This window comes from Streptomyces sp. NPDC041970 (genome assembly GCF_055588985.1).
Genome location: NZ_JBVJCD010000035.1, coordinates 1 through 56,558, shown reverse-complemented (window position 1 = coordinate 56,558; position 56,558 = coordinate 1). Strand labels below are relative to the sequence as shown.

General features: G+C 73.4%; 47 protein-coding genes and 1 pseudogene (1 of these 48 running past the window's edge). 18 read left to right on the top strand and 30 right to left on the bottom strand.

The window, feature by feature from the left end; translation table 11 throughout:
* From ACZ6EJ_RS18370 to ACZ6EJ_RS18360, 3 genes are all read right to left on the bottom strand, one after another.
* A protein-coding gene (locus ACZ6EJ_RS18370) for an ADP-ribosylglycohydrolase family protein (protein WP_469268268.1) crosses the window boundary here: on the bottom strand, positions 1-62 show its 5' end (the start). 1,054 nt of this gene lie to the left of the window's left edge; only the first 62 of its 1,116 coding nucleotides appear in the window; its start codon is at positions 60-62; its stop codon lies off the left edge, out of view.
* 315 nt (positions 63-377) lie between these two features.
* Positions 378-2,789, bottom strand: coding sequence for a tetratricopeptide repeat protein (locus tag ACZ6EJ_RS18365; RefSeq protein WP_469268266.1), 2,412 nt, complete (start codon positions 2,787-2,789; stop codon positions 378-380).
* A gap of 12 nt (positions 2,790-2,801) precedes the next feature.
* Complete coding sequence (locus ACZ6EJ_RS18360) at positions 2,802-3,146, bottom strand: hypothetical protein (protein ID WP_469268264.1); 345 nt, start codon at positions 3,144-3,146, stop codon at positions 2,802-2,804.
* Between ACZ6EJ_RS18360 and ACZ6EJ_RS18355 the strand changes: the two genes are divergently transcribed.
* The gene (locus tag ACZ6EJ_RS18355) at positions 3,145-3,753 is read left to right on the top strand and encodes a hypothetical protein (RefSeq protein ID WP_469268263.1); all 609 of its coding nucleotides are present in this window, start codon (positions 3,145-3,147) and stop codon (positions 3,751-3,753) included. The genes ACZ6EJ_RS18360 and ACZ6EJ_RS18355 overlap by 2 nt on opposite strands.
* 48 nt (positions 3,754-3,801) lie before the next feature.
* On the opposite strand, the gene ACZ6EJ_RS18350 is transcribed toward ACZ6EJ_RS18355, so the two are convergent.
* Positions 3,802-4,617 carry an NPP1 family protein gene (locus ACZ6EJ_RS18350; RefSeq protein ID WP_469268262.1) on the bottom strand — a complete coding sequence of 272 codons (816 nt, stop codon included), beginning with the start codon at positions 4,615-4,617 and terminating at the stop codon, positions 3,802-3,804.
* Positions 4,618-5,114: 497 nt separating this feature from the next.
* Between ACZ6EJ_RS18350 and ACZ6EJ_RS18345 the strand changes: the two genes are divergently transcribed.
* The 3 genes from ACZ6EJ_RS18345 (at position 5,115) to griH (ending at position 8,482) form a co-directional block, all read left to right on the top strand.
* The gene (locus tag ACZ6EJ_RS18345; RefSeq protein ID WP_469268260.1) at positions 5,115-6,398 is read left to right on the top strand and encodes an aspartate kinase; all 1,284 of its coding nucleotides are present in this window, start codon (positions 5,115-5,117) and stop codon (positions 6,396-6,398) included.
* Between the two features lie 83 nt (positions 6,399-6,481).
* Complete coding sequence (gene griI / locus ACZ6EJ_RS18340; RefSeq protein WP_469268259.1) at positions 6,482-7,303, top strand: 2-amino-4,5-dihydroxy-6-oxo-7-(phosphonooxy)heptanoate synthase; 822 nt, start codon at positions 6,482-6,484, stop codon at positions 7,301-7,303.
* Between the two features lie 66 nt (positions 7,304-7,369).
* Positions 7,370-8,482, top strand: coding sequence for a 3-amino-4-hydroxybenzoic acid synthase (gene griH, locus ACZ6EJ_RS18335; protein ID WP_469268258.1), 1,113 nt, complete (start codon positions 7,370-7,372; stop codon positions 8,480-8,482).
* Here griH and ACZ6EJ_RS18330 read toward each other — a convergent pair.
* The 6 genes from ACZ6EJ_RS18330 to ACZ6EJ_RS18305 all read right to left on the bottom strand — a co-directional run bounded on the left by ACZ6EJ_RS18330 (position 8,449) and on the right by ACZ6EJ_RS18305 (position 16,350).
* Positions 8,449-9,807 (bottom strand): MFS transporter, encoded by a 1,359-nt coding sequence (locus tag ACZ6EJ_RS18330; protein WP_469268257.1) that lies wholly within the window; start codon positions 9,805-9,807, stop codon positions 8,449-8,451. The genes griH and ACZ6EJ_RS18330 overlap by 34 nt on opposite strands.
* Positions 9,808-9,928: 121 nt before the next feature.
* Positions 9,929-10,849: a grixazone synthase gene (gene griF, locus ACZ6EJ_RS18325; protein ID WP_469268255.1), complete on the bottom strand. Its 921-nt coding sequence runs from the start codon at positions 10,847-10,849 to the stop codon at positions 9,929-9,931.
* Positions 10,850-10,879: 30 nt separating this feature from the next.
* Complete coding sequence (locus ACZ6EJ_RS18320; RefSeq protein ID WP_469268254.1) at positions 10,880-11,263, bottom strand: tyrosinase family oxidase copper chaperone; 384 nt, start codon at positions 11,261-11,263, stop codon at positions 10,880-10,882.
* Between the two features lie 293 nt (positions 11,264-11,556).
* Entirely contained in the window at positions 11,557-12,927 is a 1,371-nt protein-coding gene (locus tag ACZ6EJ_RS18315; protein ID WP_469268253.1) for an aldehyde dehydrogenase family protein, read from the bottom strand.
* Entirely contained in the window at positions 12,927-13,985 is a 1,059-nt protein-coding gene (locus ACZ6EJ_RS18310) for a phenazine biosynthesis protein (RefSeq protein ID WP_469268252.1), read from the bottom strand. The genes ACZ6EJ_RS18315 and ACZ6EJ_RS18310 overlap by 1 nt, the downstream gene beginning before the upstream one ends.
* A gap of 976 nt (positions 13,986-14,961) precedes the next feature.
* Positions 14,962-16,350 carry an erythromycin esterase family protein gene (locus tag ACZ6EJ_RS18305; RefSeq protein ID WP_469268251.1) on the bottom strand — a complete coding sequence of 463 codons (1,389 nt, stop codon included), beginning with the start codon at positions 16,348-16,350 and terminating at the stop codon, positions 14,962-14,964.
* 646 nt (positions 16,351-16,996) lie between these two features.
* Between ACZ6EJ_RS18305 and ACZ6EJ_RS18300 the strand changes: the two genes are divergently transcribed.
* Positions 16,997-17,809, top strand: a complete 813-nt coding sequence (locus tag ACZ6EJ_RS18300; protein ID WP_469268249.1) for a S1 family peptidase — start codon at positions 16,997-16,999, stop codon at positions 17,807-17,809.
* A 749-nt stretch (positions 17,810-18,558) separates the two neighbouring features.
* On the opposite strand, the gene ACZ6EJ_RS18295 is transcribed toward ACZ6EJ_RS18300, so the two are convergent.
* The 4 genes from ACZ6EJ_RS18295 to ACZ6EJ_RS18280 form a co-directional block, all read right to left on the bottom strand.
* Positions 18,559-19,911 carry an MFS transporter gene (locus ACZ6EJ_RS18295; protein ID WP_469268248.1) on the bottom strand — a complete coding sequence of 451 codons (1,353 nt, stop codon included), beginning with the start codon at positions 19,909-19,911 and terminating at the stop codon, positions 18,559-18,561.
* A 337-nt stretch (positions 19,912-20,248) separates the two neighbouring features.
* Positions 20,249-21,622 carry an FAD-binding oxidoreductase gene (locus ACZ6EJ_RS18290; RefSeq protein ID WP_469268246.1) on the bottom strand — a complete coding sequence of 458 codons (1,374 nt, stop codon included), beginning with the start codon at positions 21,620-21,622 and terminating at the stop codon, positions 20,249-20,251.
* Between the two features lie 311 nt (positions 21,623-21,933).
* Positions 21,934-22,839: a BTAD domain-containing putative transcriptional regulator gene (locus ACZ6EJ_RS18285; protein WP_469268244.1), complete on the bottom strand. Its 906-nt coding sequence runs from the start codon at positions 22,837-22,839 to the stop codon at positions 21,934-21,936.
* A 39-nt stretch (positions 22,840-22,878) separates the two neighbouring features.
* Positions 22,879-23,502, bottom strand: a complete 624-nt coding sequence (locus ACZ6EJ_RS18280; protein WP_469268243.1) for an NADPH-dependent F420 reductase — start codon at positions 23,500-23,502, stop codon at positions 22,879-22,881.
* Positions 23,503-23,625: 123 nt separating this feature from the next.
* Here ACZ6EJ_RS18280 and ACZ6EJ_RS18275 point away from each other — a divergent pair, with 123 nt between their 5' ends.
* Complete coding sequence (locus ACZ6EJ_RS18275) at positions 23,626-24,756, top strand: LuxR C-terminal-related transcriptional regulator (RefSeq protein WP_469268242.1); 1,131 nt, start codon at positions 23,626-23,628, stop codon at positions 24,754-24,756.
* Positions 24,757-24,995: 239 nt separating this feature from the next.
* On the opposite strand, the gene ACZ6EJ_RS18270 is transcribed toward ACZ6EJ_RS18275, so the two are convergent.
* Complete coding sequence (locus ACZ6EJ_RS18270; protein ID WP_469268240.1) at positions 24,996-27,578, bottom strand: bifunctional FO biosynthesis protein CofGH; 2,583 nt, start codon at positions 27,576-27,578, stop codon at positions 24,996-24,998.
* Between the two features lie 566 nt (positions 27,579-28,144).
* Here ACZ6EJ_RS18270 and ACZ6EJ_RS18265 point away from each other — a divergent pair.
* Positions 28,145-28,846 (top strand): HAD family hydrolase, encoded by a 702-nt coding sequence (locus ACZ6EJ_RS18265; RefSeq protein WP_469268280.1) that lies wholly within the window; start codon positions 28,145-28,147, stop codon positions 28,844-28,846.
* A 94-nt stretch (positions 28,847-28,940) separates the two neighbouring features.
* On the opposite strand, the gene ACZ6EJ_RS18260 is transcribed toward ACZ6EJ_RS18265, so the two are convergent.
* The 4 genes from ACZ6EJ_RS18260 to ACZ6EJ_RS18245 form a co-directional block, all read right to left on the bottom strand.
* Positions 28,941-32,429 carry a hypothetical protein gene (locus ACZ6EJ_RS18260; protein ID WP_469268239.1) on the bottom strand — a complete coding sequence of 1,163 codons (3,489 nt, stop codon included), beginning with the start codon at positions 32,427-32,429 and terminating at the stop codon, positions 28,941-28,943.
* Between the two features lie 194 nt (positions 32,430-32,623).
* On the bottom strand, positions 32,624-34,108 hold the full coding sequence (locus ACZ6EJ_RS18255; protein WP_469268237.1) for a peptidoglycan D,D-transpeptidase FtsI family protein: 1,485 nt from the start codon (positions 34,106-34,108) through the stop codon (positions 32,624-32,626).
* Positions 34,109-34,244: 136 nt separating this feature from the next.
* Positions 34,245-35,090 carry a TIGR03619 family F420-dependent LLM class oxidoreductase gene (locus tag ACZ6EJ_RS18250; RefSeq protein WP_469268236.1) on the bottom strand — a complete coding sequence of 282 codons (846 nt, stop codon included), beginning with the start codon at positions 35,088-35,090 and terminating at the stop codon, positions 34,245-34,247.
* 127 nt (positions 35,091-35,217) lie between these two features.
* Positions 35,218-38,094 carry a GNAT family N-acetyltransferase gene (locus tag ACZ6EJ_RS18245; RefSeq protein ID WP_469268229.1) on the bottom strand — a complete coding sequence of 959 codons (2,877 nt, stop codon included), beginning with the start codon at positions 38,092-38,094 and terminating at the stop codon, positions 35,218-35,220.
* Between the two features lie 126 nt (positions 38,095-38,220).
* Here ACZ6EJ_RS18245 and ACZ6EJ_RS18240 point away from each other — a divergent pair, with 126 nt between their 5' ends.
* On the top strand, positions 38,221-38,949 hold the full coding sequence (locus ACZ6EJ_RS18240) for a siderophore-interacting protein (protein ID WP_469268227.1): 729 nt from the start codon (positions 38,221-38,223) through the stop codon (positions 38,947-38,949).
* A 101-nt stretch (positions 38,950-39,050) separates the two neighbouring features.
* The gene (locus tag ACZ6EJ_RS18235; protein ID WP_469268225.1) at positions 39,051-39,437 is read left to right on the top strand and encodes a VOC family protein; all 387 of its coding nucleotides are present in this window, start codon (positions 39,051-39,053) and stop codon (positions 39,435-39,437) included.
* Positions 39,438-39,516: 79 nt separating this feature from the next.
* Here ACZ6EJ_RS18235 and ACZ6EJ_RS18230 read toward each other — a convergent pair whose 3' ends face one another.
* From ACZ6EJ_RS18230 to ACZ6EJ_RS18220, 3 genes and pseudogenes are all read right to left on the bottom strand, one after another.
* Complete coding sequence (locus tag ACZ6EJ_RS18230) at positions 39,517-40,284, bottom strand: NUDIX hydrolase (RefSeq protein ID WP_469268224.1); 768 nt, start codon at positions 40,282-40,284, stop codon at positions 39,517-39,519.
* A gap of 103 nt (positions 40,285-40,387) precedes the next feature.
* Positions 40,388-40,839: pseudogene (locus ACZ6EJ_RS18225) on the bottom strand (hypothetical protein); the annotation flags it as partial.
* Between the two features lie 183 nt (positions 40,840-41,022).
* Positions 41,023-41,565 carry an adenylate cyclase gene (locus ACZ6EJ_RS18220; protein WP_469268223.1) on the bottom strand — a complete coding sequence of 181 codons (543 nt, stop codon included), beginning with the start codon at positions 41,563-41,565 and terminating at the stop codon, positions 41,023-41,025.
* 225 nt (positions 41,566-41,790) lie between these two features.
* Here ACZ6EJ_RS18220 and ACZ6EJ_RS18215 point away from each other — a divergent pair, with 225 nt between their 5' ends.
* From ACZ6EJ_RS18215 to ACZ6EJ_RS18205, 3 genes are read left to right on the top strand one after another with little or no spacing between them, the layout of a single operon-like run.
* Complete coding sequence (locus tag ACZ6EJ_RS18215) at positions 41,791-42,111, top strand: hypothetical protein (protein ID WP_469268221.1); 321 nt, start codon at positions 41,791-41,793, stop codon at positions 42,109-42,111.
* Positions 42,105-42,623, top strand: coding sequence for a DUF6879 family protein (locus tag ACZ6EJ_RS18210; RefSeq protein WP_469268220.1), 519 nt, complete (start codon positions 42,105-42,107; stop codon positions 42,621-42,623). The genes ACZ6EJ_RS18215 and ACZ6EJ_RS18210 overlap by 7 nt, the downstream gene beginning before the upstream one ends.
* Positions 42,624-42,629: 6 nt before the next feature.
* Complete coding sequence (locus ACZ6EJ_RS18205; RefSeq protein WP_469268218.1) at positions 42,630-43,478, top strand: helix-turn-helix domain-containing protein; 849 nt, start codon at positions 42,630-42,632, stop codon at positions 43,476-43,478.
* A 61-nt stretch (positions 43,479-43,539) separates the two neighbouring features.
* Here ACZ6EJ_RS18205 and ACZ6EJ_RS18200 read toward each other — a convergent pair whose 3' ends face one another.
* Both ACZ6EJ_RS18200 and ACZ6EJ_RS18195 read right to left on the bottom strand, forming a co-directional pair.
* On the bottom strand, positions 43,540-43,764 hold the full coding sequence (locus tag ACZ6EJ_RS18200; RefSeq protein ID WP_469268217.1) for a DUF397 domain-containing protein: 225 nt from the start codon (positions 43,762-43,764) through the stop codon (positions 43,540-43,542).
* Complete coding sequence (locus ACZ6EJ_RS18195) at positions 43,761-44,615, bottom strand: helix-turn-helix domain-containing protein (RefSeq protein WP_469268216.1); 855 nt, start codon at positions 44,613-44,615, stop codon at positions 43,761-43,763. The genes ACZ6EJ_RS18200 and ACZ6EJ_RS18195 overlap by 4 nt, the downstream gene beginning before the upstream one ends.
* Before the next feature lie 193 nt (positions 44,616-44,808).
* Here ACZ6EJ_RS18195 and ACZ6EJ_RS18190 point away from each other — a divergent pair, with 193 nt between their 5' ends.
* From ACZ6EJ_RS18190 to ACZ6EJ_RS18180, 3 genes are read left to right on the top strand one after another with little or no spacing between them, the layout of a single operon-like run.
* A complete protein-coding gene (locus tag ACZ6EJ_RS18190) occupies positions 44,809-45,240 on the top strand; it encodes an ATP-binding protein (protein WP_469268215.1) in 432 nt (143 codons plus the stop codon).
* Entirely contained in the window at positions 45,237-45,605 is a 369-nt protein-coding gene (locus ACZ6EJ_RS18185; RefSeq protein ID WP_469268214.1) for a hypothetical protein, read from the top strand. Before ACZ6EJ_RS18190 ends, ACZ6EJ_RS18185 begins: the two co-directional genes overlap by 4 nt.
* Positions 45,602-46,117, top strand: a complete 516-nt coding sequence (locus tag ACZ6EJ_RS18180; RefSeq protein ID WP_469268213.1) for a hypothetical protein — start codon at positions 45,602-45,604, stop codon at positions 46,115-46,117. Before ACZ6EJ_RS18185 ends, ACZ6EJ_RS18180 begins: the two co-directional genes overlap by 4 nt.
* Positions 46,118-46,268: 151 nt before the next feature.
* On the opposite strand, the gene ACZ6EJ_RS18175 is transcribed toward ACZ6EJ_RS18180, so the two are convergent.
* The 3 genes from ACZ6EJ_RS18175 to ACZ6EJ_RS18165 form a co-directional block, all read right to left on the bottom strand.
* The gene (locus ACZ6EJ_RS18175) at positions 46,269-46,805 is read right to left on the bottom strand and encodes a hypothetical protein (protein ID WP_469268212.1); all 537 of its coding nucleotides are present in this window, start codon (positions 46,803-46,805) and stop codon (positions 46,269-46,271) included.
* Positions 46,806-47,094: 289 nt separating this feature from the next.
* Positions 47,095-48,030, bottom strand: a complete 936-nt coding sequence (locus ACZ6EJ_RS18170; protein ID WP_469268211.1) for an NADP-dependent oxidoreductase — start codon at positions 48,028-48,030, stop codon at positions 47,095-47,097.
* Positions 48,031-48,125: 95 nt separating this feature from the next.
* Entirely contained in the window at positions 48,126-49,052 is a 927-nt protein-coding gene (locus ACZ6EJ_RS18165) for a DODA-type extradiol aromatic ring-opening family dioxygenase (protein ID WP_469268210.1), read from the bottom strand.
* A gap of 115 nt (positions 49,053-49,167) precedes the next feature.
* On the opposite strand from ACZ6EJ_RS18165, the gene ACZ6EJ_RS18160 reads away from it, so the two are divergent.
* Positions 49,168-49,641 (top strand): MarR family winged helix-turn-helix transcriptional regulator, encoded by a 474-nt coding sequence (locus tag ACZ6EJ_RS18160; protein ID WP_469268209.1) that lies wholly within the window; start codon positions 49,168-49,170, stop codon positions 49,639-49,641.
* Between the two features lie 375 nt (positions 49,642-50,016).
* Here ACZ6EJ_RS18160 and ACZ6EJ_RS18155 read toward each other — a convergent pair whose 3' ends face one another.
* Together ACZ6EJ_RS18155 and ACZ6EJ_RS18150 are read right to left on the bottom strand one after the other, a co-directional pair.
* The gene (locus ACZ6EJ_RS18155) at positions 50,017-51,960 is read right to left on the bottom strand and encodes an AMP-dependent synthetase/ligase (RefSeq protein ID WP_469268208.1); all 1,944 of its coding nucleotides are present in this window, start codon (positions 51,958-51,960) and stop codon (positions 50,017-50,019) included.
* Positions 51,961-52,083: 123 nt separating this feature from the next.
* Entirely contained in the window at positions 52,084-53,385 is a 1,302-nt protein-coding gene (locus ACZ6EJ_RS18150; protein WP_469268207.1) for an acetyl-CoA C-acetyltransferase, read from the bottom strand.
* A 109-nt stretch (positions 53,386-53,494) separates the two neighbouring features.
* Between ACZ6EJ_RS18150 and ACZ6EJ_RS18145 the strand changes: the two genes are divergently transcribed.
* Both ACZ6EJ_RS18145 and ACZ6EJ_RS18140 read left to right on the top strand, forming a co-directional pair.
* Positions 53,495-54,868: a 3-oxoacyl-ACP reductase gene (locus tag ACZ6EJ_RS18145; protein WP_469268206.1), complete on the top strand. Its 1,374-nt coding sequence runs from the start codon at positions 53,495-53,497 to the stop codon at positions 54,866-54,868.
* A gap of 5 nt (positions 54,869-54,873) precedes the next feature.
* The gene (locus ACZ6EJ_RS18140; protein WP_469268204.1) at positions 54,874-55,719 is read left to right on the top strand and encodes a MaoC/PaaZ C-terminal domain-containing protein; all 846 of its coding nucleotides are present in this window, start codon (positions 54,874-54,876) and stop codon (positions 55,717-55,719) included.
* Between the two features lie 6 nt (positions 55,720-55,725).
* On the opposite strand, the gene ACZ6EJ_RS18135 is transcribed toward ACZ6EJ_RS18140, so the two are convergent.
* Entirely contained in the window at positions 55,726-56,370 is a 645-nt protein-coding gene (locus ACZ6EJ_RS18135) for a TetR/AcrR family transcriptional regulator (RefSeq protein WP_469268202.1), read from the bottom strand.
* Positions 56,371-56,558 lie beyond the last annotated feature (188 nt).

Below are 56,558 nucleotides of genomic sequence, written 5' to 3'. Positions count from 1 at the left end.
ACCCGGCTGCGGAAGTCCTGCTGTTCGGTCCGGCCCCAGACAGCCGTGGCGCCTGTGCTCACCCCGTCCCCTTCCCCACCTGCTCCCGACCCGTGCTCCCCGGCGCCGCGTGCGCCCGCGCGGCCCTGTGGCTCGGGCGACCGCGCAAGCACTGTATGCGAACGGACACGGTCGGCAGAGGGGCGATCGAGGTACGTACGGGTATGTCGACGGACGTCCCGCGCGTCGTTTTTGACCGGTGGGAAGCGGCGGACGGCAGGGGCGGGGACGTCGTCCGGCGCGCTCCAGGACCACAGATACCGGCCCGCGCGCGGGCGCGGGCCCGCGCGAGGACCGGCGCGACGCGGTACGGGCCCCGGTCCGCGCGGGCCCGTCCGTCACTCCTGCGCCGGAGGACCGGCGGCCCCGCCCGCGCCCAGACGTTCCCGCTGGGCGCGGGCCCAGGCGTAGTCCGGGTCGAGCGCCAGGGCCCGGTCCAGGTCCGCGAGCGCCTGGGCGCGTTGGCCGAGCGCCTCGCGGGCCAGGGCCCTGCTGCCGTGCGCCCAGGCGTACGCGGGGTCCAGGGCGATGGCCCGGTCGTAGCAGGCGACGGCCTCCTCGTACCGGCCCGTCGCCCGGTACACCTCGCCGCGCTCCCCCTCCGTCCCGGCCAGGCCCGGCGTCAGCTCCTCGGCCCGGTCCAGGTCCGCGAGCGCGCCCACCGGGTCGCCCAGGACGGTACGGACACGGGCGCGGCGGACCAGCGCCCAGGCGTACTCCGGCCACAGGGCGATCGCCCGGTCGAAGTCGTCGAGCGCCTCCTCGTGCCGGCCGAGGACGTGGTGGACCAGGCCCCGGCTGCCGAGGGGCACCGCGTCGGACGGGTCCAGGGCGTGGGCGCGGTCCAGCACGGTCAGCGCCTCCTCCAACCGCCCCATCCTGCGGTACGTCTCGCCCCGCTCGCGCACCGCCCACGCCCAGGTCGGGGCGAGCTCCTCGGCCCGGTCCAGGTCCGCGAGGGCGTCCTCGTACCGGCCGAGCGCCCGCAGGACCACCGCCCGCCCCTGGTAGGCGCGTTCGTTGCGCGGGTCCACCGCGACGGCCCGCCCGTGGTCGGCGAGCGCCGCGTCGAAGTCCCGGTCCCGGAAGCGGTCCCAGGCCCGCGCCACGAGGGCGTCCGCCCTGGCCCGGTCGTCCAGCTCGGCGCGGGTCAGCAGGAGTCCGAGGGCGGCGGTGGGGCGGGGGCCGTGGTCGGTGAGGGCGGTGAGCAGGTCCCGGCCCCAGTCGCGCAGGGCGGCGCTGTCGGCGTCCTCGCCCGCCTCCGCGAGGGTCCGGGCCCAGTGGCGGGCGACGGGCGGGTGCTGCCCGCAGACGTCGATCCCGGCGCGCAGCGCCTCGGGCAGCGCGGTGCGGGGGCGGGCGCAGAGCCGGTGGTACAGCACGTCCAGGGCCGCCCGGCACCACGTCTCGTCGGCCCAGAGGCGTTCCGGGGCGATCCCCTCGGCCGCCGCGTCCCGGCGGGCCGCGAAGGCCGCGGCCAACCGGTCGTGGGTCTCGGTCCACCGCTGCGGGGAACCGGTGCGCTGGAGGCGGAGCATGGGGGCCCGGACGACCGCGTGGTAGCGGGAGCGGCCCGTGTGGGGCTCGGCGACGAACGGCAGCTCGTGCAGCCAGTCGTAGAGCCCCGGTACGGGGTGCGGCGCGGCCACGGCCACCAGGTCCTCGTCGAACCGCCGGGGCAGGGCGCAGGCGAGGGCCGCCGCCCGGCGGGCAGGGTCGCTCTCGCCCGCCAGGAAGCGTTCGACGGCGGTGGCGTTGGCCTCGCCGGCCGCGCCGGGGTTCGCGGCGAGGGTGGAGACGAGGACGGGCAGCCCGCCGGAGAGCCGCAGCACCTCCCGTACCTCGGGCTCCTCCACCACCCCGCGTACGGTCAGCAGCCGGCGCGCCTCCTCCTCCGTGAACGGGCCCAGCGGTACGTCGGCCACCAGGCGGCCGCGGTCGCCCCAGCGCACGGGGTCCAGGCGGCGCTGGCCGGCCAGGGTCACGACGAGGTTGGCGGGCAGCGCCCCGTACCGCCCCGGCGTCAGCAGGTCCGCGAGCCAGGGGTCCAGTTGGGGAGCGGTGCGTTCGTAGGTGTCCAGGAAGAGGACGACCCAGGGCACGGTGTCCGCGACCCGCGCGATCTCCGCGACGAACACCGGGGTCAGGGCCGCCACCGGTTCCGCCAGCAGCCGGGCTTCCTCCTCCTGCCGCGCGCGCCCCCCGAACACCGCCCGCAGCCCGCCCGCGCCCCGCGCCACGACCGCCGGGTCGATGCCCCCGGCCAGCGCTCCGACGACCGGTATCGCCCCCGCCGCGACCAGCCCGGCCTGGGCGGCGGCGAGCGCTCCGGGCGAGGGGGTCCCGGCCGCCGCATCGCTGTCCGCCGCGAGCCGGCCCGCCGCCTCGTGGAGGGTGCGCCGGTACGTGGCGAGCAGCCGGTCCAGCGCCTTCAGCGGGCGCCCCTGCTCGGCGAACTGCGCCGCCACCGCGCCGAGTACGTCCGGCACGGCGTCCGTGCTCTCGTCGACGGAGGCGGTCAGCGCCCCGAACTCCCTTGCCGCCTGCCGCCATTCACGTACGAGCGAGGTCTTGCCCACGCCCGCGTTGCCCCGCACGTGGAAGACGAACCGATGCCGGGGATCCTCCGGAGGCAGGTGGAAGTTCCGTCGGAACAGGGCGAGTTCGGCTTCGCGGCCGACGAAGGCGGCACGGCGCTGCTCCTCGATGATCTGCTGGAGCGACAGGCGGCGGGGAGGGACTGAGGACATGGGACCAGTCTGTCAGCGCAGCGGCGGGTCCGGCGGCAGCCGCCGGCTCCGGGCGATGACCGGCGCCTCGCACGGCGAGGCGAGCGCCCGCGTCACCGCGGACCGCACGGCGGCCTCCCCGGCCGCCTCGTCCGCCGGCGACCCCCGAGCCCCTTCCCGTACGCCGTCATCGCGGAGGGGGCGCCCCTCCTCCCTGTCGTCCGCGAGTCGGGGGCCGACCGGTGGCGTGCGTCGTGTCTCCGTCTCCGTCTCCTCTCCGAGCGGGGCGCGGGCGCGGGCGGTGCGGCCGTACTCAGCCTCTCCTTGAGTACCGGCGCTCACGAGCGCGTGCCGGGCGCTTCCTAGGGTGGCGCTCATGACCCAGGAGACGACCCCGGCAGACACCTCGCCCACCACCGGCTCGCGCTGGTTCTACGGTTGCGCGTTCGCGGTGCTCGCGTTCGTCGTGCTGATCGCCCTGGGGGCGACGGCGGTGACCGAGTTCGAGAAGGGGCTCGACGGGGACGGGCAGTTGGAGCAGCCCGGCCCCTCGGGCAGCGGGGCCGATCCGCTGGGGCCGGGCATGACGGCACGGTACGAGGACGGGCTGTGGGTCACGGTCAGCCACGCCCGGCCCGACGACGGCGGCGCCTACCGTCTCACCGTCACCTACACGAACGGCACCGACGAGGAATTGCGCCTGGGCGGCGACGCGTCCGGGGAAAGCGTCTCGAACTATGGCTCCGCGCCGCTCGTCGTCCGACCCGGCACGTCTTTGGACGACTACGCCAACGGCTACGACGTCGCCTGGCTGGAGCAGGAGAGGTCGGCCGACGCCCTCCTGCCGCCGCTCCCCGCGGGCGAGAAGCGCGTCGTCCCGGTCCGCGTCAAGCCGACCCGGAAAGGGGTCCCGGTCACCGTGGAGGTCGCCCCTGCGGGGGCCGACCACCGGGAAGCGGCCCACTTCCAGCTCACCCTGGGCTGACCTGCCGACCCCCTGCCTCCGTCGATCGTCCGGTCGCCGTCCGCCCTGTCACGACCTGGGGTTGAAGGGGATGCCCGCGGGCTTGGCGTTGCTCAGCAGGGTGCGGAAGCGGTCGTCCTTGTCGGTGACCTTGATGGTCGCGGCTCCGAAGTCGGCGTTCATGAGGCGGTCGCGCAACTCCGTGCTGGGGAAGCCGTTCCAGTCGACGATCGGGGGGCGGCGCCAGTCGCCGTAGTGGTTCTCCGGCGGTTCGTCACGGTCGTTGGCGAGGCGGAAGAAGTGCGTGCTGGGGCCGTCCTTGTGGTACACGGCCTTGGGGTGGTCGCCGTCGAACCGGACCTGGGAGCGGGGGTAGGTCCTGACCGTGCTGTGCTGGGTGGTCGACACGTACTCCACCCGGCCGGCGCGTTGGTCCACCCACGAGATCACGTGCTCGAAGTCGTGCCGGTGGCCGCCGAGTCCGCTGCCGTGGACGGCCTGGTCCTTCTCGAAGTAGGCGGCGTACACGATGGCGCACCAACCGCTGTCGCAGTGCGATCGGGCGTACGTCTGGGAGTTGTCCAGGTCGTGGCGGTCGCGGCAGCTTCCGTTGATCGCTCCGGTCGTCCTCAGCCCCGTCGCCAGGGCGCCGTCCGGGCCGATGGCGGGGGTGGCGTAGCAGCCGTCGCCGTCGTAGTCGAAGACGGGGGAGAACGCGAGCTCGTAACCGCCCGCGTTCTGGGGGAGGTTGCGCGGCGGATCGGCGTGGGCCGCGGAGGCGGGGATCAGGACGAGCAGGGCGGCGGCGGCGAGGACCGCGCCGGTGCGGGAGGCCGCACGGCGGGGGCGTATCGGGCGGCGGTCGCGGCGGGACGGGGTACGCATGGTTCGCTCCTCACGGACCCGTCGGGGAGGGGACGCACGGCGGGAATGGATGGGACGGGTCCGGGAAGTCGATACCCACGGGGCGGTGGCGAGACGCCCCCAGCGCTTTCCCTCCGCGAGACGCCCCCAGTGCTCTCCCTCCGCCCGGACCCCTCTCCCCGTACGCACTCCTCCCCCAGCCGGACCGTCCCTCCGTACGGCCTCCTCTCCCGCCCGGACCGTCTCTCCGTACGGCCTCGTCCACCGCCCGGACCCTCCCTCCGCGCCGCCGTCCCCACCCCGTCGGTGCACGGGGTCCCCGCCGTTCCTCTTCGGTCTCCCCCGCCTCCTTCGAGGGCCGCGAAGGGCCCCCACCAGGCACGTGACACCTCGCCGGACACTCGATACGCCGTCAATAGCCTTCCGGTGCACCAGGGACACGGGGTCGATATCGGCCTGCTGGAAGCTCGTCGCAGCGCTCGGAAAGCCGGGCCCGACGAAGCGGGGGGAAGCAGCGCGTGTCTACGCAAGGCAGCGGTCCCACGGGCGACGTGGTGGTCCAGAAGTTCGGCGGCAGTTCGCTCGCCACCATGTCCCAGGTACGTCAGGTCGCCGACCGGGTCGGCGCGCTCGTCCGCTCCGGGCGGCGCGTGGTCGTGGTGGTCTCCGCACAGGGCGACACGACCGACGAGTTGATCGGCCGGGCCGACGCGGTCAACCCCCGCCCGGCCGGCCACGAACTCGACCAGCTCCTCGCCACCGGTGAGACCGCGTCCGCGGCGCTGATGGCGATGGCCCTCCAACGCGACGGCCTGGCCGCCACCGCCCTCTCCGGGGCACGGAGCGGCATCCTCGCCACCGGCCCGCACGGCGCGGGGATCATCGTCGCGATCGACACGGAGCACCTGCGCGGCCTCCTGGACGCCGGGCGGACCGTGGTGGTCGCCGGATTCCAGGGCGTCACCGCCGAGGGCGACATCATCACGCTCGGCCGCGGCGGCTCGGACACGACGGCCGTCGCGATCGCGGCCGAACTGCGGGCCGGGCACTGCGAGATCTACAGCGACGTGCCGGGCGTGTTCACGGCCGACCCGCGGGTCGTCCCCGCCGCCCGGCTCATGCCCGACATCGACATCGACGTCATGACCGAGATGGCGTTCGCCGGGGCCCGCGTCATGCACTCGCGGGCCGTCGAACTCGCCGCGCTCTACGACGTCGACATCCTCGTGGGCCGATCGACGTCCACCGAGACGGGCACCCGTATCCATCGACGAGACGGAAGCGACATGCTTGAGGACAGGACACCGGTGATCGCCGTCGTGCACGACGCCGACATCGCCCGTGTCACCCTGCGCACCCACGACACCCCGGACCCCTCCCCCGCCGTCTTCCAGTTCCTGGCGCGGGAGTCCATCCCCGCCGACATGACCACGGTCTCGCCCGCACCGGGCGGCGGCTACTCGATCGGGCTCACGGTCCACCGCTCGCACGTGGCGGACGTCAGCCGGTCCTTCCACGACATCACCTCCGCGGGGCGGGGCGGGGTCGAGGTCGAGGACAAGGTCGCCAAGGTCTCGATCGTCGGCCAGGGGCTGCTCAGCCGACCCCAGTACGCGTCCCGGATGCTCGCCTCGCTCGTCGGCTCGGGAATCGACGCCCGATCGCTGTCCGCGTCCCAACTGCGGGTCTCGGTCACCGTGCCCCGCGCCGAGGCGGTCCGCGCGGTGGGCCTCCTGCACAGCGAGTTCGGCCTCGACACCGAGGCGGACGCGATGACCCCCGGCGTCTCCCCCCACTCCTGACGCCGCCCTCCCCCCGCACACACCCTCACCCCGGTGCCGCCGCCCCGGCGGACGGCGCCCGTCACCACCCGACAGGAGCACTCATGGTGCCCAACGCGCCCTTCGGCAGGAGCCTGCGCCTCCAACGGCTCCACCACCACGCCCCCGACCGCCTCTTCATCGTCCCGCTCGACCACTCGATCACCGACGGGCCGCTGTCCCGCGCCCACCACCTCGACTCCCTCGTCCACGAGCTGGCCTCGCACCACGTCGACGGGATCGTCCTGCACAAGGGGTCGCTGCGCCATGTGAACCCGGAGTGGTTCACCCGGACCTCGCTGATCGTGCACCTGAGCGCCAGCACGATCCACGCCCCCGACCCGAACGCCAAGTACCTGGTCTCCAGCGTCGAGGAGAGCCTGCGGATGGGCGCGGACGCGGTCAGCGTCCACGTCAACCTCGGCTCCGACGAGGAGCGCCACCAGATCGCGGACATGGCGGCGGTCGCCGAGGCGTGCGACCGCTGGAACGTGCCGCTGCTGGCGATGATGTACCCCCGCGGCCCCAAGATCGCCGACCCGCGCGACCCGGCGCTCGTCGCCCACGCCGTGCAGGTGGCCGTCGACCTCGGCGCCGACCTCGTCAAGACCCTGTACGTCGGTTCGGTGGCGGAGATGGCCGAGATCACCGCGTCCTCGCCGGTGCCGGTCGTCGTGGTCGGCGGGCCGCGCGACAGCGACGAGGGCCGGATCCTGGCCTACGTCGACGACGCCCTGCGCGGCGGCGCCGCCGGCGTCGCCATGGGCCGCAACGTCTTCCAGGCCACCGACCCCGGAGCGATGGCGGACAAGCTCGCCGCCCTCATCCACCACAGCGAGAGGTACGCGCCGCCGGTCCCGGCCGGCGCGGCCCCCAGCGCTGCCTGATCTCCCCTCTGCCGCGGTCCGCCCGGTTCCGCGCTGCCCGTTCCCACGCTTCTGAGGAGTTCTTCCATGTCTGCGAAACTGACCTGGCTCGACGTCCGCAACCTGGGCGAGGCCCGTGCCGCCATCGTCCAGGAGGCCCTGCACCACCGGGTGGACGCGCTGGTCGCGGACGACCCGGCCGACCTGGCGGACCTGCCGCCCACCGTCACCAAGGTGCTGCTGCTCCAGGGCAAGCCGCTGCCGGGCGAGTTCGGTGACGCGAAGGTCGTCATCGTCGACCCGGAGAAGCACGGCGTGACGACCGCCGAGCTGAGCCTGAAGCACCCGGAGATCGAGTTCGGGCGGTTCGTCGAGATCATCGACGCGCCCACCCTGGAGGACGCCTGCGAGTCCTCGCGGACCGAGAAGTGGTCCGTGCTGCTCTTCCGCGACCCGACCAAGATCCCGCTGGAGATCGTGATCGCCGCCGCCGCGCGGGCCACCGGCTCGATGGTGACCATCGCGCAGGACCTGGAGGAGGCGGAGATCCTCTTCGGGGTGCTGGAGCACGGCTCGGACGGCGTGATGATGGCCCCCAAGCGCGTCGGGGACACCGCCGAGCTGAAGCGGATCGCCGAGGCCGGCATCCCCGACCTCGACCTCACCGAGCTGCGCGTCATCGAGACCAGCCACATCGGCATGGGCGAGCGGGCCTGCGTGGACACCACCACCCACTTCGGCGAGGACGAGGGCATCCTGGTCGGCTCGCACTCCAAGGGCATGATCCTGTGCGTCAGCGAGACCCACCCGCTGCCGTACATGCCCACCCGGCCGTTCCGGGTCAACGCCGGCGCCATCCACTCGTACACGCTGGGCAAGGACGAGCGCACCAACTACCTCAGCGAGCTGAAGACGGGCAGCAAGCTCACCGCCGTCGACATCAAGGGCCGCACCCGGCTGGTGACCGTGGGCCGGGTGAAGATCGAGACCCGGCCGCTGATCTCCATCGACGCCGAGGCCCCGGACGGGCGCCGCGTCAACCTGATCCTCCAGGACGACTGGCACGTCCGGGTCCTCGGCCCCGGCGGCGTGGTCCTCAACAGCACGGAGCTGAAGCCGGGCGACACGGTCCTCGGCTACCTGCCCGTCGAGGACCGCCACGTCGGCTACCCGATCGACGAGTTCTGCCTGGAGAAGTAGGACCGACCGGCGGGCTTCGCGCCCGCACCGGCCGCGCCGCTCGGGTCCTCCCCGGCGGCGCGGCCGTCGTCGTGCCGCCGGTTCGCCGCGACGGCCGGCACCAGGACCACCGCGACGGCCCCGGCCACGGCCCCGAGGGCGAAGACCAGGAACCCGCCGCTGTCCAGCCCCCGGCTGACCAGCACCCCGCCCAGCCACGGGCTGACGACGGCGCCGAGCCGGCCCACCCCGGTGACCCAGCCGATCCCGGCGGCGCGGTCCGCGGCCGGGTAGAAGCGGCCCGCGACCGCGTAGACCATGGTGCTGGCGCTGAACAGCCAGATGCCCGTGAAGGCGACGACCCCGTAGGTGACGGCCAGGGAGGGCCCGGTGGCGAGCAGCGCGAGGCCCCCCGCGGTCAGCAGGAACCAGCAGGTCGCGACCCGGACCGCGCCGAACCGGTCGGCGACCCTGCCGGCGACCAACATGCCGACGATGCCGCCCGCGTTGATCACCATGAGGAGGCTGACCGAGGTGGACAGGCCGTACCCGGCGGAGCGCATCAACTGCGGCAGCCAGGTCGAGATCCCGTACACCAGGAGCAGCCCGCAGAAGGACGCCGCCCACAGCAGCGGCGTCGCCAGGCGGCGGCCCGGCGCGACGAGGTCCCGCACCGCCCGCAGCCGGCCGGCCGCCCCGGCCGCGGGGGCGTCCTCGGCGGACGGCGCCGGCAGACCGTACCGCTCCGCCGTCGTACGGGCCTCCTCGAACCGCCCCCGCGCGTACAGCACGCCCGGCGCCTCCGGCAGGTGGCGCAGGAGCAGCGGTACGGCGACGAGCGCGGGCAGCACGCCCGCCGCGAAGGGCCACCGCCACCCGTGGTCGGGGGCGAGCGCGAGGCCCAGCCCCGTCGCCGCCATGCCCCCGGCGTGGTAGGCGGTCATGAGGATGCCGGTGGCCAGGGCCATCTGGCGCGGCGGGGAGAACTCCGCCACGACGGTCAGACAGATCGGCATGAGCCCGCCGAGCCCCAGGCCCGCCAGGAAGCGTCCCGCGCCGAACTGCGCGGGGTCCCCGGCCAGGGCGCAGACCCCGGACCCGGCGGAGAACAGCAGGACGCACCAGACCAGGACGGGGCGCCGGCCGATCCAGTCGGTGACGTTGCCCGCGGTCAGGGCGCCGATCAACATGCCGAAGGTGGTCCAACTGCCGATCCGGCCCGCCGCCGAGGCGTCGAACCCGAAGGCCGGGTCGTCGAGCATGTACGGCATGACGGCGCCGTAGATCGTGACGTCGAGCCCGTCGAAGAAGACGACGAGCCAGCACAGAGCGAGTACTGCGTACACGGGGTTCCCTCCCGCCTCGGACGCGGCGCCGGACGCGCGGCACCGCCGAGGCGGTGGCGTGCGCACAACGCAGCGGTGCCGGGCAACGCGTCCGCGCTGCCCGGCACCGTCCCGCCGAGGACTACTGGTCGTAGGTGTAGAACTGGGTGTGGTCGAGCAGGTCCGCCGGGGTCTTGGTGTGCCAGGGCCCGAGCGGGGTGTTGATGTCGGGGACGTCCTGGGTCGGGACGGTGGGCAGGTAGTGCGGCACGTCGGGGTGGCGCTCCTGCCACAGGGCCCAGCACCGGTCGATCATGCAGTGGTTGAGGAAGAACACCGGGTCGTTGGGCGAACCGATGTACATCATGTGACCGCCGGTCCAGACGTGGGCCGCGCCGTGCAGCTTGCCCAGCCGGGGCTCCCAGGCGAACTTGGTGTAGCCCTCCAGGTGGTTGCGGAAGCTCTCGTAGGGGGGCGTGCCGCCCGAGGTGTGGTTCCAGGGCGGGCAGTCGTACACCGGGAGCGCCAGGGTCTCCTCCAGCTCCTGCGGCGTCGGCAGGTTCGGCGTGAGGGTGCCGAAGTCCCGGACCAGGTAGTCCCGGTCGTCATGGGTGTAGTTGCCGTTCAGCGCGGGGTCCTCGGGGCCCTCCGGGATCACGCTGACGTTCAGCTTCCAGCCGTTGTCGCGGGCGAACGGCCCGGTCATCACGCGGCGGTCGCCGGGCCGGCCGTTGCCGCCCATGAAGTCCTCGGACCACAGCGGCGACTGCTCGCCGTGGTCGGTGGTCCAGTCCCAGTACGGCAGGGTCACCCGCGGGTCGACCTTCTGGAGCGCCTGCTCGAACTTCAGCAGGTACTGCCGGTGCCAGGGCAGGAAGCCCGGATTGACGTGCCCGAGGCGCTTGCCGGTCTCCTTGTCCAGGTAGTCCATGGAGTTGACCCGTATGTGGAGCTTGACGAACTGGTCGTAGATCCCGCGCCTCTTGATCTCGAGGACGGCGTGGACGAAGCGGCGCTTCTCCTCGGCCGTCATGGCGAGGTGGTTCTTGCGTACGTGGACCATCGCTGGGGTTCCTTCGCTCCGGGGCCGGGATCAGATGTGGGTGACGTGCGAACCGTGCGTGGACGGCTGGAGGGCGGCGCCGCGCAGCTCGTCCACGGCGCGTCGGGCGGCGTGCAGCGGGCTGGGCGCCATCTCGTAGTGGCACATGGAGCTGAGGTAGGCGTCGTCCGCGAACTTCATGAGGTGCAGGGGCTGGTCGTCGATGAAGACGCCGCCGCCCGCAGCCGCGGCGGCGACCCGGATGGTGCGGCCGCGGTAGCGCTCGGTGTGGTCCTGGCCCGCGGCCTCGGCGGGCGCGGTGGGCGCGGTGGCCTCGGTGGACTTCTCGCCGTCGCCGATCGTCAGGGGGACGGCGGCCGCGGCGGCGACGAGCGCCGCACCGGTGGTGGCCATGACCATCTCTCGCCGGTTCATGGGCATAGGGGGGTCCTTTCTCGGGGTGAGGGCGGGGTGGGGTTCTCGGGGGTGAGGGCGGGGCGGGGGCGGCACGCGGGGGTCCGGGAGGGCTCGGGCGCCTCCGGGGTGTCCGGGAGGGCACGGCGAGCGAGGTGTCCGGGTGCCCGTCCGGGGTGCGCGGTGTGCGCCATGTCCGGCGGGCCGGGGTGTCCGGGGCCTCCGGAGGTGCGCCGGGGCGCGGGGCGCGCCACGCTAGGGCGTCCGGGGGCGCGCCGGGCTTGTCAGTGCTGGGCCTGTCAGCGCTGGGCCTGTCAGCGCTGGGCCACGACGCCCTTGGGTTCGAGCAGGAACTGGGTGTAGTTGTCGTCGTGCGGGATCCCGGGGGTCGCCGTCCAGGGCAGAACCCTCCCGCGCGTCACCTTGCGGATGCTCGGCTCCCGGATCACGGCCTCCACCAGGTCCTCGCGGTCGGTGAGCACGTTGAGGACGAGGGAGTCGCGCAGCGGCTCCACCCCGTCGCCCTCCGTCCACGGGGCCACCACGACGAAGGGGAAGGGCAGCTCCGTGCCGACCGCCGGGTGCCCGGCCCGGTCGGCGGAGAGCACGACGGGCCGCAGCAGGCAGGAGCCGTCGTCCAACTCGACGATCGTCTCCCGCTCGCCGACGCGCGCACTGTGGTCCGTGAGGGAGCGGCGCAGCTCGGCGACCTGGGCGCGCAACCGGTCGGCACGCTCCCGGCTCACCACCAGAAGCGTGGCGCCGTCCTCCGTCGCCGGCATCGTCGGCAGCTTCGCGAGCCGTTCGGCGAGCCGGTCCGCGAGAGCTTCGGCCGACCCGGTGGTCAGGACGGCCGACAGGTTGGTGCACCGGGTGCCCCCGTCGAAGGAGGCGGAGAGCGCCAGGTGGTCTATGACCGCGCGGTCGGGCTCGGCGTCCACGAACGCCTTGGTGCGCCCCGGTCCGCGCACGGCGACCGACTCCCGCTGGTGCCAGGTGGCGACGGCGCTCTCACCGCCGTAGACGATGCCCCGGTCGGCCTCGCGCAGCAGCAACTCCCCGACCTTGCGGGAGCAGGGCAGGAAGGCGGCCTTGACCGGCGGCAGGCCCGCGGCGGTCAACGCGGCGAGCAGCCGGGCAGGGGTGAAGGGGTCGCGGCTGCCGGGCTTGACGAGCACGCTGTAGCCGTGGAACAGCGCCTGGACCCAGGAGACGTTGGGCACCGGGTGGTTGCTCGCCATCACCGCGGCGAAGACCCGCCCGCGCGGCACCCAGCGGGTGTCGAAGCCGTCCCCGAACCCGGTGGCGGGCAGCTCGGCCAGGGTCGTCTCCGGGAGGGAGCCCATCTCCGCGGTCAGGTCGCTGATGGCCTGCTCGACGGCGGTGGCGGTGAGCCCCGTGGAGTGGCAGACCCGCGTGACGTACTCCCGCGGGCTCTCGCCGTCCAGGACGGCGGTGGCGAAGAGGTGCGCCGCCTCGGTGAACACGGCGGGGGCCGGCGGCCTGCCGTCCGCGTGGGCGCGGATCTCGCGCAGCGCGGCGACGGCGAGGAGTTGGGGTGCGGTGCCGACGTCGGCGAGGCCGCCTCCGAGCACGCTCGGCAGGGCGGACCGGTCGGAGCTGCTGACGCGGCGGCCGCAGACGACCGGGTCGAGGACGATGGCGGCGGGTGCGACCGTGCTCATCAGTAGACCCCCTCGATGATGGTCACGTCGTCGAGGCTGCGGTAGGTCTGCACGTCCGCGACGCCGTCGACGAAGGACCCCTCGCGCGGCTCGACGCGGATCGCGGTGTCCCGCTCCAGGATGTTCGGCAGGAACATCTCCTCGGAGACGAGCTGGAGCCGGACCCGACCGCGTTCGCCGTACGCCACCGGCTCACCGCTGTCGTCGACGAGTTGGAGGCGCGTGGTCTCCGGGAACGGCTCGAAGACGCACGGGTGGGCGTCGCCGGGCTGGGCGGGTCGCTGGGGGGCCACGCCCATCAGGCTGTTCCCGTAGATACCGACCACGCTCGCGTCGGCGAAGAAGACCTCCCTGAGCTGCTTGAGGTTCTCGGTGCTGATCGAGGTCCCGGCCCAGATGACCGCCCTGACCTTGGTGCGCACCAGCTCGTAGAGGCGCGGGCGGAGGCAGATGGCCTCCAGGAGGGGCGGTGTGGTGTTGAGGACGGCGATGTCCTGGCTCTCCAGGATCGTCTCGGCCTGGTCCAGCAGGTGCTGGATGTACGCCTCGGCCTCCTCGCCGCGCCCCTGCGACAGCAGCCGCTTCACCCACCGGGGGTCGAGGTCGACGGTGTAGAAGACGCCGCCGCCGAGCGCGGCGTAGCGGGCCGTGTCGAAGCCGATGACGTGCGGCCCGCTGGGGCCCAGGTGCAGCCAGTTGCCCTCCGCGGGGACGCCGTTGTCGATCAGCCGCTCACGGGCCCACGCGGTGACCTGCGACCGGTAGGCGCTGTCCACGATGCGCTTGGGAGAGCCGGTGGTACCGCCCGAGTCGTAGACCCGGAAGGGGCGGTCCGCCAACCCGCGCGGGATCAGGTCCTGGGCGGGGACGGTGCGGAGTTCGGAGCTGACGTCCGGGAACCGGGTCAGATCATCGAGCCCCTGCACCTCGGTCACCGGGTCGAATCCCAGCCGGTCCAGCTTCCCCAACCAGAACGGGGATCCGGTCTCTGCGTCGAAGTGCCATGCCATCAACTTGCGTACATGACTGTCGTATTCAGGATCAATGATGTGACTCATGACTGTCTTCCGCTCTCCTGATCGCGGGCAAGGGCGGTACGGGAGACCCATCGTGCGGGCGACGCCTATCGGCCACGTATCGCTCGCGTGTCATGACGGCCCGCCGGCGTGTCGGGAGAGCCGCCCGCCCGCACAACGCGCCGCACGAGCGACCGGCCACCGGGTCGCGAGGCCCCCGGTTCCCCCGCAGGGTGTGCGTACGAGCGGTCGGCCGCCGGGTCACAGGGCCGCCTTTCCCCCACACGGTGTGCCGTACGACGAGCAGCCGCGGGGGCGCGGCCCCTGGGGAAACCCCCAGGCGCGTCGGGCCCGCGCCGTGCCGCCGCGCACAGACGACCGGCCGGACGGGCTGCCGAAATCACCGACGTAGGTGCGGGGGAACTACTCCCCAAGCTCCGCTGCGAGCGCTGCGGGGGCTGAGCGGGGCGGGAGAGGCGGGGGGCTGAGCGGGCCGGGACCGGGTTCTGAGCCAGGGCGGAACAGGGCCAGTCCGAGGCGTGGACCGATCGGAGCCAGGACGAGGCCGGGTCGGGGTCGGGTGTCAAGGCCGAGGCGAGGCCGGGCCGGACGGGGGAGTCGGACTGGGGCGGGACCGAAGCGAGGCCGGGGCCGAGGTCGAGGCCGGGGCCAGGTCGGGGCGAGGCCGGGGCCAGGGCGAGGCCGGGGCGAGGCCGGGGCGAGGCCGGGGCCAGGTCGGAGTCAAGGTCGAAGTTGAGGTCAACAAGGCCGGGGTCGGGGCGAGATCAGAGTCGAGGTCGAGGTCGGGGCGGAGTCCGAGTCGACGAGACGGCACCGACTGACTGGACCGTGCCGGGCAACTCCACCGGCGTCCGGGCCCGCCACCCCGCCTCCGGCGCGCCTGGACGGGGGAGACAGGACGTCGTGACCCGGCCGGTCGCAGGCTCGGACGCGTCCGTGAGGCCTGGGCACCGAGCTCCGCTCGGTGCCCAGGGCCGGGATCAGGTGCGGGTTCGGTTCAGAGCTTGTCGGCCGCGCGGACCCGGTGGAGGTGGATGAGGACGTCATAGGCCCGCCCGAGGGCGAGGGTCGGCAGGGGATCGGGGGTGAAGGTCGAACCGGCGTCGTAGACCGGGCGACTGCGGTCGAGCCAAGCGCGGGCCGGGTCGTTCACGGTCCGCAGGTCGAGGTAGAAGTCCCGGTACCCCACGCGGTCCAGGGTGTGTTCGTTCATGCCGGGGCGTGCCGCCGGGACAGTGACCGCCTTCCAGTCACCGTCGAGGGATGTGTCCTTGGTGAGGAAGGATCCGCCGGCGAAGCTGAAGCCGATCGCGGCGTAGCCGCGGCCCAGACGATCACGGAGCACCGCGCCCTGCGTCCGGGGGTACATGTCCGGGTGGGTGGATATGTATCCGATATGCCCGTTGTGGGCCGACAGCAGTATCTTGTGACCGGTGTGGCGCTGCCACCACAGCACGTTGTCGGCCATGGCCTGGTCGCGCAGGCGTTCGGCGGCGGTGACCGAGGCCGGGTCGGTGAGGTCGACGGTGGCGAAGGCGAAGGTCTGCGCGATGTTCCGGGCGTGCTGCACGGTCCACGCGTAGTCGCCGCCGGTCTCCTGCTGCCCAGCCACCAGGTCGAGTGCTTCCTGAGCCCGTGCGGCGTTCGCCTTGCGCTCCTCCACCGGCTTGCGCAGGTAGGCGAAGATGTCGTCGAAGGGGCGCAACCCGGCGTACAGCTCGGTGAGCTGCGGCAGCACCTCCGGCCGGGTCTCGCGGACGGACGTCACCACACGCTCGAAGATGTGGTCGCCCAGCTTCGGGCCGCCGAGGTCGTCCCCCATGAAGTGGACCCGGCGGTCAGGGTGTCGGAGGTTGTGCTCGCGCATCCAGCCGATCAGGCTGACGAACTCCTCGCGCTCCCAGGGGGACCCGGCCAGCGTCTCCCGCGCGATGCTCTGCGGATCGCCGGGGCCGCCCTGGAGGTACTCGTCGATCCTGAGCCCCGCAGACCAGCTCATCTCCAGGGCGAAGGTGGTGAAGCCGCGCTCCTCGACGAGGTACCGGAAGACCCGTTCCTTCATGGAGAAGAACTCGTGCGATCCGTGCGTGGCCTCGCCCAGCCCCACCACCTTCGCCTTCCCGACCATGGAGCCCAGCGCCCGCAGATCGGCGGTCCGGCCGCCGGGGTCGGTGGATCGCAGCGGGTGGGCGGACCGGTCGAGGGAGCGCACGACGGCCGCTTCCCCGTGCTTCTCCTGGTGCGCTTCCCCACGCATCTCGCGGGAGTGTTCGGCGGGTGCGACCGGTACGGCGGCGGCCGCCGGTGTGGCCAGCGCCGCTGCGGCGAGCATGGCGGTGAGCGCGAGAAACCGTCGCCGTCCGGTCGTCTTCGTGTACCCGTGCATTCCGATCACTCCTTGTATGCGGCGGCTCCCCGAGCCGATGCAATGAGTTTCGTGTGCGGCGGCACGGACTGCGATGGGGTGACCCACCGTCTTGTTTCGGGGGTTTTCCCAGGGTGTTGGACCTGGGGATATCCCCCCTAGCCTCCTCTTTTCGGGGCTGCACGCCCCTCGGCGGACGAGGCGTCCGCGACACGGGGCGGGCGCCTCACAGCCGGCCGCCGAGTGAAGGCGGAGCGTCGCCGGGGCCGCCGGGGCGGAGGTGCACCGCTGGCCATCGGGGGCGGGTTGAGTCCTCCCGCTGAGTGAGTGAGGCCGGGCCGGCAACGCCGCTCACCGAGTCGCGGCTTCGCTGCCGGCCGCCGGGGAAGGCGGACCGTCCACCGAATCTGCTGCACGGGCGCTTCACCGCCGGGCTGAGTCGGGACTTCTCCGCCTGACGGTGGTGAGGCTTGACTGCCGAGCAGGGGCGGGACCGCACCACCGGGCGGAGGCGGGGCCTCTCCTCTGAGTCAGGAGGCTCCTGTGGCCGTCACTCGTGTGGGGGTGGGGTTGTTCCTACCCCACTCACACCCGCTACCCGTATGGCGGCGTGGAACCCGACCGAGCAGGCTGGACTCATCAACTTGCACGAGTGAAGGAGTCCCCAGTGTTCCGTTCCCAGCCGGTACGCCGCCGCGCGGCGCGCGTCGCCGTCGGCGCCCTCGCCTTGGCGACATGCGCCACCCTGATGACCGGCAGCGCCGGGGCCATCGTCAACGGCAGTGATTCCACTGAGCGTTATGCGTTCATGGCGTCCATCCCGGAGTCGGCTCCGAAGCACGGGCTGTACGACGGTTCCTGTGGGGCGTCGCTGGTCGATCGCCAGTGGGTGCTGACGGCGGCCCACTGCGTGCGGGGCGACGGCCTCGAACTGGACGGCACGGTCCGGATCGGCAGCGATCGGCGGAAGTCCGGGGGAACCGTCCGGGCCATCGAACGAGTCGTCGTCCACCCCGGTTACGTGAACGGGGAAGGGGAGGCCGCCAACAAGGACGACATAGCGCTCGTACGCCTGGACCGCCCTGTCGCCGAGAAGCCCGTCCCGATCGCGGCGCGGGCCGGGCGGCCCGGCACTCCGACTCGGATACTGGGATTCGGCACCACGGTCGACACCGAACTGAAGTTCGCAGAGCGGTTGCAGGAGCTCAAGACGCGCACGGGCGCTGCCGCCGAGTGCGCCCCTGGCTATGCGGGCCGGACCCGGCTGTGCACGATCAGCCGCGTACCGGAGGCCATGGCGTGCTTCGGGGACTCCGGCGGGCCGCAACTCCAGAAGGGCCGGCACGGGCGCTGGGAGCTGATAGGAGCCACCTCGGGCCCCGGCGCTCCGGGAGTCGCGTGTTCGGCCGGGCCGGGCCTCTATGCCAACGTGCCCGTCTACGCGGACTGGATACGCAAGACCATCAAGCGCGACGCCTGACCCGTCGAGGTCGTTCATGACCGCTGGCCGACTGCCGAGCAGCCGCGACGCCGGACGCTCGACGCCCGACACTCGACGCCTTGATCTCCTCACAGCCGAGCGTGGTGCGCGTCGCCGGCTGGGGCCGCCCGACGCGCTACGAGAACCGGCGCCCCGGCCAGCGGACGACGGGGGGGCCGGAGCCGCGCGGGCGGAAAGGCAGGGTGCTGCTCGCGTCACTCCCGGCCCCGGCCCCGGCCCCGGCCCCGACTCCAACTCCGGCCCCGGCTCTGGCTCCGACCTGGCCTTGCCTCCGGCCTCGCGCCCGGCTCTAACCCCGGCCCCGACCCCGACCCCGCTCCCGGTTTCGGACTGGGCTCCGGCACCGGGCCCGGCCCCACGGCCTGGCAACCGGCGCGGCACGCCGGAAGACCGAGCACCGGGGGGGGACCTGCCAAGGGGAGTCGGCGTGGCACCTTCGAGCGACGGCCTCAGGAATGCGGCCGTGGCCGGGCCCACCCCAGTCCACGGCGGCGGTCCGAGCCTGGCCGGACCACACCGGGCCGCATCACACCAGTCCGGACCGGGCGGCACCACACCAGTCCGGACCGGGCCGCACCACACCAGTCCGGACCGGGCCGCACCGGGCCAGACCACGCCGGGCCGAACCAGCCGGTGTCAGTGACTCGGTCCGCTCCCCTCCGCGCCGTCGGTCAGGCGACCGGACAAATCCGTCCGATCGCCTGACCGACCCGTCACGAACACACCGGTCAGGCGGTGCGCCGGGACAGGGTGACCGCCACGAGGGCGGCGACCAGCGGGAAGAGTGCGATGACGCCCAGGGCGCTGGAGAGCGACATCGACTTCGCCAGCGCGCCCGCGGTGGCGCTGCCGACGCCGCCGCCGACGAAGAAGGTGAGGTTGAGCAGGCCCATGGCGCCACCGCGTCGCGCCGGTTCGATGTGGGCGGACATCAGAGCGGTGGTGAAGACCTGGGTGACGGAGAAGGCGGCGAATCCGAGGGAAGCGCCCAGGAGCAGCAACAGGACAGCCGACCCGGTCAGCGAGGCGGCCAGTGCGACGGCGAAGGCGAGAGCGACCGCGCTCAGGAGCCGGTGGCCTCGGTCACCGGCGGTGAGCGTGCCGGCCAGCCGGGAGAGCACCGCGCCGACGATCGCGCCGGGCAGCAGCCAGACGCCGACGGCCAGGACGCTCCAGCCGTGGTCGCGGACGAGGAGCTGCGGCACCGCGTACATGGCGGCGAACAGACCGCCGTAGACGCCGATGCCGATGACGGCGGCCTTCAGGAAGGTGCGGTCGGTGACCAGGACGCGGGGGACGAAGGAGGTCTCACTGGTGCGGGTGCGCCAGGTGAGACCGGCGCCGGCCAGGACGAGCACGGCGGCGGTGGCGAGCACCAGCGGGGTGCTCAGGGCGAGAGCGGAGGACTGGATCAGCACCACGAACGACATGGCGGTGAGGGTCAGCAGGGCGGCGCCCGGCAGGTCCATGGATCGGCCCGAGTTCTTGCGCTCAGGAGCCTTGGCCATGCAGAGCGGCACGACGAGCAGGGAGAGCGCGGGCAGGACCAGGGCGATGCGCCAGGTCACCCACTCGGTGAAGACCCCGCCCGCCAGGGTGGCGCTGGCCGAGAAGATCGCCATCGTCGCGCCGAATCCGGCGAAGACCTGGGGGCGGCGCTCCGGAGGCACGGAAGCCGTCAGGGCCATGGCGCAGGCCGCCATCGCGCCGGAGCCGGCGGCCTGGACGAAGCGTCCGACGACCAGGACGCCGAGGTTGGGGGCGAGGAGGCAGATCGCGGCGCCGATGGCGAGCGTCAGCGAGCCGAGGAGCAGTGCCGCCCGCAGGCCGCGGGTGTCGGCGAGGCGTCCGAACAGCGCCGTGCCGACGCCGAGGGCCAGCGCGTGGGCGGTGAGCACCCAGGCGGTGGCGGCGGACGAGGCGTTCAGAGCGGTCGCCACGTCGGGGAGGGCGACACCGGCGGCGGTGACGCCGAAGACGACCGGGCCGAAGAGCGCCCCGAAGAGCAACCCGGCCGAACGGGCCCCCGAGGAGGGAGAACTGACGGCGGCCGCGGGGGACGCGGCCTGATGTGTGGTCACGAGGACTCCAGAAGTGTGATGAGTACCTGCCAACACCTCGGCAGGGCGGTGGAGGAGGCCGCCGGGGCACGGGGCCTCGGCGGTGAGCAGCGAACGAACCAGGTGCGAACGAGCGTGCGGCCTACGGCCAGGGAGGAAACAGATGCTGAGCGTGCGGCTCCACGGTCGGGAGGAGCGGTGGTGTGCGTGCGGGCCTATGGCCATGGGGCAGCGGACGTTGCGCGTGCGGCTCCACGGCCGGAGGGAGCGGTGGCGTGCGTACGGACCTACGACGGGCGGCCGGCGGCCGGTGCGCGTGTCGCCCCGCGGCCGGAAGGGGCGATGGCGAGTGCCGGGCTTACGGCCGGGGGGCGATGTTGTGGTTGAGCCGGAAGAGGTTGTCGGGATCGAACGCGGCCTTCACCCGCGCCAGCCGCTCCAGGGTCCGGGGGGTGAAGCACTCGCCCGCCGCCTCCGCCGTGTCCGCCCCGCCGAGGAAGTTCAGGTAGCGCAGGCCGGCGCTCCACGGCTCCATCGGCGCGAGGACCGTGTCGGCCTTGCCGGGGGGCGAGAGCGTGGCGAGCGTGTAGGCCCCCTCGCGGACGCCCACGGCGTTGGGCACCTCGGCGGGACGGGCCAGCGCGCCGCCCAGGTGGCGCAGCTCGACCATCAGGTCGCCGCAGGACGAGTCGGGGCCCGCCGTCCGCAGGAGTTGCTCCATCGCCTCGGCGCCCAGCTCCCGCAGCACGATGTTGCGCTCGTGGTACGGCAGCGGGTGCGTGGGGTCGGCGTGGATGTCGGCGACCGCCGTGTACGGCATCTCGGCGACCGAGTCCGCCAGCGGCGTCCCGCACTCGCGCAGCGGGCGCACAAGGCGCTCCCCCTCCGCGGCCGTGCCGGTGAAGGAGATCCGTACGTGGGCGGCGAGCCGGCCGCGGAGGAATTCCGGCACGTCCGGCACGTCGGGCAGCCGCAGCAGCGCCACCGAGGAGCTCATCTCCTCCGGCACGGTCCCGGTCCACTGCCGCCAGGTGTGCAGGACCTGCGCCGCCTGCTCTCCGGGGAAGTAGATCCCGCCGCCGTAGAGCCTGCTCACCGGCATCAGGCCGAACCACAGCCCGGTGACGATGCCGAAGTTGCCCTTGCCGCCGCGCAGGGCCCAGAACAGCTCCGGGTGCTCGTCGCGGTCCACCTGCCGCACGCTGCCGTCGGCCGTGACGACCTCGATGCGGGTCACGTGGTCCGCGGCGTACCCGTACTGCCGCCCCATCGGGCCGAGCCCGCCGCCCAGGGTGTATCCCACGACGCCGACCAGCGGCGACGACCCGTTGAGGGGGGCGAGGCCGTGCGGCGCCGCCGCGGAGATCACCTGGTGCCACTGGGCCCCGGCCTCCACATACGCCGTGCTCGTGTAGGCGTCGACGGTCACGGTGTTCATCCGGCGGGTGGAGACGAGGACCCCGCCGGATGCGGGTGCCGCGATGCCGTGGCCGGTGGCCTGCACGGCCACCGGCAGGCCGGTCCCCGCGGCGAAGGACACCGCCGCGGACACGTCGGCCGTCGTCTCGGCGGCGACGATCACGTCCGGCCGGTGCTGCGCGATCCGGTTGAATCCCGCCAGCTCCCGCTCGTACCCCGCGTCGTCGGGGGTGAAGACCTCGCCCTTGAGCCGCGCGACGAGCCCGTCCAGGGCGCTCTCCTCGACACCGGCGTGTCCACGTCGTCCTGCCACGATCAGATCCCTCCTCCATGCCGCGCGACGGCTCCTGAGGCGCGACGGCGATGAAAGGCAGTCTGCTCGCCCCCCTCATCCCCTCCCATCCCCTGATTAGGGGGTCTCCGGCCCTCCCACCCCCTGCTCCAGGAGGAGTCTCCGGACTCCCCCTCCCCCGCCCCAGGAGTCCCCACGTCCCGCGCCGCAGAAGTCCCCCACCCGACGAAGTCACCCCCTACCCCGGAAGTCCCCACCCCGGAAGCCCCCACCCCGGAAGCCCCCGCCCAGCGAGGTCGGCCCGCACCCCAGAAGTCCCCCGGGCAGCGGTGTCAGCCTGAGCGCAGTTGGGCGTGGCGCAGTTGTGCGTGCCGCAGTTGGGCGATCTCCCGCTCCAGATGCGCGATGCGGTCCTGCGGGCCCGAGGACCGCTCGATCCGGACGGGGACCTGCGCGAGGCGCGCGGGCGTCAGCGAGAGCTCGTCGGCGGAGCGGCCGTCCAGGATCATCCGCTCCATCGTGCGCAGCTTCTCGCTGGGTTCGAGGCCCAGTTCACGGGCGAGCTGTCTTCGGGTGTCGCGGTAGACGGAGAGCGCTTCGGCGGTGCGCCCGGAGCGGTACAGCGCCAGCATCAACTGGAGGCACAACGACTCCTGGAAGGGGTTCTCCGTCACATGCCGGGTCAGCTCACCCAGCACCTCCCGGTGCCGCCCCAGGGCCAGTTCCAGCTCGAAGCGCTCCTCGATGGCGGAGAGGCGGTCCTCGTTCACCTTGAGGGCCACGGTCTCCAGCAGGTCGCTGTCGAGTCCGGCCCCCACCGGTCCCTGCCAGAGCCGCAGCGCCTGGTGGAACAGGGCCACGGCCCGGTCCGGGTCGCCCGTGCGCGCCTCGGACCGCGCACTGCTCAGCAGGTCCTCGAAGTGGGCCAGGTCGAGCTGGGAGCGCGGCACCCGGATCAGGTAGCCCGACGGGTGCGTCTCGATGGCGGCCGCGACGCCGGCGGCCGAGAGGAGTCTTCGTAGGCCGGAGATACAGATGCGCAACTGGCTGCGGACCGTGGCGGGTGGCGCCTCGCGCCAGACCGCCTCGATCAGCCGGCCCACGCCGATCACCCTGTTGGCCTCCAACAGCAGCAGGGTCAGCAGTATCCGCTGCCGGTTGCCGCCGAGCCGCACGGGCCCGTGCACTCCCTGGACGACGAGCGGACCGAGAACGGAGAATTGATAGTGCGCAGACATGTGAACGCCTTCCTGAAATCAACCGTTATGTCCCGGAGATCACCAACTGGGCAGGAATTTGAAGCTCCAGCTCTCGCTCAACTGAAGGCGCTCTCCCACCTCCCGCCCCAGCCGTCCCATGCCTTCCAGCACCCAGGCGTTCTCCAACCCCCCGGCGTCGAAGGCGCGCAGTCCCGACCGGTCGAACAGCTCCACGACGGCCACCTTGGCGTGGTCGTCGTCGGAGGCGACGAAGACGTCCACCGGCAGGCCGTCGGTGCGGCCGCTGTGCAGGGCGCCCGCCTCGGCGGTCGTCAGCGCCTTGACCCACAGGGCGTGCGGCGCGGCGGCGGCCAACTGCCGGACGGCGCTCGACTCCGGATCGGTGTGCGGGGGGACGCTCATGTCCACGACCGCCTTGCCGGCGAGCTGGTGGGCGTGCAGCCGGGTGAGCTCCAGCGCCTCGGGCCACCGGACGGTGAGGAACACGATCTCCGCGCGGAGGGCGGCGGCCAGGGTCGTGGCGAGCACGAGGCCGGGCGTGTGCGCCGTCATCGCCTCGACGGCCACCTCCCGAGCCCGTTCGATGCTCCGGTCCGCGAGCATCACCTCGGCCCCGGCCAGCACCGCCCGCCGTGCCACCGCAAGCCCCGACACTCCCGCTCCGACAATCCCAATCCGCATGTCCAACACGTTTGCGGGATACGGCCGCTGTGCCCATCCCGCAATCAAGGGGGACCCACCGAATCGGCCACCCCCCTCAACCGAGGGGTTGGAAGAAGCCGGCAGGGCTGGGACAGTCGGAGGATGACCAGTTCGACGATCTCCCGAACCTCTGTCGGCCGGGCGGAACTGCTCTCCCGTACCGCGAAGTCCACCGACGCGCTCAGCATGTTCGCCGAGGCGTCGGCCCAACTGCGACGGCTCATGCCGTACGACGCGGCGGTCTGGCGGGTCACCGACCCGGTGACCGGCATGATGACCGCGCCGATCCGCGCGGAGAACCTGGACGAGGGCGGGTGCGCCGTCTACTGGGAGTCCGAGCTGTTCACCGAGAACGTCAACCTGTTCCGCGATCTCGCCCAGGCCGCCGTGCCGGTCGCCGGACTGCGGCAGACCACCGGCGACCTGCCCGCCCGCAGCACCCTCTACCAGTCGTTCATGCGCCCCCGCGGACTCCAGGACGAGCTGCGCGCGGTCCTGCGCGTCGGCGGCCACCCGCAGGGCCACATCAGCCTCTTCCGGGCGGAGGGCCGTCCGGCCTTCGGCTCCACAGAGACCCAGTTGATCGCCTCCCTGCTCACCCCGCTGGCCCGGCAGTTGCGGTCGTTCGCGGAGCCCGCGGCCCAGCCGCTGCCGGACGCCCCGCACGGCCCCGGCCTCCTCCTGTTCGACCCGAGCGGCGTGCTGATGTCGGTCAACGACGACGCCCTGGCCTATCTGGACACCCTCCCCGAAGGGCCCGCCGTCCCCTCCCCGCAGGGCGTCCGCGTGCCGGCCTGGGTGCAGGCGACCGCGATGAAGGCGCGCGCCGTCGCCCAGGAGCGGGACCGCGGCCAGGCCCGCGCGCGGGTGCGGAACCGCTCGGGCCGCTGGCTGGTCTGCCACGCGTCGTGCCTGCGCGAGGCCCACGGCAAGCTGGGCGCGTCCGCGGTGGTGATCGAGCCCGCGAAGAGCTCGGAGATCGTCCCCCTGATCGTGGACGCGTACGAGCTGACGGACCGGGAGACCGAGGTGACGCAGTACATCGCCCGCGGTCTGCCCACCGGGGAGATCGCGGCCCAGTTGCACCTCTCCCCGCACACCGTCCGGGACCACATCAAGGCCGTCTTCGAGAAGGTCGGGGTCTCCAGCCGCGGCGAGCTGGTCGGCAAGCTGTTCACCGAGTACTACGCGCCCCTGGCCGAGAAGGGCATGACACGGGTCCACACCGGCTGAGCGACGGACGACACACCATGGCAGCCACACCACTCCCCCACCGCCCCCGGTTCGCGCCCCTGTCAGGATGCTGACAGGGCGCCCATGAGAACAGTGCCCGTGATCGTCCTGTCACCCTGGGGTGACGGTAGGGGATCAAGCCACCGCGATTAGGCGTGTACTCGCCTCCCCTTCCGGACCCGTGCCCGGAAGGGGAGGCGGCGGAGCGGAGGCGTCCGGCTCCGGCCCCCGCGCCGGCGTCAGTCGGGCAGCACCGGCAGCAGCTCCGGAAGGCGACCGTCCGACGCCCGGGCCGTCGCGATCCGCTCCTCGGGGACCTCTCCGTACAAGGTGGTGCGCGGTCGGGCCGGGCGGCCGGCCAGGTCCGCGATGGCCACCAGGTCCTGGATGGAGCGGTACGAGCCGTAGCTCGACCCGGCCATCCGGGAGATGGTCTCCTCCATGAGCGTTCCACCCAGGTCGTTCGCGCCCGAGCGCAGCATTTCGGCCGCGCCCTCCGCGCCGAGCTTCACCCAGCTCGTCTGGATGTTGGTGATGTGCGGGTGCAGCAGGAGCCGTGCCATCGCGGTGACCGCCCGGTTGTCGCGGTCGGTCGGCCCCGGCCGGGCGATGCCGGCCAGGTAGACGGGGGCGTTGGTGTGGATGAAGGGGAGGGTGACGAACTCGGTGAACCCGCCCGTCTCCTGCTGGAGCCGGGCCAGGGTGCGCAGGTGCCCGAGCCAGTGGCGGGGCTGGTCGACATGCCCGTACATCATGGTCGAGGACGAGCGCAGGCCGACCTCGTGCGCGGTCCTGACGACCTCCAGCCAGGTCGCCGTGGGCAGTTTGCCCTTGGTGAGGACCCAGCGGACCTCGTCGTCCAGGATCTCCGCCGCCGTGCCGGGGATCGAGTCGAGCCCCGCCTCCTTGGCGGCGGTCAGCCAGTCGCGGATCGACAGGCCGGTGCGGGTCGCCCCGTTGACGACCTCCATCGGCGAGAAGGCGTGCACGTGCAGGTCCGGGACGCGCTGCTTCACCGCGCGCGCGATGTCGAAGTACGCCGTGCCCGGCAGGTCCGGGTGGATGCCGCCCTGCATACAGACCTCGACCGCGCCGACGTCCCACGCCTGCGCCGCCCGGTCCGCGACCTGGTCCAGGGAGAGCGTGTACGCGTCGGCGTCGGTGCGGCGCTGGGCGAAGGCGCAGAAGCGGCAGCCGGTGTAGCAGACGTTGGTGAAGTTGATGTTCCGCGTGACGACGTACGTGACGTCGTCCCCGACCACGTCCCGGCGCAGGGCGTCCGCGATCCGGCACAGCTCGTCCAGCGCGGGCCCGTCCGCGTGGAGCAGGGCGAGCGCCTGGTCGTCGGTGAGCTGCGCCGGGTCCTCGGCGGCCCGGCTCAGCGCCTGGCGCACGTCGGAGTCGATGCGGGAGGGGACCATGCCGGGGGCGGCCGCCTCGCGCAGCGCCTCCCAGTCCCCGTACACCTCGTCGAAGTCGTCGCGGCGGTCGCCGGTACGGCCCTCGGTGTCGATGGTGCGGTGCAGGTCGGTGCGGCCCGACGCGTTGAACCCCTCGTCCGGCTCCTGCCACGGCAGCCCGGCCGGCAGGACGCCCTCGCGGGCGAGGCCCGTCTCCGGGTCGGCCAGGGCGCGGACGTGCGGGAGGAGGCGGGGGTCGAGCCACGGTTCGCCGCGCTGGATGAACTCGGGGTAGATGGTGAGGCGTTCCCGCAGGGTGAAACCGGACTCGGCGGTCCTGGCGGCCAGTTCGTCGATGTGGGGCCAGGGGCGCTCGGGGTTCACATGGTCCGGCGTGAGCGGGGAGACGCCGCCCCAGTCGTCGATGCCCGCGCCGATGAGCAGGGCGTACTCGGCGTCCACCAGGTTCGGCGGGGCCTGGATGCGGGCGGACGGGCCGAGGACGTGCCGGGCGACCGCGACCGCGGCGGCCAGCTCGGCCAACTCCGCGTCCGGCATCCCGCGCATCGCGGTGTCCGGCTTGGCGCGGAAGTTCTGGACGATGACCTCCTGCACGCCGTGGTAGGCGCGTGCCGTCCGGCGCAGCGCGAAGAGGGAGTCGGCGCGCTCCTCGTACGTCTCCCCGATCCCGATCAGGATGCCCGTGGTGAACGGCACGTTGGAACGCCCGGCGTCCTCCAGCACGCGCAGCCGCACGGCCGGCTCCTTGTCCGGGGAGCCGTGATGCGGGCCGCCCGGCTCGGACCACAGGCGGGTCGCCGTCGTCTCCAGCATCATCCCCATCGAGGGGGCCACGGGCTTGAGGCGCTGGAGATCGGTCCAGGTCAGGACGCCGGGGTTGAGGTGGGGCAGCAGGCCCGTCTCCTCCAGGACCCTGATCGCCATGGCGCGGACGTACGCGAGGGTGTCGTCGTACCCCTCGGCCTCCAGCCACTCCCGCGCCTCCGGCCAGCGGTCCTCGGGGCGGTCGCCGAGGGTGAACAGCGCCTCCTTGCAACCCATCGCCGCGCCTTCGCGGGCGATGGCCAGCACCTCGTCGGGCGAGAGGAACATGCCGTGGCCGGCGCGGCGGAGCTTGCCGGGGACGGTGACGAAGGTGCAGTAGTGGCACGTGTCGCGGCAGAGGCGGGTGAGCGGGATGAAGACCTTGCGCGAGTACGTGATGACGCCCGGCCGGCCCGCCGCCGCCAGGCCCGCGTCCCGGACCCGCGCGGCGGACGCGGCGAGATCCGTCAGGTCGTCGCCGCGCGCCTGGAGCAGGACGGCGGCCTCGGTGACGTCGAGGGCGACGCCGTCTCGGGCGCGCCGGAGCGCGCGCCGCATGGCGTTGGAGGTGGGGCGTCCGCTCTGGGGATCGGTCATGGACCGAGCATACGAGCGGCCTCCGCGCCCCGGACCGGGGCATCGGCCGGGAAGCGGGGACCGCCGGCCACCGGGTCGCCCCACCGTCCCTCCACGCTGCCGGAAGCACCGGAAGAGCCACCGCCCACGCCGACCCTCCGCGCGGCCGACACACCGGAAGAGCCACCGCCCGCACCGTCCCTCCACGCGGCCGGAGGCACCGGGAAGTGCCGCCCGCCCACGCCGTCCCCCGCACGGCCGGACACACCGGCAAGAGCCGCAGCCCGCGCCGCCTCTCCCACCCGAGGACCGTCCTCCCACCCGCAGGCCGTCCCCCCACCCGAGGACCGTCCCCCCACCCGAGGACCGTCCTCCCACCCGAGGACCGTCCTCCCGCCCGAGGGCCGCCCCGTCCTCCCCGCCCGGTGCGCGACGGCGGCCGCCGCGCTTCGCCGCGCCTCGCCGCGCTGCCGACCGCCCGCACCGGCCCGGTGCGCCGCCCGCCTCTCCGCCGTGCGGCGCACCGCGCCCGGCTCGGGCGCTGGTCCACCGGGGAGTGCGGGCCACCCCCTAGTGTCGGGACGGTGATGGAAACGATCGTCCTCGACATCGGTGAAACCCTCGTACGCGACGACCGCCACTGGGCGTCCTGGGCCGACTGGCTCGGCGTGCCGCCGCACACGCTCAGCGCCCTGGTGGGCGCGGCCGTCGCGCAGGGCCGCGACGCCGCGGACGCGCTGCGCGTCCTGCGCCCCGACATGGACGTGGACGAGGCCCGCCTCGCCCGCGAGTCCGCCGGGCGCGGAGAGCACCTCGACGAGTCGGACCTCTACCCGGACGTCCGGCCCGCGCTGGGCGAGCTGCGGGCCGCGGGCGTCCGGGTCGTGGTGGCGGGCAACGGCACGGCCCGCACGGGCGAGTTGCTGCGGGCGCTGGACCTGCCGGCGGACCTGGTGGTGACCTCGCACGAGTGGGGCGTACGGAAGCCGGACCCGGCGTTCTTCGCGCGGGTGGCCGACGCGGCGGGCTCCGCGCCGGGTGCGACGCTGCACGTGGGCGACCACCCCGCCGACGACCTGTTCCCCGCTGCCGCGGCGGGGCTGCGGACGGCGCATCTGCGGCGGGGCCCGTACGGGCACTGGTGGGCGGACCACCCGGACGTGGTGGAGACGGCGGACTTCCGCGTCAACGCCCTGACGGAGCTGGTGGGCCTGGCACTTCCGGCGGACCCGGCCGGGGACGAGGAGACACGGGCAGGGCGTCCGAGGACACTGCGGGCGGTGCGCTAGGGGGTGTCCGCGCGGAGCGGGCCGGACGACGCGGGCGGCCTCCCACCGGATGTCCGGTGGGAGGCCGCCCGTGGTCATGACCCGGCCGGGCCGCTCAGGCGGCGACCGCCTTCGTCGCCTTGCTGACCGCCGCCCCACTGGCGTGGCCGGTGCGGTGTGCGGTGACCTTCACCGTGATCTTCCGGCCCCGCTGCGCCGTCTTGAGCCGCAGCTTGGCGGCGTTGGCCCCGGAGATGGCCACGCCGTTGGCGTACCACTGGTAGGCGTACGACGACGGCTTCGGCGTCCACGTCCCGGTGCTCGCGCTCAACGTCCCGCCCACCTTGGCCCTGCCGGTGATCACCGGCAGGGTCGTCGCCTTGGGGGCGACGCCCTTGGCCACCGTGACCGCCGCACTCGTCGCACCCCCATCGGCGTGCCCCGCCAACCGGGCGATCACGGAGACGGTGACCTTCTTGCCCAGCACCGACGCCGGCACGGCATACCGGGAAGCCGTCGCACCCGAGATCGCCACACCGTTCGCCCGCCACTGAAACACGTACGACGACGGCTTCGGCGTCCAGGAACCAGTGCTCGCGCTCAACGTCCCGCCCACCTTCGCCGTACCGGTGATCACCGGCAGGGCCGTCGCCTTCGGTGCGACGCCCTTGGCCACCGTGACCGCCGCACTCGTCGCACCCCCATCGGCGTGCCCCGCCAACCGGGCGGTCACGGAGACGGTGACCTTCTTACCGAGCACCGACGCCGGCACGGCATACCGGGAAGCCGTCGCACCCGAGATCGCCACACCGTTCGCCCGCCACTGGAACACGTACGACGACGGCTTCGGCGTCCAGGAACCAGTGCTCGCGCTCAACGTCCCACCCACCTTCGCCGTACCGGTGATCTCCGGCGGCTTCGTCGGGGTGAGCCGTGCGGGCGTGACGGTGAACGAACCCCGCGGGTGGGCGCTGCCGTTGTGCGTGAGGACGGTGACGCTCCAGGTGCCGGGGGCGGCGCCGGTCAGGTCGAGCACCGCCGTGAGCGTCCTGCGGTCGGCGGAGACGGCGGTGGTCGTCGACTCCACCTCCTTCCCGCCGAGGCTGAGGCGGACGACGTCGTCCTGGTGCAGCGCCGTGCCCGTGAGCGTCACCGTGACCTTGCCGCCGGCCGCGCCGGTGGTGGGGCCGACCGTGCCGATGGTGACGGGCTCCACGCCGCAGCGGATGCGGGAGCAGACGGCCTCCGCCGAGTACGCGGTCTTCGCCGCGGTCTCGGGGAGCGACAGGACCAGGGTGCTCGGGGTGGGGTCCGTCGAGTAGGGCTCGTTGACGCCGCAGACCCAACCGCTGGGGACGAACCTCATGCAGCCGTCGTCGAGGCCGGCGTCGTAGAGCGAGGGGACCGCCGTCTCGGCAGCGCCGTCGGTGTCGCTGATCCTCATGTCGAAGCGGTCGCGGTAGGCGGTCGGCAGCACCGCGCAGAAGGTGCTGTGCGCCTCGTCGAGGGTGCCGGTGACGGGACCGTACCCGTAGCTGACGTTGGGCACGGCGACGCATCCTTCGGCGGGGCCGCCCGCGGTGCCGATGCGCACGGCGTCGAACCGGTAGTCGGGCGCGGCCTTCAGCCCGGTACGCACGGTGACCAGGACCTGGTAGCTGGTGGAACCGGTGACCGCACACGGCTGGTTCCGGTCGCACAGGTGCCGGCCGTCCGCACCGTGGACCACCGCGTTCGCGGTCCCCAGGGCGTCGCGCACGTCGATGTGCACGGTGTCGCGGGCGTCGGCCGTGGTGACCTGGCGGCAGCGCAGCTCACCTGGCGCGCCCGTCGCGCCGCCCGAGGAGGGACCGCCGACCCGGACCGCCGGATTGGGTGTGCAGCCCTTCGCGGTGGCGGTGACGTCCCTGCGGGTCAGCGTGTAGGCGGCCGTGGCGTCCCGGCCGGTGACCAGCACGGTGTACGCGGCGCCGGGGGCCAGCTCGCAGGTGGTCCAGGTGGTGAGCGAGGGGTGGACCGAGCAGGTCTCGACCCCCTTCTCGTCCAGCACCGTGAACCGGGCGGTCGCCCACGTCCCCGGCGCGGCCCGGAGCTGGAGGTTCTCCCGTGCGCTGTGCGCGTCGGCGGGGATGCTCAGGCACTGCGAGAACTCTCCGCCGCCGGTGGTGATCCCGGCGGAGGCGCTCTGTGCGGTGAAGTCGCCGACCGGGACGGCCGGGCAGCCGGAGGCGACGTCGGTGCGGCGCAGTGCCAGGGCGTAGGCGCCGGTCGCCGGGTCGTCCTCGGTGGAGACGTGCAGCCGGAAGGGCGCGGTGCCGGCCAGCTCGCAGGTCCCGGAGGAGAGGGCGGACTCCCCGCACTGGTACGCGCCGTCGGCGTCGAACACCGAGGCGTCGGGGTCCGGTCCGGGCCCGCCGAGGGGCTCCAGCGCGGCCAGCCGGGCCCCGGCGGGAAGATCCAGGGAGACGCAGTCGATCTCTCCCGCCGCGGCGAACCCGGCCCGGTGCACCCCCATGCCGGCGGGCACGCAGCCGGCGGCCGAGGCCCGGTCGATGATCAGGGTGTCCTGGTCGGTGAAGACGGTGTAGTCGCCGGCCGCGGGCAGATCGCATCCGGACCAGGTGGTGCAGACGGTCCTGCCCTCGCGGTCGTGGACGGCGAGCTTCGTACGGGAGGAGTCGACCGCGTAGACCTCGTGGGGGCCGGCGTGGGACGCGGTGAACGTTTTGCATCCGCTCGCCGGAGACACGCTGGTGGGCGCGGAGCCGTAGGCGTTGACCGGGACGCGGACGCAGCCCGCCGGGTCGGAGATCCGGCGGACCTTGAGCGTGTACTCGGCCGGGAAGCCGCCCTCGGCCTCGTCGACGTGGTACAGGACGCGATAGGGGCCGTCGCCCGGAAGGACGCAGCCCTCGCTGCCGTCCTCGTTGGAGCGCGGGCAGATCCGGTCGCCGCTCTCGTCGGTGATCCAGGAGCGGCCGCCGCCGTACCGCGTGGTGGTGATCTTGTTGGTGATCCGCTCGCCCGGCCTCGCCTCGATCCGCACGCAGTGCACGGCCGTCGGGCCCGCTGCCAGGGCCACGAGGGGCGGGCTGTCCCACCCGGTCGGGATCGGGTCGGCGCAGCCCTCGTCCGTGGCGACCGGAACGAGGCCGAAGGTGAACTCGCTGGTGTCGGCCCAGTCGTTGAACAGCCGCAGCGTGTAGGCGCCGGGGCGCTCCAGTCGGCACCAGCCGGCGCCCCGCCACGAGTCGTGGCAGTCGACCTGTTCCTCGCCGTCGTAGACGGTGCTGTGCACGTTGTGGCTTCCGGTGCCGGACTCCAGGAAGCGGTGCAGGCCCGGCTTCTCGACGGTGAAGGTGTAGCAGGCGGTCCCGTCGGCGGGGAGGGTGAGCGTGTTCCCCTCGGGTGCGGCCTCGCCGTACGCGGAGAGCGGGAAGGACGGGCAGTCCTCGGCGGTCTCCACCGGGGCGGCGGTCGTGGCGGCCGCGGTGTCCGCCCGCGCCGCTCCCACCGGGGCCAGCAGCGTGACCAGGACGGTGAGCGTGAGCAGGAGAGCGGTGTACGCCGCGGATCGCGCGGCCGTACACGGGCGTGGTGGCATGGTTCCGTTCCCCCCGGAGCGGTGAAGGGCGTGCGCCGGGCCTCCGCGGGACAGCTCGTTCGGCGGGCCTCTGTGCACAGCGATATGTGCCCGCCCTTCACAGGGCGGGCACATGATGATCGCACAGCCGAACGACCGGACGGCATGTCGGTTCGGGGCCGCCGCAGCGCTCCCCGACCCGGCCGTCCGCGGGGTCAGTCCCCCAGTACCGCCTCCATGACCTTCTTGGCGATCGGGGCGCCGAGCCGGCCACCGGAGATGTCGGAGCGGGAGATGTCCATGTCCGTCGGGTCGATGAAGACGGCGACCGCGACCGAGCGGCCGTCGTCCTTCTTGCCGTAGCTGACGAACCAGCCGTAGGGGACCTCGTCGCGGACGTTCACACCGCGCTGGGCGGTTCCGGTCTTGCCGCCGACGGTGATGCCGTCGATCAGGGCGCGCTGGGCGCTGCCCTCCTTCGCGGTGTGCTCCATCATCTCCTGGACCTTCTTCGCGGTCTCGGCGGAGACGGCCTGGCTCTTCATCACCGGCTCGTTCTTCTCCAGCGTGGACAGGTCCGGGCCGCGCAGCTCCTCGACGATGTAGGGCTGCATCAGCTTCCCGTCGTTGGCGAGGGCGGCGGTCACCATCGCCATCTGCATCGGGGTGCTCGTGAGGCTGCCCTGCCCCATGCCGGTGAGGGCCGTGCCGGGCTTGTCGAGGTCCTCCGGGTAGAGGCTGCGGGTGGCGAGCATGTCGCCGAACTCGTCCGAGTACACGTCCTCGTTGAAGCCGAACTTCTCCGCCGTCTCCCGCATCCGGTCCTCGCCCAGCTTGGACGCCGCGTCCAGGAAGACGTTGTTGCAGGAGTACTGCATGGCGGTCTTCATCGACGCCTTGTTGCAGACGCCGTCGCCCGCCTCGCTGCCGATCCTGTTGGTGGAGAGCGGCAGGGGGTACGGCGAGACGGCGTCGGTGCGGGCGTCCACGTCGGTGACCACGCCGTGCTCCAGCGCCGCGGCGGCCGTGAGGACCTTGAACGTGGAGCCGGGCGGGAAGGTCTCGCGCAGCGGGCGGTTGGCCAGCGGCTTGCTCTTGTCGTCGAGGAGGGCCTTGAAGCGGTCGCTCTCCTTGAACGAGATCCCGGCGAAGACCTCCGGGTTGTACGAGGGCGTGGAGACGAGGGACAGCACCTTGCCCGTACGCGGGTCGAGGGCGACGACCGCGCCCCGCGCGCCCAGGTCGGTGAGGCCCTTGTACGCGGCCTTCTGCGCCTTCGCGTCGATGGTGGTGATCACGTCGCCGCCGCGCCGGGGCTGCCCGGTCAGGACGTCCTTGGCGTGCCGGAACGCGAAGCGGTCGTCCTGGCCGCTGAGCACGCTGTCGTACGTGCGCTCCAGCAGCGAGGTGCCCTGCGCCTGGGAGGCGTAACCGGTGACGGGCGCGTACATCGGCCCGTCCTTCCAGGTGCGCCGGAACGCGTAGTCGCGGTCGCCGGTCTCCTTGGAGCCGGTGATCGCCTTGCCGCCCACGACGATGTCGCCGCGCGGGGTGGAGAACCGTTCGAACCGCACCCGCGCGTTCTTCTCGTGCTGGGCCAGCTCCTGGCGGTCCACGTGCTGCAACCAGTTCGCGCGCAGCAGCAGGGCCAGCACCAGCAGCCCGCAGAAGATGGCTATGTGCCGCAACGGCCTGTTCATTCCACTCCCCACCCGTGCGGGCGTCCGGCCCCCGCGAACGGACACGTCCGCGGACCGGGCCCGCGTGTGCGATTCCCGTGGACAAGGATGCCCTGCGGGGGGAACCGGTTGCACCGGCCCCCCGGCCGCGGGCCGCTCAGAGGTGGGCGGCGTACGCGTCGAGGGCCCGCAGCACGGCGGGTTCGTCGGCCGCGGGGAGCTGGAGCACGACCTCCTCGATGCCCAGGTCCGCGTAGTGGGCGAGCTTGCCGGGGGTCGGCGCGACCGCGTACGGCACGACCTGGAGGGCGTCCGGGTCGCGCCCCGCGTCCGCCCAGGCGGCCCGCAGCTTCGGCAGGGCCTCCGACAGGCCCCGGCCGCCGATGGGCAGCCAGCCGTCCGCGTACTCCGCGATGTGCGCGAACAGCTTCGGGCCCGCGCCGCCGCCGATCAGGGTGCGCGGGCCGGCGACCGGGCCGCGCGGCCGGCGGACCGGTTTGGGGTGGGCCTCGCTGGCCTCCACCGAGCAGGTCTCCCCCGCGTACGCCGTCGGCTCCGGCGCCCACAGGGCCCGCATCAGCGCCATCCGGTCCCGCACCAGGTCCCGGCGCGTGGACCACTCGACGCCGTGGTCGGCGGCCTCCTCGACGTTCCAGCCGTAGCCGACGCCGAGGGTGAAGCGGCCGCCGGAGAGGTGGTCCAGGGTGGCCGCCTGCTTGGCCAGGGCGATCGGGTCGTGCTGGGCGACCAGCGTGATGCCGGTGCCGAGGGCCAGCCGCTCGGTGACGGCGGCGGCCTGGCCGAGGGCGACGAAGGGGTCCAGCGTGCGGCCGTACGCGCGGGGCAGCGCGCCGCCCGCCGGGAACGGTGTGCGGCGGCTGACCGGGATGTGGGTGTGCTCGGGCAGGTACAGCCCGGCGAACCCCCTCCGCTCCAGCTCGCGGGCGAGCCTGACCGGTGTCACCGTCTCGTCGGTGAGGAAGATCGTGGTGGCGATCCGCATCGAGCACCCCTCCGTCGTCCGTCGCGCGTCCTGCGCCCGCGGGCCACGGTATGCCGTACGGCGGCGCGATCCGGGACCGCCGGGGCGGCGCGTCCCGTCCCGCGAGCCCGCCGGGCGGCGCGTCCCGCTACGCGAGCCCGACCGCCGCTCGGGACAGGAAGGCGAGGCGGGCCGTCTTCTCCGGCTTCTGGATCTCCGGGCCCAGCTCGAACCCGACCCGGACCATCCGGGCGAGCGCCTTGTCGTTGCGGGCGTCGGGCTCGACGACGATCCGCAGGTGGGCCGGGTCCCGGAAGACGTAGCCGATGAGCGCGGTGAGCAGGGCGTCCGTGTAGCCGCTCACCGCCGCGTCGGCGGGGGCGACCAGCAGGTGGACGCCGAAGTCGCCGGGGCGGACGTCGTAGCACTCGCCGACCGGGTCGGCGTCCGGCTCGTACGTCTGGAAGAGCGCGGCCGGCACGCCGTCGCGCAGCGCCAGGTAGGCGTGGTGCGTGGAGAGGGAGTCGAGGAACGCGTAGACCTCGCGCACCTGTTCACGGGTGTGGTCGCCCATGCCCCAGAAGCGGGCCCGCTCCTCGGTGACCCAGCCGTGCAGCAGGTCCAGGTCGGCGGCGGGGTCGACGGGGACCAGGCGCACCGTCCCGAAACCCTCGACCTTCTGCTCGTGGACGGCGGTGCGGAGGGCGGGTTCGGCGGCGGTCATGGCAGGGGTCTCCTCGGGACGGCGGTCGGTACGGGACTCGGCACGGGGGCCGGTGCTCGGGTCGGCGCGGCGCAGCAGGTTCCAGTCGGTGACGACCGGGGCGAGGCCGCCCCGCGCCCACAGGGGCGTCTGGTCGCGGTGGTGGGCGGTGCCGGGGACTCCGGACGCGCCGAACGGCACCGCCCACCGGCTGTCCTCGCGGCGCGCCAGGTCCCAGACGTACCGGGCGGCCGGGCCGCGGGCGAACAGGTCGGTGACGCCGGGCACGCTGGAGGTGGAGAGCACGCAGTCGTGGTCGCCCGCGAGCCCCGGCCACACCTCGGCGGGGGCCGCGTCGGGCAGCGCCTGCCAGGGGGAGAGCCGGTGCAGCTCGCCCCAGGGCGCGGGCTCGCCGCCCTCGGTCGCGGCGGCGACGGACTCGGCCGAGGCCGCGACCGCCGCGAGCCGGTCCCCGTACGGCAGGAACGGGCCGTCGAGCAGGCTCTCCAGAGCGAAGCCGATCCGGGGGACGGCGGCGAGCCAGGGACGGAAGAGGGGCGGGTACGCGGTCGAGCGCCACGGGTCGTCCGCCCCCGTCAGCGGGCGCAGCGCGGGGTGGTCGGCCAGCCGGTGGACGACGTCGGTGCGGAGCCGGGCGTACAGGGTCGCCTCGACGCTGTCCGCGTCCATGTGCCGGTCCCAGCGCAGCAGCCGGTCCCGGAGGCGTGCGGCGCCGGGCTCCAGGCCGGTGGCGCGGGCGAGCAGGGCGAGCAGCGGGCGGGACGAGGCGAGGCGGGTGTCGGTGTGGACGGCGGCCATCCCGGCGGGCGACCAGTCCGCGTCCGCGCCGAGCAGTGCGCGGATGCGGTCCGCCCGGTGCGCGGGCGCGAACTCGACGCCGAGCGGGGCGGCGAGGCCGCGCTCGTTGGCCATCACGGCGATGCCGTCGGACCCGCCGGCATCGGTCCGGGGCAGCGGGACCGTCTCGCCCTCGCGCCAGGCGTACGCGGGGTCGTCGGCCGGGACGACCCGCAGCCGGTTGGCGTACGGGCGCACCGGCACGTGCCCGGCCACCCGGTGCAGGGAGCCCCCGGCGGTGTCGGCGGCCAGCACCACGTTGACGGGCTCGACCCAGCGGTCGAGGGCGGCGTCGAGGTCGGCGACCGTACGGGCCCGGAGCAGCGCGGGCAGCGCGTCGAACCCCAGCTCGCCGGTGACGCGGGGCGGATAGCGGAGGCTGATGACGGGGGCGTCCGCGCCGGGGGCCGTGCCAGGGGCGGCGGGGGCGTCCGCATCCAGGACCTCGCCGGGGGCCGCGGGGACGTCCGCGTCGCAGGCCGCTGCGGGAGGGGCGGCGGCGGAGGCCGCTGCGGGAGGGGCCGGGGCGGGCGGGCCGCCGATGATCACCGGGCCCCGGTCCGTCTCGATCACCTCGACCGTCTCCGCTCCCGCCCCCGCGACCTCGATGGTCTCGGTGTGCGCGTGGACGGCGTACCAGCCCTGGGGCCCGTACGCCTCCACCCCGCCGTCCGGGGTGCGGCGCAGGCGCTCGCGGTAGAGGTCCTGGTAGTCGGCCATGGCGTTGGTGATCGCCCAGGCGACGCCGCCGGTGTGCCCGAAGTGGGCGATGCCGGGGACGCCCGGCACCGCGAGGCCGATGACGTCGTACTCGGGGCAGGCGAGCCGGACCTGCTGGTAGACGCCGGGATCCTCGATGAAGCGGTGCGGGTCGCCCGCGATGATCGGGGCGCCGGTGGCGGTGCGGGCCCCGGTGAGCAGCCAGCCGTTGCTGCCGGCGGCGCCGGGTCCGTCGGTCGCGAAGAGGGTCAGGTGGTCCTCGCCGAGCCGGCGGGCGACCTCTTCGCGCCAGAGTTTGGTCGGGAACCCCGCGAACAGGATGTGCGTGGAGAGCCAGACGCCGAGCGGGGTCCAGGGCTCCCAGCGGCCCGGAGCGAGCCCGGCGGCGGCGAACTCGGGGGCGCGGGCGGCGCCTTCGCCGAGTCCGGCGTTGACCCCGTCCACGTACGCGCCCACCCAGGCGGCGGTCTCGGGGGCGAGGCGGGCGAAGCAGCGGCGGGCGGTGTCCGCGAGCCGGGCGCGCCGGGCGAACCGGTCCCAGTCGACGGCCTCCGCACCGAGGTAGGAGGCGGTGGAGCCGAGCAGCCGGTGCCGCTCGGTCTCCAGTTGCCAGGCCCGGTCCAGGGCGGCGTCGTGCCCCTGGGCGCGGGCGAGCGCGAGGGGGTCGGCGGCCCGCAGGTGGGGTATCCCCCAGTCGTCGCGGAAGACCTCGTGCGGTCTCGCGCCGTGGACGTCAGCGGTCATTGCGTCAACCCTCCCCACTCCGAGTGCTTTTCGGCCACTCCCCAGGCGGCTGATTTTAGGTTAGCCTAACCTAAAGTAACGCTTTGGGCAGTGGGCCGGGGGCGGCGGGGCGAGTCAGGAGACACCGTGGGGCATGGCTGGGAAGGCGTCGTTCTCAAACTGCTGCGGGGCCGGGACTTCACCTTCACGGTGACCGGTTCGGAACAGGTCACCGACCGGTTCCTCCGGGTCCACCTGAGCGACGGCGGAATGCTCGCGGCGACCGGCGGCGCACACCCGACGATGTGGGTGCGGCTGTGGTTCGAGAACGCCGGCAAGCCGCACCAGCGCGGTTACACCCTGGTCGACCCGGATCCGGAGGCGGGCACGTTCAGCCTGGAGTTCGCCCTGCACGAGGGCGCCGCGTGCGACTGGGCGCGCGACGCGCGGCCCGGCGACACGATCGACGCCACGCTCCAGGGCACCGCCTTCGAGCTGCCCGACCCGGCGCCCGCGCGCCTCTTCGTGGTCGGTGACGCGGCCGCGCTGCCCGCGATCAACTCCCTGCTGGACGCGGTCCCCGAGGCGGCCGCGACGATCTGGTTCGAGACCGCGCACGAGGAGGACCGGGACCTGCCGTTCCGCCTCGGCGGGGACCACCGCGCCCTGCGCTTCGTGGAGCGCCGCGAGGCGGGCGCACACCTGGTCTCCGAGGTCAGGGCCGCGCTGCCCGGACTGCTGGGCGAGGACCGCTCGGACGCGTACGTCTGGGTCGCCTGCGACACGTCCACCACCCGGACCCTGGCGGCGTACCTCCGCAAGGAGCTGGGCCTGCCCAAGGACCGGGTCAACGCGCTCGGCTACTGGCGGCCGTAGCAGCGGGCCGGACACCGATGAGTTCCGCCGCCGGGGACGGTCATGACCTCGTGGAGCGCGTCGGGCGCTCCCGCCACGGCAGCGGAGCGAAGGAGAGCCCCATGACCGCCTCCACCACCGGTGACGCCAACGTCACCGGCCTCGGCGTCATCCTCGGCAGCACGGACCCGGACGGGCTCATCGCCTGGTACCGGGCCGCGCTGGAACCGCTGGGCGCCCGCTGGGAGCAGCACATGCTCCTCGTCGGCCCCGGCGCGATCATCGGCTTCGACCGGCGCGACGACGTCGCGCCCAAGGCCGCCGAACCGGGCCGCCACCTGGTCAACGTCACCGTCCGCGACATCCGCGCCGCCGAACGCCACCTCGACGCGCTCGGGGTGACCTGGGTCCGCCCGGTCGAGGACGCCGGCGACGGCTGGTTCTTCTCCACGGTCCTGGACCCGGTGGGCAACTACCTCCAGATCCTCCAGGTCCCCGGCACGCCGTGAGCGTGCGGGGCCGGGCCGCGTCCGCCGCGTCACCCGCGCTGAGCGGTCGGACCGGCCGGAGACGCATCAGCCTTCGACCTCAGCGGTCGTGTCGGGTTCCGTCCCGAGACTCCACCCGCGCGTACCGGCGGACGACCGGCTCCAGGTAGTCCACGCGCTGACCGGCCAGACCGGCCAACTCGTCGGGCGAGCGCACCAGCGCGATGTCGTCGAGCTCAGGCTCACGGCCCCGGCCGCGCTCCGCCTCCGCCGCGGCGGCGAAGCCCTCGCGCAGCGCTGAGACGGGGAGAGCGGGGGCGATGTAGGTCAGGCCGACGCTGCCGTGCCTCCCGCGTGAAACGGCCCACAGCCGCAATGCGCCGGGAAGCGAGGCGATGCCCATCTCCTCGATCAGCTCCCGCGCCGCTTGGCCGCCCAGTGCTGTTTGGTCCAGAGCCTCACCGATGCCGGGCGGCTCCACGGAGCCTCCCGGCAGTTGCCACCGGCCCGGAGTGGCTGTGGAGGGCGACATTCTCGCCACCAGGAGGCGACCGTCGTGCGTCGGCTGAACGACGTTGACGAACAGCGACGGCAACGCGGTGGCGCCGGGGACGCGGCGCAGGGCGTAGTGCCGGTAGGTCACCCGTGCCCAGGAAATGTTCAGACTGCGCGGTCCTGCCCATTCCATCCCCGCACAGGCCACCACCGGACCGTCGAAGAGGCTCAGGTTGGCCCGGACCGCGCTGTCCCACACACGGTCCCTGGCTGTTGCGTCCGCGGGTGACAGCGGTGGCGCTGCCACCTCCGCCAGGTGAAGCCGTTCGACATCGAAGAGATCGATGCTCGCAGAGGGCTGCGTCTCGGGCATCGTCCCATCGTAGAGCCGGTCAGTCGCGATCCTGCTGGGCCGCTGCCACCAGAGACGGGGGCCGCCTTGGGCCCACCGGAACGGCCCGCCTCAGCACAGCCGATCAGCAAGGCAGGCCGTCGTGCGGGGCATGACACCACCCACCTCCGACTGGTTCCTCTACCTCTGAGCCGAGAGAGGAGGAAACCAGTGCGGCGAGACGTGTCCTCTCCTGTTCCCTAAACATGTTGACCTCCCGGCATAGTTGACTCATGACGAAACTGCCGAGCGGGACGCAGAGGTCCATGCTCTGAATGCAGACGCCCACCATGAACGGCCCTCCCACTGCTCGGTACAGACGAACGCCGTAATACCCCTCTGGCAGTCACGGTCGTTGTTGAAACGGCAGCCGGCGCAGGTTTCGGGAAGCCGCACCGGTCGGATGCTTTGGGCGTACAACTCCCGCCCGCCGGGAAGTCGGTACCGGGTGCGCTCGTCGGACGTGCCCGCAGTGATGACGCGCTGCTCAGGGACGGCCCTCAGATGCCGCACCACCTCCTGCATGGCGACGCGCGACCGGCAGTGACGGGCGTGCCTTCGTTGTGGCAGAAAGTGCAGGCGAGACCGCACGCATCGAGGACCTTGACTCTCAAGGTGGTGTCCTCCACCACGGCCACGGGGACGGTCAGGTCGTATCGCTTCGCCGCATCACCTCCACGACGGACCGGCTCGACGCCGATCGCTTGCTGCGTTGACCCGTCACCGCTCGGAGAACCGCAGGTCCGAGATGCCGTCCAGGTCGATTCCGTACCGGGCGAACACCTTCGTCGTGTTCTCGCTCGTCAGCTCCGCCGGATCGATGGAGAGCTGTGCGACAGCCGTGCGAACGTCCTGTGCCGTGTCTCCCTCGATCTCCAGACAGGAAGGGATGAGTGGCCATGAGTCGATCTCCAACCGCACCCGGCCCAGGACCCAGGAGTCCCGGTGGTTCTCCTGGTACGAGCGAGGCTGGATACCCATGCGGTCCAGCAGCGCGTGCGCGATCTCGAAATCACCGACCTCGGTCTCGGTCTCGCTGGTCCCGTCAATCGCATCCGAGACGATCTCTTTCACACACAGGGTGACCTTGATCCCATCGTTCCGCAGCCGCACCCAGCGCCCTCGCGCCGCAGGCACGGTGTCGTAGACGTACCGGCGCATCAATCGATCGCCTCGGTACTCACCGCCGACCGCGGCGATCCGCTGCGCCATGGTGGCGGGGGTGATGTTCAGATGCTTCGCTTCGTACTCGACGACCGACATGCCTCTCCCATTGAATCGAAACAGCGCGCACCGCACGAGCCGCCCCGACCTCGTCGTATTCCTTCGACGCTAGACGCTCAAGGAGCGAACCGACCGACGCATTGCACGGAATTGCACCCGACTTCACCGGTCGCACCGCAGCGTCGACGGCCCCCCTTGACCCTGCACGGGCCGACCAGCGACGCTCAGTCACACCAAGCCGATCACTCCTCACTGGAGCACACCATGGCGTTACGGTTCCTGGGCATCTGGCCCAACACTCCCGACGACGGGTCACCCACGATCTGGCTGGACGAGGCCACCGGCGACCTGATCATCCAGTCCTGGAAGGCCGACCCGGAGACAGTCCTGGCGGCGCAAGAGGTCGGGTCGGTTCCCGGGCACTCCACCGACGTACCGGAACACGAGACCGTGATTCGGCTGCCGGCCAACATGCTCCAGTTCATTCCCCGCCCTGCCGGCTCCCTGCCCTCCTCACCGCACCACTCCGGGAACGGGGGAACGGCCCTGGACGCGGTGGGACCCGGCGGGGGCCATCAGTGGTGACAGCGGTACGCGCGGCGCTGGCAAAGGCACGGTTCTCGGCCAAACACCTGGAGATGCGGGACAGTTACATGCGTGACGACCCCGGCTTCATCCGCTGGCAACAGGGACACCGCGACAATCCCGCCGACCGGGCGTCCTGGTGGCGCCCCTGGCTCGACGTGGTGGCCGAGGCCACCGCACGCGGCGTCGTCATGCGCCGCCTGCGCGTCGTGTCCGAACCCCTCGGTGACTACACGCGGTACGAGTACGACGGAACGTTCACCAACGTCGCGGCCGGCGAGGACGTGCGGTGGCTGCCCCGATCCGCCGCACGCGACCTTCTGCTCCCGGCCCTGGACGGGTGGGTCATGGACGACCAGTCGCTGATTCTGCACCACTTCAGCGGAGAGGGGCAGTGGACGGGCCCCGGAATGGAGGTCTGCGACGACGTGCGAGCGGCCGGGCAGTACGCGCACGCCTTCGACGCCGCGTGGCAACGCGCCGTCCCGCATGAGGAATACCGACCCGCCTGAGCACCCATGCCCCAGTCCCCTTACTCCCACGCCCGACAAGCTCGGCAAGGACTCGCCCATCGCCTTGCCGAGCTGAGGCGTGAGGCGGGACTGACCGGACGCGAACTCGCACGACTCTGCGGCTGGCACCCATCGAAGTCCTCGCGCATCGAGAACGCCCGTACCGCGCCTTCGGCCGACGACGTCAGAGCCTGGTGCGGCGCGTGCGGAGCCGAGGAAAGGGCGAGGGACCTGATCGCCTCGCTCAGGGCGGCGGAAGGCATGTGGATCGAGTGGCGGCGTATGGAGCGCTCCGGACTGCGCCAGGCCCAGGAGAACCGCCTTCCGCTGTACGAGCGGACACGGCGCTTCCGTGCGTACTCTTCCTGGCTCATCCCCGGACTGCTCCAGACACGCTCCTACACCACAGCGGTCCTGCGAGCCGTACAACGCCGGCGCGGCCTGGCCGACGACGTCGCCGGCGCCGTGGAGGCGCGCATGGCTCGTCAGCGCGTCCTGCAGAGGGGCGACCGCCGCTTCGCCTTCCTGGTGGAGGAGTCAGTCCTGCGCGTGGGCGTGGGCGGGACGCGGGTCATGTCCGAGCAACTGGCGGCTCTGATCGCCGCCTGCTCACTGCCGAACGTGAGCTTAGGCATCGTCCCGTCCGTTCCGGACCGCGAACGCTGGCCAGTGGAGGGCTTCTGGATCTACGACTCCGCACAGGTCAATGTCGAGCTGGTCTCCGGCTACCTGACCATCACGGCCCCCAGCGAGGTCACTTCCTATGACGCGACGTTCTCCGAACTCGCGGAATGCGCCGTACACGGAGCGGCCGCGCGCAGATTGATCACAGCCGCGATGGACGGACTGGGCTGAGCCCACTGCCACCCGGCGGCCGGTACGCACGTGTCACGCACCGGCCGAAAGCGCGACCGTCTCAGACCGCACCGTCGCGCACGGCCGCGACGAACGCCTGCCACTGCTCGGGGGCGAAGGTGTGCGCACCGAGGGAGCGGTCCTTGGTGTCGCGGACCGCGTGGCGGCCAGAGGAGAGGACCGCGTGCTCGACGCAGCCGTTGTTCGACCCGCTGTACGTGCTCTTATGCCAACGCGCACGGGCAAACTCGGTCTCCGGACCGCAGGGACCCGATTCCACGATCATGATCTGGTTTCCTCGATGAGGTCGCGAATGTACTGCCGGGAGGCGGTGGGCGACAAGGCTGCAGCGGTCAGCTCGTCCCAAGCCTTGGCGTATGCCTGCACTTCAGGCCGCTGCTCCAGCAACGTACCACCGGTGATGTGCTCCAACCACACCACTTCCACCGGCGGATCAGCCTGCAACCCGAAGACGGTGAAGGGTGCGTACTGCTCCATCGGTAGAGCTGAATTCAACGGCAGCACCTGAACGGTGACATTCGGTAGGGAGCCAGCCTCCAGCAAGTGCTCCAACTGCCCGATGACGAGGTCCATTCCGCCCCCGATGCGATGCAGAGCTGGAGCGTCGATCACGGCGCGGAGCCGAAAGCCGAGCCTGTCATCCAAGAGTTCCTTGCGCTTCATGCGGGTCTCGACGAGGGACCCCACCAGGTGTGCCGGTGAGGCCACCTCGTACAGGTGCTCCATATACGCCCTGGTCTGCAACAACCCCGGAATGACCATCGGCTCGAACGTGCGGACTGCCTGCGAGTCCGCCTCCAGCATCAGGTAGTCCTTCAACACGTCGTGGAGAAACGGCCCCTGCCCGCTCCACCAGTCGACCTTGTGGATCTCCTTCGCCAACCGCTTCAGGTTGGCCCGCTGCCGCTCGTCCTCCACCCCGTAGAGATTGAGCAGCGTCGTCAGGTCGAGCGGGCGGATGCCCCGCTTGCCGTTCTCGATCTGGCTGATCTTCGGTTGACCGCACTCCAGAGCCTCAGCCGCGTCCTGAACCTTGAGACCGGCATCCAGTCGCAGTTGACGCAACTCCCCGCCAAGTCGGCGGCTTCGCATCGTGGGCATGTCGCTCTGTGGCATGGCGACATGATGGCGTCCTCCTCCGATCAGGCACAACCAACTTCCGTAATGTGCACCCTCCCGAATGAAGACCTGAAGGAATAGTTGCCTAGGAGATGCTTCACGCGGCACTATCCATCTCGTGACCGACGGCACCTGATGCATCACGTTCTGTGGATCATTCGCACCGTCGCTGGATTCGCCTGGAGGAACCATGGCCCTCACCCCCACCACCGACCCCGGCCCGCCCGACTACCGGCAGGAGCTCGTCGCCCGCCCCGAGACGTTGGCGATCATGCGGCGCATCGTCGGCGCGCACCTGGACCTCTGGGGTCTGCGGGAGCTGAGCGAGGCCGCCGTGCTCTGCGCCCATGAGCTGTTGGCCAACGCCATGCGGCACACCGGTTCGCCGCTCTGCACCCTCACGCTGCGGCGCAGGCCGGACGGGGTGCGGGTGACCGTCAGCGACTCCGACACCGCGCCGCCCGAGCGCCGGGCCCCCGAGTGGGGCGACGAGAGCGGGCGCGGTGTCCTGCTGATCGCCGCGCTCGCGGCGCAGTGCGGAACCGTCGTGCGGCGGGACGGCAAGGACGTCTGGGCCGAGATCCGCGCCACTCCCCCGTCGTACGCGGCCCACGCGGCGTGAACACCGCCTTCACAGCCGCCTATTGGTGCCACGCCGACGTCGACCGCGCGCCGGCCGTGCTTCCCCCGGACGACCTCGTCACCGCCGCGCCCGGTCAGGCCGTGGCGTGGATGCGTGAATCTGTGCGATGGCTGACGCCGCGGCTCGACCGTGACGCCTTCCACCTCGCGTGGTCGTGGCTCGGCGACCACCGGGGCGTCGAGGCGGCCGTGCAGGGGCTGCGCCGGGGGCGGGCGTACGCCTACGAACTGACCACGCCCCTGGGGGTCTGGCGCTGGACCGCGCACCCGGTCGCCGTCCTCCCGCTGTGCGCCCACCCCGCCGTTCCGCACGGCGCGCCGACCGCTCCCAGGAGTCACGGATGAACGACACCAGCGCGCCGCCCACCGCCTCCGCTTGTGCCGCCGAGCTGCGGGCCGCTCTCCGCGAGGCGGGAATGAGCGCGGGAGCCGCTGCGGACGAGGGGTCCGGCCGCGTACGGATCGGGACCCTGGACCCCGCCGACGCACGGCAGTTGGCCCGGCTGGTCCGCGCCGGGACCAAGCGCACCCGCAAGGTCGCCCGTGCGCTGCGGGAGGTCTGCGAGGCGTACCGCGTCGAGCTGCCGGGGCTGCGGGTCCGCCAGGGACGCATCGCGCTCGGGGCCGTCCAGGTGGACGACGCGGTGCGGCTGGCCCGTCTGCTGGGGGCGGTGTGCCCCAGCGACGGGGCGCCGCGCGCCGACGCCGTACGGGCGCTGCTGGAACGCGCCTTCACCGAGGCCACCGGGGGCGGCGTGCTGTCCGTCGCCGTACGGGACGACGTTCCCGCAGTCCTGGAGTTGGGTGCGGTCGACGCGCGGTCGGCCCGTCGGTTGATCGCCGCGCTGCGGTTCTGAACGCCCCGGTCCCATGGGCGCGGGTGGCCGGGAGCCGCCGTCGGAGCGCGCCCGCCGAGCACCCCCGACGCACGGGACCGGCCCCCGCCGCACGGGGCCGGCCCCCGCGCAGGGGGCCGGTCCAGGGCTCAGGCAGCCGGGGCGGCCGACGTCAGAGCGCGTCCGCGCTGGTCAGCGCGTCGGTGATCAGGCGGGTGGCGAAGTCCGGGTCCTCGGTGACGCGGTTGATGTGCTCGGCGAGGAGGAACGCCGTGGCCTCCAGCGGGGTCAGCTCGGCCTCGGTCCAGTCCCCGTACTGCTTGCGCCACAGGGTGGGGCTCAGCCCGATGCCCGCCGCGACCACCATGCCCACCATGGTGGGGATGGCCTCGGGGCGGATGCTCCTGGGCATCTGGCGCATCGTGGCGACCATGGTGGGCACCACGTACTCGATGACGTCCTTGTCGTGGTCCTCGTGCGCCTGCCGCAGCCAGGTCATGAACATGTAGATGAGCGTGCACGCGCCGTCCAGCAGCTCGTCGGCCCCCTTGGGCGTGATGGACGCGGCCAACTGGTCTATCAGCGCCTGCTGTTCGGGGTCGGTCTCGGTCTTCCCGTCATGGACGCTCTTGAGCCGGGAGTCGATCACCATCAGCGCTGCGCCCACGTCACCGGCGGGGGCGTTCTGGGGGCCGTAGGGCGATAACACAGGGGTCCTCCTCTGGTGGCTGCGAGGGGCAGCACGGCGTCTGCCTACAGTAGACCCGCCGATCCGAGGGGTCCGGTATCACCCGGAAGGGTCCACCGCCGCCCGGCGCGGATGCCGGGGCCCTCCCCCGTACGGTCGCTGCCCGGAGGGGGTGCGGCCGGGCGGCCTCCGCACGGCTCGCGGCCTGCCGCACGACCCCGCCGGCCCCGACGACGGGTCGCGGGCGCCGCCACCGGCCCGCCGCGGGGAGCGCGGACGGCGAGCGACGGCGGCGCCCGGCCGGGTGCGGTCAGGGAGCGAGCAGGACCGTCTTGCCGGACAGCCGCCCCGCCCCCGCGTCCGCGTGCACGGCGGCCAGCTCGGCCACCGGGCGGTGGGCGGCGACGTGGACCCGGAGCGTGCCGGCGTCCACCTTGGCGACCAGTTCGGCCAGTTGGGCTCCGTCGGAGCGGACCCACAGGCTCGCGCTGCGCACCCCCCGCGCGGGGTCGTCGGGGATCGGTCCGGCCGTGCTGACGGCGACCCCGCCGTCGGCGACGTAGCCCGTCAGCCGCGCCAGGTCCTCCGGGGAGAGGCGTACGTGGTTCACCACGACCTGGAACGGACCGCCCGCGGCGGTCGGGCCCGCGGCGATGTCGAGGGGGTCGACGACCCGGTCCGCGCCGTAGCCCCGGAGGCGCTCGGCGTGCCGCGGCGCGTCCACCGCGGTCACGTGCGCGCCCGCGTCGACGGCGAGCTGCACCACGAGGCTGCCGACCGCGCCCCCCGCCCCGTTGACCAGGACGGTCCGGCCGGGCTTCAGCTCGGCCAGCTCGAACACCGTCTGCCAGGCCGCCAGGCCGGTCAGCGGCAGCGCCGCGGCGTCGACCAGCTCGGCCGTCCGGGGCGCCGGGGCCAGGGAGGCGGCCGGGGCGAGCGCGTACTCGGCGGCGCCGCCGGCGGAGTCGAGGGGCAGCATCGCCACGACCCGGTCACCGACCTCCACACCTGCCACGCCCGCGCCGAGTTCCGCGACGGTGCCCGCCAGATCGATCCCCGGCACGTACGGGAGAGCGATCGGGATCATCCCGGCCAGGGCGCCGGCGCGGATGTGGTCGTCGACCGGGTTGAACGACGTGGCCGCCACCCGCACCAGCACCTGACCGGTGCCGGGGACCGGGCGGTCCACGTCCTCGTAACGCAGGACCTCGCTGCTGCCGAACGCGTGGAAACGCATGGCCTTCATGGCACTTACCTCCGGGGTGGGGTGATGCGGGGTGCGGTGGCGCCGTCGCCGGCGCCCGAGGCGAACAGGTGGGAAGGCGGAACGCGGCGGGGCGCTCAGTCGAGGCGCACCGAGCGGGTGGAGTTGCCCATCACCATCCGGTCGACGGCGCTCACGGCGCTGCCGGGGTCGTCGGCGGCGCCCACGGCGAGCAGCAGGGGGACGAAGTGGTCGGCCGTGGGATGGGCGACCTCGACGCCGGGCGCCTTGGCCCGGTAGTCGACGAGGGCGTCGGCGTCGCCCCGCGCGAGGGCGTCGGCGGCCCATGCGTCGAAGGCCGCGGTCTCGGCCGCGAGTTCCGGCCGGCGGAAGACGGCGAAGCTGTGGGTCATGAAGCCCGAGGCGAGGACGAGGACGCCTTCGTCGCGCAGGGGCCGCAGCCGCGCCCCGAGTTCGAGCAGGGCTCGGGGGTCGAGGCTGGGCATCGACATCTGCACGACCGGGACGTCGGCCGCGGGATACATGGCCATGAGCGGGATGAAGGCCCCGTGGTCGAGACCGCGGTCGGCGAACTCGTGCACGGGCGTTCGGCCCAGCAGGCCGGTGAGCCGCCGCGCCAGGTCGGTGGCGTCCGGCGTCGCGTAGGGAAGGGTCTTGTAGCGGGGGTGGAAGCCGCTGAAGTCGTAGAAGAGCGGGGTGCCGGCCGCGGCTCCGGAGATCGCGGCCGGGGCCCGCTCCCAGTGGGCCGAGACGACGACGACGGCTCGGGGTTTGGGCATCGAGCCGGCCCAGGCGAAGAGGTCGCCGAGCCACTGCGGATCGTCGAGGGTGAACGGGGCCCCGTGGCTGACGAAGAGACTGGGCAGGGGGCCGTCGGAGGGGGTCCACACCCGCTGCTCACGCGCCTGCGGCAGGACTCGGGCGAGGAGGTCGTCGTACGCCGCGGCCGGGGGGCGCGTCGGGTGGGAGGAGGTCAGGCCGTCCGGGGGAGGGGGGCTGCTCGTGGTGGTCGTCGGAATCAGCTCCTTCAGTTGCCTAGACAAGCATTCTCACTTGCTCAGGCAAGTATTTTTACTTGCCCAGGCAAGTGAAAAGGTAGCCCACCGAGGGTTGCCCAGGCAAGTGATGTGCGGGGCCCGGACCCGTAGGATGCGGTGCATGGAAACTCAGTCGCCCTGGCTCGACGAGGGCCAGCAGGACCTGTGGCAGGCGCTCCTCACGGTCGTCGTCGCCCTCCCCGCGGCGTTGGACCGCCAGTTGCAGCGGGACGCGGGCATCTCCAACTTCGAGTACGGGGTCCTGGCCCGCCTGTCCGCGGCCGAGGAGTCCACGATGCGGCTCAGCGACCTGGCTCGGGTCTGCGACAGCACCCAGCCCCGGCTGTCGAAGGTGATGGACCGCTTCGAGGCGCGCGACTGGGTCGCCCGCCGGCCCGACCCCGGCGACGGCCGCTACACCCTCGCCGCCCTGACCGACGCCGGGCGGCAGAAGCTCGTCGAGAGCGCACCGGAACACGTCGCGCAGGTGAAGCGGCTCGTGTTCGACCCGCTCAGCGCCGCCCAGCGCCGCCACCTGGAGACCGCGCTCACCCGCATCGCCGCCACCGTGCGCCGGGAGCTCGAAGGGAGCTGAGCCCCGCCACCGGGCCGGGCGTCCGCCGCGCGAGGCCGCTCCGCCCTCGCGGCGGGACGACGCTCTCGGCCGCCGCCCGCAGCCCCGCCACCGAGGCGGCTCCGCCCGCGCGGCGCGACGGTCACGAGCGCACGCCGCCGACGCGTCCGAGCCGGCGAAGGAGGCGCGGACCCCGGCGGCCGCGGACCCCGGCGGCCGCAGGCCGGACGACGGCCGAGCGCCGGGCGGCCCCGGCGCCCGCGGCCCCCGGCCCCCCTTCCGCCGAGCTCCGCCGCCCGCCGCCCGCCCCGCGACCGGGTACGCGGCACCCCACGGGACGCGCCGCACGCACCCGGCCGCAGCGGCACGGGACCGGGGCTCAGGGCGCGGGCGGTCTCACTTGCGGTACAGGTCCTCGATCTCCTGCGCGAAGTCCCGTGCTATCGCGGCCCGTTTGAGCTTCAGCGACGGCGTCAGATGGCCGTTCTCCTCCGTGAAGTCCACCGGCAGGACGGAGAACTTCCGGATCGACTCGGCACGCGAGACCAGGCGGTTGGCCTCGTCCACCGCCTTCTGGAGCGAGGCGCGCAACTCCTCGTCGTGGACCAGGTCCCGCAGCGGCACGTCCTGCTTCTTCACCATCTGCCGCCAGTGCTGGATGCCGTCCGGCTCCAGGGTGATCAGCGCCGTGACGTACGAGCGGTTGTCGCCGACGACCATGCACTGGCTGACCAGCGGGTGGGCGCGCAGCCAGTCCTCCAGTGGGGCCGGGGTGACGTTCTTGCCGCCCGAGGTGATGATGATGTCCTTCTTGCGGCCCGTGATCGTCAGGTAGCCGTCCTCGTCCAGCGCGCCCAGGTCGCCGGTGGGGAACCAGCCGCCCTCCAGCAGCGCCGGGGCCACCTCGGCGCGCCCGGCGTCCCAGTAGCCCCCGAACACCTGGCCGCCCCGCAGCAGCACCTCCCCGTCGTCGGCTATCCGCACCGACGTCCCCGGCAGCGGCCACCCCACCGTGCCCAGGCGGGGCCTGAGCGGCGGGGTGACCGTGTGGGCGGCCGTGGTCTCGGTGAGGCCGTAGCCCTCGAAGACGCTGATGCCCGCGCCCTCGTAGAAGGCGGCGAGCCGCCCGCCCAGCGGGGAGCCGCCGCAGATGACGTACCGCACCTTGCCGCCCAGGGCCGCCCGGATACGGCGGTAGACCAGCGGGTCGTACAGGGCGCGGGCGGCGCGCAGCCCGAGGCCGGGGCCGGGGCCCGTGCCGTGTTCGGCGGCCTCGACCGCCTTGCCGTACCGCTGGGCGATGCGGGCCGCCCGGTCGAAGGAGGACGCCCGGCCCATCTTCTCCGCCGTCGCCCGGCCGGTGTTGAAGACCTTCTCCAGGACGTACGGGATGGCCAGCAGGAACGTCGGCCGGAAGCCCGCCAGGTCCGCCAGCAGGTCCTCCGTCCGGATCGACGGCGCGTGGCCGAGGCGGACCCGCGCCCGCATACAGCCGATCGCGACCATCCGCCCGAAGACGTGGGACAGCGGCAGGAAGAGGAGGGTCGACGCGGGTTCCTTGGAGACCGACTTGAAGACCGGGTGCAGGAGTTCTATGGCGTTGTCGACCTCGGCGAAGAAGTTGCCGTGGGTCAGCACGCACCCCTTGGGGCGGCCCGTGGTGCCCGAGGTGTAGACGAGGGTGGCGGGGCTGCCGGGCGCCAGGGCGGTCCGGCGGGCGTGGACCGCCGCGTCGGGGACGTCCGCGCCGACGGACTTCAGGTAGCCGACCGCCCCCGTGTCGAACTGCCACAGGTGCGCCAGGCCGCCGATCTGCTTGCGCTCCTGGCTGATCAGCCGGCCCTGCTCCTTGGTCTCGACCACGCACGCCCTGGCTCCGGAGTCCTGGAGGATCCAGCGGGCCTGGAAGGCGGAGGACGTCGGGTACAGGGGGACGGTCACCAGGCCGGCCGCCCAGGAGGCGAAGTCGAGGAGGGTCCACTCGTACGACGTCCGGGCCATGATCGCGATCCGGTCGCCCGCCTCCAACCCCTCCGCCAGCAGCCCCTTGGCCACCGCCAGCACCTCCTGCGCGAACGCGGCGGCGCTCACGTCGTGCCACGCGCCGTCGGCGTCCTTGCGGCTGAGCACCGCGTCCGCCGGGGCCTCGCGCGCGTTGTCGAAGGGGATGTCGGCGAGCGAGCCGCCGTGGACGGCCGGCGCGAACGCCGGTACGGAGACCTCCCGGACGCGTCCGTCGGGGCCCCTCCTCTTCGTCGGTTCCACCAGGGCGGGCACGGCCGGCCGCGCGCCGGGCGCGGTCGGGGACGGGGGTACGGATGCGGAAGGGGGCGTGGACACGTGCGGCTCCTCAACGGGGGGTCGGGCGGGTCGGTGCGCCGGGTCGTCCGTCCGGCAGGCGGTGCGGGCGGTGCGGTGGGGCGGGTGGTCCGGTCGGCGGGCGGCCGACCGGACCGGCGGGCCCTACGGGCGTTCGAGGATCGCCGTGACCCCCTGGCCGCCCGCCGCGCAGATCGAGATCAGCCCCCGGCCGGGGGCGTCCCGCTCCGCGAGGAGCTTGGCCAGCGTGGCGACGATGCGGGCGCCCGTCGCCGCGAAGGGGTGGCCGGTGGCCAGGGAGGACCCGGCCACGTTCAACCGGGCCCGGTCCACCGGGGCCAGACCCTGCTGCTCCCAGGCGGCGAGGGTGGCCAGCACCTGGGAGGCGAACGCCTCGTGCACCTCGACCAGGTCGAAGTCGTCCATCGTCAGCCCGGCCCGCTCCAGCAGGCGCGGCACGGCGTACGCCGGGGCCATGAGGAGGCCGTCGTCGCCGTCGACGTAGTCCACCGCGGCGCTCTCGTAGAGGGTGAGGTAGGCCAGGGGCCGGTGGCCTCGGGCCTGCGCCCACTCCTCGCTCGCCAGCAGGACCGTGGCCGCGCCGTCCGTCAGCGGCGTCGAATTGCCCGCCGTCATCGTGGCGTCGGGCTGACCGGTTCCGAACACCGGTCGCAGCGTGGCGAGTTTCGCCGCGGTCGAGCCCGGCCGGAGGTTCTGGTCGCGCTCCAGGCCCCGGTAGGGGACCACCAGGTCGTCCAGGAAGCCGCGTTCGTACGCGGCCGCCAGGCGCTGGTGGCTCGTGGCCGCCAGCAGGTCCTGGTCCTCCCGGCTCACCTTCCAGCGGCGCGCGGTGATCGCCGCGTGCTCGCCCATCGACAGCCCGGTGCGCGGTTCGGCGTTGCGCGGGATGTCCGGGACGAGGTGGCGGGGGCGTACGGCGGACAGGGCGGCGAGGCGGCCGCCCAGGGTCTTCGCCCGGCGCGCGGCGAGCAGCACGCGGCGCAGCTCGTCGTTGACGCCGAGCGGGGCGTCGCTCGTGGTGTCGGAACCGCCCGCGATCGCCGAGTCCACCGACCCGAGCGCGATCGTGTTCGCGGCGGCGATCACCGCCTGGAGGCCGGTTCCGCACGCCTGTTGGATGTCGTACGCCGGGGTGCGCGGGTCGAGCGCGGAGCCCAGCAGCGTCTCCCGGGCGAGGTTGAAGTCCCGGCTGTGCTTGAGCACCGCGCCCGCGACGAACACCCCGACGCGGTCCCCGGCCAGCCCGTACCGCTCCACCAGGCCACCGAGGGCCGCGGACAGCAGGTCCTGGTTGGAGGCGGTCGCGTACGGGCCGTCGGAGCGGGCGAACGGGGTGCGGCTGCCGCCGATGACGGCGACGCGGCGCGGCCGCGGAAGCGTGAGGGAGACCGGGCGGGGGGCGGGTTTCGGCGTCGGCGTCGTCATGGCGATCGTCTCGTCCCGGTCGGTCCGGTGTCGTTCATCTCGACCAGCTCCTGACTCTTGAGTAACCTTACTCAACGGTAAATCTACGACCGAGCAGGGAGTCAGGACAATGGCCGATCGCTATCTGCACTTCACCGGCACAGCCCCCGGCCGCTTCCTCACCCGCAGGCTCGGCCTGCCCCAACCCGCCCCGCTGCGCCGCTGGAGCCGCGAGACGCCGGACCTGGACGGGCCGCTGCTGCACCTGACCGCCGGGGCCTCGCCGCTGGCCGGCGCGCTGGCGAAGGCGCTGGCCGGCATCGGACCGGTCCTCGACGCGGACGCCGCCGGGTCCGCCCGGCCCGCCGGGATCGTGCTCGACGCCACCGCCGTCGCCTCCGTCGCCGACCTGGCCGGGGTGCACTCCGCCCTCCACCCCGTCGTGCGGTCGCTCGCTCCGGGCGGCCGGATCGTGGTGCTCGGCACGCCGCCGTCCCCCGACGACCACCACCGGGCCGCCGCCCAGCAGGCGTTGGAGGGGTTCGTCCGCTCCCTGGCGAAGGAGGTCGGGCGCGGCTCCACCGCCCAGCTCGTGCGGCTGCCCGCCGACCGCCTCGCCGCCGACGCGCCCGAAGGCCCGGTGACCGCCGAGACCCTGGCCGCCGCCGCCGACTCCACCCTGCGCTTCCTGCTCTCCCCCCGGTCCGCGTACGTCAGCGGCCAGGTGATCGACGTGACCGCCGACGCCCCCGACCCCGCCGCCGACCCGGCCGCCCCGCTCGCCGGCCGCACCGCCCTGGTCACCGGAGCGGCGCGGGGCATCGGCGCGTCCGTCGCCTCGGTGCTGGCCCGCGACGGGGCCCGACTGGTCCTGCTGGACGTCCCGCGGGCCCAGGACGACCTGGTGCGCACCGCCGACCGGCTCGGGGCCACCGCGCTGCCGCTGGACATCACCGCACCCGACGCCACGGACCGCATCGCCGCCGCCGTACCGGACGGGCTCGACGTCCTCGTCCACAACGCGGGCATCACCCGCGACCGCCGCCTGGCCAACATGCCGGCCGACCGGTGGGCGCAGGTCGTCGAGGTCAACCTCGGCAGCGTGCTGCGCACCACCGACGAACTCCTCGCCGCGGGCGTCCTCAACCGGGGCGGGCGGATCGTCGCCACCGCCTCCATCGCGGGCATCGCCGGCAACAACGGCCAGACGAACTACGCGGCGAGCAAGGCCGGCGTCATCGGCCTCGTCCGCTCGCTCGGCCCGCGCACCGCCGCCGAGCACGGCATCACGGTCAACGCGGTCGCGCCCGGCTTCATCGAGACCAGGATGACGGCGGCCGTGCCGTTCGCGATCCGCGAGGCGGGCCGCCGGATGAACTCCCTCTCCCAGGGCGGCCTCCCGGTCGACGTGGCCGAGGCCGTCGCCTGGTTCGCCCAGCCCGCCTCCCGCGCCGTCAACGGCCAGGTGCTGCGGGTCTGCGGCCAGAGCCTGCTCGGAGCGTGAGGCCGATGACCACGCCCGCCGCCTCCCTCCTCCGGGGAGCCGTCACCTCCCCGTTCAAACGCGCCGGGCGGCCGGGGGCGACGCTGCCCGCCGACCGCCTCACCCGCCCCGCCGCTCCCCCGGCCCCCGGCCCGCTCGCCGCCTACCGCGCGATCTGCGGCTACGACGGGTCCGGGCCGCTGCCGCTCACGTACCCGCACGTCCTGGGCTTCCCGCTCGCCCTGCGGCTGATGACCGCGCGGTCCTTCCCGCTGCCCGTCGTCGGGCTGGTCCACACCTGGATCGAGATCACCGCGCACCGGCCCGCACACCCCGGCGACGCCCTCGAACTGACCGTGTACGCCGTCGAGTTGACGCCCCACCGGCGGGGCACCGAGGTCACCGTGGCGACCGAGGCGCGGGCGACCGGTGAGCTGGTGTGGGAGTCGCGCAGCGGCTACCTGTCCCGCCACGCGACGGGACACCGCGCGCCGGAGGACCCCGCGGCGCCGGACCGTGCCGGCCACGCCGCCGACCTCCCCGCCGTCGCCGACTGGAGGCTGCCCGGCGACCTCGGGCGGCGGTACGGGGCCGTCTCCGGCGACCGCAACCCGATCCACCTGTACCCGCTGACCGCCCGCCTGTTCGGCTTCCCCCGGCCCATCGCACACGGGATGTGGACGGTGGCCCGCTGCCTCGCCGAGGTCGGGGACCCGGCCGGCGTCCGTTCCGTACGGGCCGCGTTCCGGGCGCCGGTCCTGCTGCCCGCGGCCGTGACGTACGCGGCGAACCCCGCCGGGGACGCCTTCGCCCTGCGGGGGGCCGGGGCGGGCGGCCGGGTCCACCTCACGGGGGAGCTGGCCCGGAGCTGAGAGCGGTCAGGAGGCCGGGGGCTGCCAGGGGCGGGCGTGCATCAGGTTCTCCAGGCCCGCCCAGGCGAAGTTCATCATCGTCGCCGCGGCCTCCTTGGCGGAGACGCCGGGGGTGTCGTTGGCCCAGCCCGCCAACGACTCGGCCGCCCCCACCAGGGCCTGCGCGAGTCCGGCCACGTCCCGGTCCGCGAGGGCCGGGTCGTGGTGGGCCTCGCGGGCGGCGGCCCCGATCAGACCCGTCACGAACGCAACGATCTCGCCCCGCATCCCCGCGACCTCGCTGACGAACGGCTCCCCGTGCGACCGCGCCTGGCGGTGCAGCACCGCCCAGCCGTCCGGGTTCTCGGCGGTGTGCGTGAAGAACGCCCGCAGCCCCGCCCAGAGCCGGCCGTCGGCGGGCAGCTCCGGGTCCACCCCTGCCCGCACCGCCTCGACCAGCGCCTTCGCCTCACGCCGGATGCAGGCGGAGAACAGCTCCTCCTTCGAGTTCAGGTAGAGGTAGACCAGCGGCTTGGAGACGCCCGCCAGCTCGGCGATCTCGTCCATCGAGGCGGCCCGGTAGCCGCGCTGCCCGAACGTGCGCACCGCGGCGTCCATCATCTGCCGCTCGCGCACGGCACGCGGCAACCGTTTGCTCTTCACAGCACCCACGTCCGACTTCCTCCCCGCCCCCGCCATCTGCTCCCCCGGCAAGGGTACGGCGCGCACCCGCCCCGCGTCGTACGCCGCGAACGCCCCGTCCACGGGCCGGGGGGGGGGGGGGGGGGGGGGGGGGGGGGGGGGGGGGGGGGGGGGGGGGGGGGGGGGGGGGGGGGGGGGGGGGGGGGGGGGGGGGGGGG

Coding starts and splice junctions, on each gene's coding strand:
- ACZ6EJ_RS18365 (WP_469268266.1), bottom strand. CDS start 2,789: ATGTCCTCAGTCCCTCCCCGCCGCCTGTCGCTCCAGCAGATCATCGAG.
- ACZ6EJ_RS18355 (WP_469268263.1), top strand. CDS start 3,145: ATGACCCAGGAGACGACCCCGGCAGACACCTCGCCCACCACCGGCTCG.
- ACZ6EJ_RS18360 (WP_469268264.1), bottom strand. CDS start 3,146: ATGAGCGCCACCCTAGGAAGCGCCCGGCACGCGCTCGTGAGCGCCGGT.
- ACZ6EJ_RS18350 (WP_469268262.1), bottom strand. CDS start 4,617: ATGCGTACCCCGTCCCGCCGCGACCGCCGCCCGATACGCCCCCGCCGT.
- griI (WP_469268259.1), top strand. CDS start 6,482: ATGGTGCCCAACGCGCCCTTCGGCAGGAGCCTGCGCCTCCAACGGCTC.
- griH (WP_469268258.1), top strand. CDS start 7,370: ATGTCTGCGAAACTGACCTGGCTCGACGTCCGCAACCTGGGCGAGGCC.
- griF (WP_469268255.1), bottom strand. CDS start 10,849: ATGGTCCACGTACGCAAGAACCACCTCGCCATGACGGCCGAGGAGAAG.
- ACZ6EJ_RS18320 (WP_469268254.1), bottom strand. CDS start 11,263: ATGAACCGGCGAGAGATGGTCATGGCCACCACCGGTGCGGCGCTCGTC.
- ACZ6EJ_RS18315 (WP_469268253.1), bottom strand. CDS start 12,927: ATGAGCACGGTCGCACCCGCCGCCATCGTCCTCGACCCGGTCGTCTGC.
- ACZ6EJ_RS18310 (WP_469268252.1), bottom strand. CDS start 13,985: ATGAGTCACATCATTGATCCTGAATACGACAGTCATGTACGCAAGTTG.
- ACZ6EJ_RS18305 (WP_469268251.1), bottom strand. CDS start 16,350: ATGCACGGGTACACGAAGACGACCGGACGGCGACGGTTTCTCGCGCTC.
- ACZ6EJ_RS18285 (WP_469268244.1), bottom strand. CDS start 22,839: ATGTCTGCGCACTATCAATTCTCCGTTCTCGGTCCGCTCGTCGTCCAG.
- ACZ6EJ_RS18280 (WP_469268243.1), bottom strand. CDS start 23,502: ATGCGGATTGGGATTGTCGGAGCGGGAGTGTCGGGGCTTGCGGTGGCA.
- ACZ6EJ_RS18275 (WP_469268242.1), top strand. CDS start 23,626: ATGACCAGTTCGACGATCTCCCGAACCTCTGTCGGCCGGGCGGAACTG.
- ACZ6EJ_RS18270 (WP_469268240.1), bottom strand. CDS start 27,578: ATGACCGATCCCCAGAGCGGACGCCCCACCTCCAACGCCATGCGGCGC.
- ACZ6EJ_RS18265 (WP_469268280.1), top strand. CDS start 28,145: ATGGAAACGATCGTCCTCGACATCGGTGAAACCCTCGTACGCGACGAC.
- ACZ6EJ_RS18260 (WP_469268239.1), bottom strand. CDS start 32,429: ATGCCACCACGCCCGTGTACGGCCGCGCGATCCGCGGCGTACACCGCT.
- ACZ6EJ_RS18255 (WP_469268237.1), bottom strand. CDS start 34,108: ATGAACAGGCCGTTGCGGCACATAGCCATCTTCTGCGGGCTGCTGGTG.
- ACZ6EJ_RS18250 (WP_469268236.1), bottom strand. CDS start 35,090: ATGCGGATCGCCACCACGATCTTCCTCACCGACGAGACGGTGACACCG.
- ACZ6EJ_RS18245 (WP_469268229.1), bottom strand. CDS start 38,094: ATGACCGCTGACGTCCACGGCGCGAGACCGCACGAGGTCTTCCGCGAC.
- ACZ6EJ_RS18235 (WP_469268225.1), top strand. CDS start 39,051: ATGACCGCCTCCACCACCGGTGACGCCAACGTCACCGGCCTCGGCGTC.
- ACZ6EJ_RS18230 (WP_469268224.1), bottom strand. CDS start 40,284: ATGCCCGAGACGCAGCCCTCTGCGAGCATCGATCTCTTCGATGTCGAA.
- ACZ6EJ_RS18220 (WP_469268223.1), bottom strand. CDS start 41,565: ATGTCGGTCGTCGAGTACGAAGCGAAGCATCTGAACATCACCCCCGCC.
- ACZ6EJ_RS18215 (WP_469268221.1), top strand. CDS start 41,791: ATGGCGTTACGGTTCCTGGGCATCTGGCCCAACACTCCCGACGACGGG.
- ACZ6EJ_RS18205 (WP_469268218.1), top strand. CDS start 42,630: ATGCCCCAGTCCCCTTACTCCCACGCCCGACAAGCTCGGCAAGGACTC.
- ACZ6EJ_RS18200 (WP_469268217.1), bottom strand. CDS start 43,764: ATGATCGTGGAATCGGGTCCCTGCGGTCCGGAGACCGAGTTTGCCCGT.
- ACZ6EJ_RS18195 (WP_469268216.1), bottom strand. CDS start 44,615: ATGCCACAGAGCGACATGCCCACGATGCGAAGCCGCCGACTTGGCGGG.
- ACZ6EJ_RS18190 (WP_469268215.1), top strand. CDS start 44,809: ATGGCCCTCACCCCCACCACCGACCCCGGCCCGCCCGACTACCGGCAG.
- ACZ6EJ_RS18180 (WP_469268213.1), top strand. CDS start 45,602: ATGAACGACACCAGCGCGCCGCCCACCGCCTCCGCTTGTGCCGCCGAG.
- ACZ6EJ_RS18170 (WP_469268211.1), bottom strand. CDS start 48,030: ATGAAGGCCATGCGTTTCCACGCGTTCGGCAGCAGCGAGGTCCTGCGT.
- ACZ6EJ_RS18160 (WP_469268209.1), top strand. CDS start 49,168: ATGGAAACTCAGTCGCCCTGGCTCGACGAGGGCCAGCAGGACCTGTGG.
- ACZ6EJ_RS18150 (WP_469268207.1), bottom strand. CDS start 53,385: ATGACGACGCCGACGCCGAAACCCGCCCCCCGCCCGGTCTCCCTCACG.
- ACZ6EJ_RS18145 (WP_469268206.1), top strand. CDS start 53,495: ATGGCCGATCGCTATCTGCACTTCACCGGCACAGCCCCCGGCCGCTTC.
- ACZ6EJ_RS18140 (WP_469268204.1), top strand. CDS start 54,874: ATGACCACGCCCGCCGCCTCCCTCCTCCGGGGAGCCGTCACCTCCCCG.